Source organism: Mesorhizobium sp. CA8, assembly GCF_020164955.1.
In the GTDB taxonomy this organism is placed as follows: domain Bacteria; phylum Pseudomonadota; class Alphaproteobacteria; order Rhizobiales; family Rhizobiaceae; genus Mesorhizobium.
Window position 1 is genome coordinate 1 of record NZ_JAIUHG010000018.1, and the last position, 56,431, is coordinate 56,431.

Sequence of the window (56,431 nt, forward strand, 5' to 3'; positions counted from 1 at the left end):
AACAAGCGATTCGTGTGTCATCTCCAGCGTAGAATCACAACCGATTCCGCGCCGCAATACCTATCTTAGCGCCTATGGGGAGAAGGGGGAGCCTGCGCACTGCTACGCCAACTCCTCGGAATGGGTAATCGTCACGCCATATTCCGCGGCCGAGCCCAAGATCGTATGCCACAGGCTCTCGGCGAAGGTCGCGAACACCAGCAGGTTGAACACCGCCTGTCGATCCGCCCGATCCTTGGCGCGCCAGAGTGTGACGCTGGTATGATCCACCGACGTGGCCGCCGCGACACCCACGGCAAACACATCGGGATGCAGGTCGATCGACGACAGCTTGGCGAGCGTCGCGCGCGCCTTGTCGCCGGAGACGCTGATCAGCACCCGCGCATGCGATTGGTCGGAAAGCGAGGCCGAACCGACGAAGGCCGGCGCAAGCGCCTCGATCGTATGGCTGCCGCCTTTGGACAGCATCAGGAATTGGTCCGGTCCCGACCAGATCAGCGTCGCGTCGGCAGTATCGACCGCCTTTGGCGTTTCCGGCGCCGCCATGCCGAAGCGCGCCTGCGCGGCCTTCGCCATCTCGCCGGCCTTGCCGCGCCGCGCCATTACCTGGACGAGATCGAAATTGCGGATCTCCGTCAGCGACACGCCGGCGTCGCCTTGCGCGCCGTAGGAGCCGGCAATCAGCGCGCGGTCGAGCGGGCTGCGGACGTCCCAGGAAAACTCAGCCACGCTGGCGCCCTCCATCCGGATCGTAGAAGACGGAATTGCAGAGCTCGACATCATAGTCCTCGCCGCGCAGCGGATCATGCGCGCGCACGATCTCGCCGATGCGCTCGCGGCCGCGCTCGACGAGGCCGAGACCGATCCACTGGTCGAGCACCGGCGAGAAACAGACCGAGGTGACATAGCCCTGGTCGTTGCCGGGGCCGGGGGTCTCGCCCTTTGGAATGATGTGCGCGCCGGAGCGCAGGCGGCGCGCCTTGTCGGTCGGCTTGATGCCGACGACCACCTGCCGGTTCGGCGCGACGAGCGCCTCGCGGCCGGCCATGACGCGGCCGATGAAATCCTTCTTGGTCGACATCATCTTGCCGAGGCCGAGATCGCCCGCCGTGGTGGTGCCGTTGAGTTCCGGCCCGGCGACATGACCTTTTTCGATGCGCATCACGCCAAGCGCTTCGGTGCCGTAAGGCGTGATGCCGAACGGCTTGCCGGCAATCATCAGATTGCGCGCCATCGCCTCGCCGTAGCGCGCCGGCACCGAAATCTCGAACGCCATCTCGCCGGAGAAGGAGATGCGGAACAACCTTGCCTTGATGCCGCCGCGCAAGCCGACCTCGCGTGCGCCCATGAACGGGAAACCTTCGTTCGACAGGTCCTCGGCCGGATCAACGATCTCTTTCAAGAGATCGCGGGTCTTTGGTCCGGCGATCGAGAACTGCGCCCATTGGTCGGAGACCGAGGTCAGCTGCACGTCGAGCTCGGGGAACAGAACCTGGCGGCAGAATTCCAGGTGCTGCATCACCAGCCCGGCCTTGGCCGTCGTGGTGGTGAGGAAGTAATGATCCTCGGCCAGGCGCGAGGTCGTGCCGTCGTCATAGACGATGCCGTCCTCGCGCAGCATCAGCCCATAGCGCGCCTTGCCGACGGCGAGGCTGGAGAAGGCGTTGATGTAGACGCGGTCGAGGAAGGTGCCTGCGTCGGGCCCGTGCACGTCGATCTTGCCGAGCGTCGAGACGTCGCAGAAGCCGACGCCGCCGCGCACCGCCTTGACCTCGCGGGTGACCGATTCCAGCCAGTCCTTCTCGCCGGCGCGCGGATACCACTGCGCGCGCTTCCATAGGCCGGTGTCGACAAAGACCGCGCCCTGTTCGGCCGCCCAGTGATGCGAGGGCGTCAGCCGCGTCGCATGGAAATTCTCGTCGCGATGGTGGCCGGCGAAAGCGCCGATGGCGACCGGCACGTAAGGCGGCCGATAGATCGTCGTGCCGGTCTCGGGGATCGACTTGCCGCTGACCGCCGCCATGATGGCGAGGCCGGCGACATTCGAGGTCTTGCCCTGGTCGGTCGCCATGCCGAGCGTCGTGTAGCGCTTCAGATGCTCGACCGATTGAAAACCCTCGCGCTGCGCCAGCTCGACATCGGAAGCGGTGACGTCATGCTGCTGGTCGACGAAGGCCTTGCCCTTGCCAGCGACATGCCAGAGCGGTGTGATCGAAAAGGCCTCGTCGTCGGCAACCGGCATCGATCCGATATTGCCGCTGTGCCCGGCATCGCGGGCCGCGGCAGCGCCGGCTTCGAACCCTTCGCGCAGGCAGGCGCCAAGCCCGAAGGCGCCGTTGGCAGCGCCCGCGGCGACCATGCCGGGCGGCGCGCCATCCGGCACGAAGGCGGCGATGTCGTCGCGCCATTTCGGCCTGCCGCGATGGTAGGAGGTGAGGCCGACCGCGGGGTTCCAGCCGCCAGAGACGGCGAGCCCGTCCGCCTCGACCTCGGCGCGCGCGCCGCCGGCCAGCGAGACGGAAATCTTGCGGACGCCACCCTTGCCGCCGTTGATGCCGGCGACAGCGCCGTGCAGCACCGGAAAGCCGCTCTTGCTTGCAAGCGAGCGGTGGGCCGGCGAAATGTCCGGCCGCGCATCGATCACCGCCGCAACCTGCAGTCCCGCCGCGATCGCCGTTTCGGCGGTGCGCCAGCCATCCTCATTGTTGGTGAACAGCGCGATGCGCCGCGCCGGCGTGGCTGCGTAGCGGTTGATGTAGCTGCGCATGGCCGACGCCATCATCACGCCCGGCGTGTCGTTGTCGGCAAAGACGATCGGACGCTCGATGGCGCCGGCCGCGACGACGCAGCGCTTGGCCACGATCCGCCATAGCCGCTGGCGCACCTGATGCTCGGGCGGCACCGGCAGGTGGTCGTTGACACGCTCGATCGCGCCATAGGTGCCGCCGTCATAAACACCGAACAAAGTCGTGCGGGTCATGATGCGCACATCCGGCATCGCCGTCAGTTCGGCAACCGCGCGCGCAACCCATTCGGCGGCCGGCAATCCGTCGATCATGCCGCCATCGGCGAACAGGCGCCCGCCGAGGACGAAATCCTCCTCGCACAGGATGACGCGCGCGCCGCAGCGCGCGGCGGCAAGAGCCGCCGCCAGACCTGCCGGGCCGGAACCCGCGATCACCACATCGCAATGCGCCCAGGCCTTGTCATAATGGTCGGGATCGGAAACCTGGGCAGCGCGGCCAAGGCCCGCGGCGCGCCGGATCGCCGGCTCGTAGATCGCTTCCCAGAACTTCGCCGGCCACATGAAGGTCTTGTAGTAGAAGCCGGCGACGAAGATCGGCGCGAACAACTGGTTGACCGACATGACGTCGAAATTGAGCGACGGCCAGCGGTTTTGGCTGGCGGCTTCGAGTCCTTCATAGAGCTCGGCGGTCGTCGCCTTGGTGTTCGGCTCGCGCCTTGCGCCGCTGCGCAATTCGACCAGCGCGTTCGGCTCTTCCGAGCCAGCCGTCAGGATGCCGCGCGGACGATGATATTTGAACGAGCGGCCGACGAGCTTGACGCCATTGGCGACCAGCGCGGAAGCCAGCGTGTCGCCCTTGAAGCCGAAGAGCGTCTTGCCGTCGAAGCGGAAGTTGAGCGCGGTCGAGCGGTCGATGAGACCGCCATAGTTCAGCCGGTTTGCCTGATCGCCGCGCATCACACACCAACCTTGGCGGCGCCTGCGCCCGCCGCCGGCTCGACGGCCGAAATCTCATGCGTCAGCGTGTTGCGCGTGACCTTCAGCCAGGCCCGGCAGCCGCCGCCGTGGTACCAGTGCTCGCTCATCGGGCCGGCAATGTTGTCGCGCAGATAGACGTAGTCGTAGACCGCGTCCTCGCCGGCATCGGCCGCCGGCCGTTGTGGCTTGGCGTCGCCGAGATAGGTGAACTCGCCGAGTTCGCGTTCGCCGCAGAAGGGACAGACTATGCGCATGGCTGGGTCTTCAATGCATGATGCCAAAAAATGTGAAGCGGTTTTTGGATAACATCATGCTCTATCCCTAATGCAGGTTCGGTTGGGCGCCCTGGCCCTTCTCGTCGATCATGGCGCCGCGCTGGAAGCGGTCGAGGCGGAAAAGCGCGGCTTCCTTGTGCGATTGATCGCGGGCGATGAGATGGGCGAAGACGAAACCGGAGCCGGGCGTCGCCTTGAAGCCGCCATAGCACCAGCCGGCATTGATGTAGAGGCCGTCGACCGGGCTCTTGTCGATGATCGGCGAGCCGTCCATCGACATGTCCATGATGCCGCCCCACTGGCGCAAAAGCCGCACGCGGCCGATCATCGGGATCAGCGCCATACCGCCCTCGCAGACATCCTCCACGACCGGCAGATTGCCGCGCTGGGCATAGGAATTGTAGCCGTCGATATCGCCGCCGAAGACCAGCCCGCCCTTGTCCGACTGGCTGACATAGAAGTGTCCGGCGCCGAAGGTCATGACCCCGGGGATCAGCGGCTTGATCGCTTCGGAGACGAAGGCCTGCAGCACATGGCTTTCGATCGGCAGGCGAAGACCTGCCATAGCCGCGACCCGTGACGAGGAGCCGGCCACTGCCATGCCGATCTTGCCGGCGCCGATCTTGCCGCGCGATGTCTCAACACCGGTCACCTTGCCGTTGGCGTCGCGCGTGAAGCCGGTAACCTCGCAATTCTGGATGATGTCGACGCCGAGTTCGCTCGCCGCATGCGCGTAGCCCCACACCACGGCGTCATGCCGCGCCGTGCCGCCGCGCCGCTGCAGCAGTCCGCCTTGCACGGGGAAACGCGCATTGTCGAAATTCAGGAACGGCAGCATTTTGCGCAGCGCCGCCTGGTCGAGCAGTTCCGCATCGATGCCGTTGATGCGCATGGTGTTGCCGCGCCGGGCGAAAGCGTCGCGCTGCGCGTCGGAGTGATAGAGGTTGAGCACGCCGCGCTGGCTGACCATCGCGTTATAGTTGAGGTCCTGCTCCATCCGCTCCCAGAGCTTCATCGATAATTCGTAGAAGCCGGTGTTGCCGGGGAGCCCGTAGTTGGAGCGGATGATGGTGGTGTTGCGGCCGGCATTGCCGGAGCCGATCCACCCTTTTTCCAGCACCGCGACATTGCGGATACCGAACTCGCTGGCAAGGAACCAGGCGGTGGCGAGGCCATGGCCGCCGCCGCCGATGATCACCACGTCATAGCGGTCCTTGGGCGCAGCGTCGCGCCAGGTCGGCTGCCAGTTCTTGTGGCCGGAAAGGGCGGCGCGGGCGAGCGAGAAGATCGAATATTTCATCAGTTCATTCCGAGGTCGCTCGCACCGCTAGAGCATGATGCCGAAAAGTGTGAAGTGGTTTTCGGACGACATCATGCTCCACTACAGGACGGTCAGATATCCAGCGTGTGGTCGCGCTCCCACTGCGTGAAGTGCGAAGCATAGGAATTCCATTCCTGCTGCTTCAGCTTTAGATATGCCGACGAGAATTCCTCACCCAGCGCCGCCTTCAACGATTTGTCCTTGTCGAACTCGCGCAGCGCGTCGAGCAGGTTGAGCGGCAGTTTCGGCGCATCCGTCACGGTATGCCCGAGCTGGTACATGTCGATGTCGTAGCGCTTACCGGGATCGGCCTTCGAGCGGATGCCGTCGAGGCCGGCGGCGATGATGACCGCTTGCAGCAGATAGGGATTGGCGGCGCCGTCCGGCAGGCGCAATTCGAAGCGGCCGGGTCCCGGTACGCGCACCATATGCGTGCGGTTGTTGCCGGTCCAGGTCACCGTGTTCGGTGCCCAGGTCGCGCCCGAAATGGTGCGCGGCGCGTTGATGCGCTTGTAGGAATTGACCGTCGGATTGGTGATCGCGGCAAGCGCCGAGGCATGCTTCATGATGCCGCCGAGGAAGTTCCTGCCCTTGGCGGACAGGCCGAGCTCTTCCGAATTGTCGGCAAAGACATTGGTCTTGCCGGTCTCGTCCCACACCGAGATATGCGCATGGCAGCCATTGCCGGTCAGGCCCTGGAAGGGCTTGGGCATGAACGTCGCGCGCAGGCCATGCTTTTCGGCGATCGACTTGACCATGAACTTGAAGAAGGAGTGCTTGTCGGCGGTCGCCAGCGCGTGATCGAAGGTCCAGTTCATCTCGAACTGGCCGTTGGCGTCCTCATGGTCGTTCTGGTATGGGCCCCAGCCCAACGCCAGCATGTGGTCGCAGATCTCGGCGATGACGTCGTAGCGCCGCATCACCGCCTGCTGGTCGTAGCAGGGTTTCGAGGCTGTATCGTATTCGTCGGAGATCGCCTTGCCATCTGGCGAGATCAGGAAGAACTCGGCCTCGACGCCGGTCTTGACATGCATGCCGTCGCGGGCGGCTTCGTCGATCAGCCGCTTCAGCGTGTTGCGCGGCGCCTGGTTAACCTCCTTGTCGTCCATGATGCAGTTGGCGGCGACCCAGGCGACGTCCTTCTTCCACGGCAATTGGATGACCGAAGCCGGATCCGGCACCGCCAGCATGTCTGGATGCGCGGGCGTCAGGTCAAGCCATGTCGCGAAGCCGGCAAATCCTGCACCGTCCTTCTGCATATCGGCGATCGCCTGCGCCGGCACCAGCTTGGCACGCTGCCCGCTGAACAGGTCGGTGTAGGAGATCATGAAATATTTGACGCCGTTCTCCTTGGCGAATGCGGCGAGATCGTTCCCCATTATGTAGTTCCTCGCTTATGTGTCTTGGAAGTTTGTCCTAGAAGCCGTTCTTCCCAGGTATCCAGCTGGTGCCGGCCAAAGGCACGCCGGCCATGGCGGCAGCTTCGATCGAGAGCGCGACGAGATCCTCCGGCTCGAGATTGTGCAGACTGTTCTTGCCGCAGGCGCGGGCAATCGTCTGCGCTTCGAGCGTCATCACCTTCAGGTAGTTCGCCAGGCGCCGTCCGGCCGCGATCGGGTCGACCCGCTTCATCAATTCGGGGTCCTGGGTGGTGATACCGGCCGGGTCGCGACCTTCGTGCCAGTCGTCATAGGCGCCGGCCGTGGTGCCGAGCGCGTTGTAGTCCGCCTCCCAGCGTGGATCGTTGTCGCCGAGCGCGACCAGTGCTGCCGTGCCGATCGACACCGCGTCGACGCCGAGCGCCAGCGCCTTGGCGACATCGGCGCCGTTGCGGATGCCACCGGAAACGATGAGCTGCACCTTGCGGTGCATGCCGAGGTCCTGCAGCGCCTGCACCGCCGGCCTGATGCAGGCAAGCGTCGGCTGGCCGACATTCTCGATGAACACTTCCTGGGTGGCAGCGGTGCCGCCCTGCATGCCGTCGACCACGACGACATCGGCGCCGGCCTTCACCGCGAGCGCAGTGTCGTAGTAGGGCCGCGCCCCACCGACCTTGACGTAGATCGGCTTTTCCCAGTCGGTGATCTCGCGCAGCTCAAGGATCTTGATCTCGAGATCGTCCGGTCCGGTCCAGTCGGGATGGCGCGAAGCCGAGCGCTGGTCGATGCCCTTGGGCAGCGTGCGCATCTCGGCGACGCGGTCGGAAATCTTCTGGCCGAGCAGCATGCCGCCGCCGCCCGGCTTGGCGCCCTGGCCGACGACCACTTCGATGGCGTCGGCGCGGCGCAGGTCGCGCGGATTCATGCCGTAGCGCGAGGGCAGGTACTGGTAGACCAGCGTCTTGGAATGGCCGCGTTCCTCCTCGGTCATGCCGCCGTCACCGGTGGTGGTCGAGGTGCCGGAAAGCGTGGCGCCGCGTCCGAGCGCCTCTTTGGCCGGGCCGGAGAGCGAGCCAAAACTCATGCCGGCGATTGTGATCGGGATCTTCAGCTCGATCGGCTTCCTGGCGTGGCGCGAGCCGAGCACCACCGAGGTGTCGCAGCGCTCGCGATAGCCTTCGAGCGGATAGCGCGAGATCGAGGCGCCGAGGAACAGCAGGTCGTCGAAATGCGGCAGCTTGCGCTTGGCGCCGGCGCCGCGGATGTCATAGATGCCGGTCGCGGCCGCGCGGCGGATTTCGGAAAGCGTGTAATCGTCGAAGGTCGCGGATTTGCGCGGCGTCGTCGGCGGGTTGCGGTAGGTCATCTTGCCTCAATACGCGTCGGCGTTATCGATGTTGAAATTGTAGAGTTTGCGGGCCGAGCCGTAGCGCTTGAACTCCGAGGCCTTGACGCCGGTCACGCCGGCCTTGTCGAGCAGGGCCTGCAGCAATTCGATATGCTCGGGCCGCATCTCCTTGGCGATGCAGTCGGCGCCGAGGCTCTCCACCTTGCCGCGCACGAAGAGCCGCGCCTCGTAGATGGAATCGCCCAGCGCGTCGCCGGCATCGCCCAGCACCACGAGGTTGCCGGACTGCGCCATGAAGGCCGACATGTGGCCGATATTGCCGTGCACGACGATGTCGATGCCTTTCATCGAAATGCCGCAGCGCGACGAGGCATTGCCCTCGATGACCAGCAAGCCGCCGCGGCCGGTGGCGCCGGCATACTGGCTGGCGTCGCCCTTGATGACGATCGAGCCCGACATCATGTTCTCGCCGACGCCGGGGCCGGCCGAGCCGTGCACGGTGATCGCTGCGCCGTCATTCATGCCGGCGCAGTAATAGCCGACGCTGCCGCGTACATCGATGCTGACGGGCTGATCGACGCCGACCGCCACCGAATGGCTGCCCTTGGGGTTGAGCACTTCCCAGGCGGTCTCGTTCGAGCCGGGCGTTAGCTTGTGCAGCGCCTGGTTCAATTCGCGCAGCGAATGCACGGATAGGTCAAAGACGCGTGATGCCTGACTGTGGGCATTGCCTGGCTCGCGCTCTGCTTTCGACATTGGGGTTGCCGGCATCAGCTCAATGCTCCCAGAAATAAACGGTTGCGGGCTCGGGCTCCCAGACACGCGCATTGTCGATGCCGGGAAGCTTGGTCAGCGCACGATATTCGGAGCCGAAGGCGACATACTGGTCGGTCTCGGCCATCACGGCCGGCTTGCAGGCGATCGGATCGCGCACCACACCGAAGCCGTTCTTGGTGCCGACGACGAAGGTGAAGAAGCCGTCGAGGTCGGAGAGCGTGCCTTCCAGCGCCTCACCGAGATTCTTGCCATGCGCCATCCGGTTGGAGAGATAGGCAGCCGCCACCTCAGTGTCGTTCTCGGTCTCGAAGGTCATGCCGTCGCGGATCAGCTCGCGGCGTACATTGTTGTGATTGGAGAGCGAGCCGTTATGCACCAGGCACTGGTCGGCGCCGGTCGAGAAAGGATGCGCGCCCATCGTCGTCACCGCCGATTCCGTCGCCATGCGGGTGTGGCCGATGCCATGCGTGCCGGTCATCGCGCGCACGCCGAAGCGGTCGACGACGGCTTCGGGCAGGCCGACTTCCTTGTAGATCTCCACCGCCTCGCCGGCGCCCATGATGCGGATGTCGGGCCGGAGCGTCTGCAGCGCCTCGCGCGCGGCGTCGACCTTGTCCGGCGTGGTCCGGATCACCGCATGCGTGGACTTGACCGCGACGCTGACCGGCGCGCTGATCGCCTTGGCGAGCTCGGCGTCGAGGCCGCGGAAATCGCGATCGGGCTTCGGCGACTGCACGGTGATCTTGGCTTCATTGCCGGTGGCTGCGCCATAGATCGCGATGCCGGCACTGTCCGGTCCGCGGTCGCTGAGCGACACCAGCATTTCCGACAGCATGGCGCCGAGCTTCGGCTCCAGCGCCTTGTCCTTCAAGAAAAGTCCGACGATTCCGCACATGCCAGCCTCCAACGTTTTTTGGCTCTCAGATGATGTACCCAATGAGTAAGCCGAATTCAATTGGTATGAAAAAAATTTTCCTGTGATTACATATTGGACGGCGCATTGCCCTCGGCACTATCGCCGTCCGTGCGCGCCTTGTGAACCCAGATCGCATGGCGGATACGCGCAATCCGGTAGGCGTCGAGGATCGAGAGGGCATAGATCAGGAAGCCGCCGGCATGGCGGCCGATGAAGCTGGCGTCGACCGGCGCCAGCTTGGTGGTTACCCAGCCAAGGATCACCATGAAGAACAGGAATTGCAGCCCGCGCGCCGGCACGCCGAGCATGACATGGCCGCTTGCCGGCAAGACGATCGCGGCGCCGAGCACGAGATAGGGATTCGCGGGAGCAGGGGTGGCGGTTTCGTCGCTCATGCGGCCCGTCTTTCGCGTCGGTTGATGGCTTGGCGAAGCGTCGAGGCTGCCTCGAGCAGCCGTTCGATCAAGGCCGGATCGATCCCGGCGTCGCCGAACGCCGCCTGCCGGAACACACCGTAGCGAGCGCGCTCGGCCTCGGCCAGCAGCCACACGATGCGCACGCCCTTCGGCGTTATCAGCAATTCCTTGGCGCGGCTTCCGGCAAAGATGTCTGTATGCGCGGCGATCAGATCCTGCGGGAAGGCGACGCCTCTGCGGTCCGTCCTGAGCACCGCGTCGGCGGGAAGGCCGAGCACTTTCGGCAGCGTGTGCGGCAGATGGTCGAAATTGGAGAACGTCGTCGCCGAATTCGGCCGCATCATCATGTCGAACGTGCCTGGCACCGCGACCGGCTCGGTGATCGAAACGCTGAGCCAGCGCGTCGGCAGCTTTCGCGTCGCCAGCGTGTCGACGATGGTCCGCAGCTGAACGCGCTGACCATTCCAGGAACCGGCCCAGGTGACGACACCGGCCGTGCCGTCGGAAATGTCGGCGGCGTCCGCAACGATGCTGCGGATGCTCGCCATATCGGCGGCCAAGGCCGCCTTCGCCCTGTTGCGACCCGCGCGCGCCAGCCAGACAATATGAGCGGCGACGCCCAGTGCGATCGCCCCGGTAAGCAATACTGACGTCAGCTCAGACATTTCGATACGCCACGGCCCGCCATCGAACGGCGGGCCCTTACTCCACTCAATAACCCTGCGGCTTCGGCCACGGCATGGAGAACTGGTCGCCGCGCCGCACGAACTTGTAGCGGTAGAAGTGGAACCACAGCGAGATCAGGAAATAGAAGACGGTCATCGCGATCAGCTGAGAGCCGAAGCCGAGGAAGATGGCGAAGAAAGTCACCATGCACAGGCAGAAGAGCACGATCGCCGGCAGTGGGTGGAAGGGGTGCGTGTAGCCGCGGCGGATCGAACCCAGCGGCCACTTCTTGCGGAACATCATGATGTTGATGCTCATGAAGGTGTATTGCAGCACGCCCGACAGGATCGAGAAGGTGATCGCCTGGTTGAGATCGGCGATGAAGGCGAAGGCCAGCGCGATCGGCAGCAGGAACAGGATCGAGCGATAGGGCGTGCGGTATTTCGGATGCACCGCCGAGAACCAGCTCGGCAGATAGCGGTCGCGGCCGAGCGAGAACCAGGCGCGCGCCGCGTCGTTGATGCAGCCATTGGCCGAGGCAAGCGCGGCCAGCAGCGTCGCGATGAAGAGCAGGTTTTCCAGCAGCGGGCTGCCCGTCAGTTTGCCGGCGTCCCATAGCGGATAATAGGTGATGCCGAGATATTCCCAGGGCATCAGCGAGGCGCAGACATACCAGGTCATCGCGGCCGCGATCAGAAGCGTGATCATGCCGGCCATAGTGCCGTAAGGCAGCGAGCGCGCCGGCGAGCGCACTTCCTCGGCCGCCTGGGTCGTGCCCTCGATGCCGAGATAATACCAGATGCCGAACTGGAAGGCGGCAATGACGCCGATCCAGCCATAGGGCAGCGCATTGGCGGGGGTGACCAGCTCGTTGAGCTTCAGCACCGCGCCTTGCGTCCACGGGCTGACGGAGAAGAACAGGATGACGATCGAGACATAGGCGATCGCAGTGATGACGAAGTTGACGTTGAGCGTCATCAGCACGCCGCGATAGTTGAGCCAGGCGAGCACGACGATGGTGGCGGCGATGAAGGAGTTGTGCGTCAGCCCCTCGACGCCGGCCTTGGCGACGATCGTGTCGCCGAGCAGGATCGCGTCCGATACTTCGAGCATGGTGTAGGCGAACACCAGGAACAGCGCGACGTTGAAGGCCATCAGCGGCCCGACGATATGCTTGGCTTGCGCATATTGGCCGCCGGCGGCTGCGACGGTGGACGTCACCTCCGAATCGATCATGGCGACCGAGGTGTAGAGCAGTCCGACGACCCAGCAGACAATCAGCGCGGCGAGCGCGCCGCCCTTGTCGGCGGAGAAATTCCAGCCGGTGAACTCGCCGACCAGCACGATGCCGACGCCCAGCGCCCACACATGCGCCGGGCCGAGCACCCGAAGCAGCGAGACCCTGTCGCCGTGGATTGTCGTCGTTTGTGCCGTTTCAACCGCAGCCGTCATGTCAGTCCCCACTCAGATCCGGTGTTTTTCGGAAACGGCTTCAAGCTCGCCTTCACGGGAAGACGTCAAAGTCTCCTCGGAATAGGTCGTATCGACCTTGAACCAGTCGTAGAGCATCCACGCCGCAAGCACGACCGAGATGCCCCAGCAAACGTAAGACAGTCCCATCCACATGATGTCTTCCCCGGTCTCTTTGTCGTCGAAAGTCTCTTTGTCGTCGAAGTCTATTTGTCGTCGAACTTCTCGTTGATGACCTCGCGATATTCCTTATCGGAGGCGCGGAACAGGAAGACGAAATACGCGATCAGGACGATCGCCATGATGATCAGCGTCGGCCAGTCGATGATGTAGTGGAAGCGGTTCTGGATGATGTCGTGCGCCGTCTCCGGCGTGTAGCCCAGCTTCTCCCAGATCGAGGCCATGGTCGCGTTCTGGCCGAGCGCGTCCCAGGTCTTGGCATCGAGCGGGTCGATCGACTTCGCCGCCCCGGCAAAGCCGAGTTTCAGCGGCAGCCAGAGCGCCACGAAGATTGCGACCACCACGACCGCGATGTCGAGGATCTGTCCGGCCTTGCTCTGCTCCGGCGGGGTATAGCGAGCCATGGTTTCTCCCTTCACGATTGGCGGTTGCGGGCGGCGTCGGCGTTCTTGATGTCGAGCCCGTAGATGAAGTCCTTGTCTTCCTTGTAGTGGTTGAGCATGGCGAGGATCGCGGCGGTGTTGAAGATCAGCACCGCGGCGGCTGCAACCGCCACCACGAGCTTGATGCCGCTATGCGGAATGTATGGCCATGTCATCAGGAGGACGAAGAGGATCGTTGCCCATAGGCACACGATCAGGAGCACGGACCCACGCACGTCGGAACGGTACAGCGCTTCGATGCGCTGCTGCATGTCGGACATCGGTTTTCCCCTTCTGGTGACGTCCGGCCACACAACAGACCGGGCGTCCACTCTTTCAACAGAGTGAAATTTTTTTCATAAATTCCGCTCGATTCCCGAAATTGTCAAGCCGGATTTACGCATCGTAAACCGTTTGTCACTGGGCAGGAAATTTGCCTGACAATGAAATTATTTGCTTCAAGGGGATTGCAGGGCTTCGCCGTTTGCGGTCAATATTCGACCAAGCTCCGCCACCAAGCAGGAGCAGGGAACAGCAACGACTTAAATCGCACGGAGGACGATCGGATGACGGCATCCTGGAGATTCTCGACCCTGGCGGATCGCCATCGCGCGCTCGGCTCGAAACTCGAGGACTGGAGCGGCATGGGCACCGCCTGGACCTACGACAAGGACGCCGACGAGGAATATGTCGCGATCCGCACCAAGGCCGGGCTGATGGACGTCTCCGGCCTGAAGAAGGTTCATATCACCGGGCCGCACGCCTCGCATCTCATCGACCTCGCCACGACGCGCGACGTCGAAAAGATCTATCCCGGCAAGTCGGCCTATGCCTGCATGCTGAACGAGGCCGGCAAATTCACCGACGACTGCATCCTCTACCGCATCAGCCCGAACTCGTGGATGGTCGTGCACGGCTCCGGCACCGGCCATGAGGAGCTGCAGCGGGCGGCCATGGGCCGCGATGTCTCGCTGCGCTTCGATGACAATCTGCACGACCTGTCGCTGCAAGGCCCGACCGCGGTCGACTATCTCGCCAAGCATGTGCCGGGCATTCGCGACCTCAACTATTTCCATCACATGCAGACGCAGCTCTTCGGCTTTCCGGTGATGATCTCGCGCACCGGCTACACCGGCGAGCGCGGCTACGAGATCTTCTGTCGCGGCCAGGATGCCGGCACGATCTGGGACAGGATCCTCGAGGAGGGCAAGAGCGCCGGCATCATTCCGTGCCGCTTCACCACGCTCGACATGCTGCGCGTCGAGAGCTATCTGCTCTTCTACCCTTACGACAATTCCCAAAAGTATCCGTTCGAGAACGAAGGCCCCGGCGACACGCTGTGGGAGCTCGGCCTCGACTTCACCGTCAGCCCCGGCAAGACCGGCTTCCGCGGCGCCGAGGAGCATTATCGGCTGAAGGGCAAGGAGCGCTTCAAGATCTACGGCGTGCTGCTCGACGGCAAGGAACCGGCGGATGAGGGCGCGCCCGTCTATCGCGACGGCAGACAAGTCGGCGTGGTGACCTGCGCCATGTATTCGCCGCTGGTCGAGAAATCGATGGGCATCGCTCGCCTCGACGTCGACTGCGCCGTCAAGGACACCAGGCTCGAGATTCGCAACAGGAGCGGCTCGATCAAAGCAACGGCGCAGCCCTTGCCGTTCGACGATCCCAAAAAGACCAAGCGCACGGCAAAAGGTTGAGGCATCATCAGCGGGAGGGCTTTCGGGGCACGAAGGAAAGAATGGCAGTCAAGACGATCATCAGCCGGCCCATTTACGGAACGCTGTCGCCGCAACTAGGCAAGCATCATCTGTTCATCGCCGATGCGGAAGGCGCGCTCGCGATAACGGACATGACCGGCAAGGCGCCGCCTGGCTTCTTCGACGGCGCCGAGATCGTCTTCATTCCGGGGCCCGAGGGGAAGTACATCGCCGCCCTCGAAGCGCTGAAGCCGATGCAACTTCACATCGCGCCGTCTTTCGCCAGCCTGTTGCCGCGGCTGAAGCAGACGCTGACCAACGCCCATATGGGCCTGCGCCTTTATCTTGCCGGCACCGAAGGCCTGATCGGCCAGGCAATGCAAGTAGCGCTTGAAGCTGGCATCGACCATACCTCCATTGCGACCGAGCATCGCGGCTCGCTGGCGCGGCGCATGCAATGCGTGCACTGCAAGGGCATCACCGAGAATGTAACGACGCAGCCGGCTACCTGCTCGCATTGCGGCCTGCTGCTTCTGGTGCGCGATCACTATTCGCGGCGCCTCGCGGCCTTCCAGGGCGTGTGCATCAACGCCGAGGATCGCTCCGAGATTCCTCCGATCGAGGAGGCCTTCCCATGAGCACCGGCACCACCAAGCTTGACGTCGTTGTCAGCGACGTCGTTCCCGTCAACGATCTCGTGACCCGTTTCCATTTCCGCCGTCGCGACGGCGAGCTGCTGCCGACCTTTTCCGGCGGCGCCCATGTCGTGGTCGAGATGCGCGACGGCGACCGCACCAGGCTCAATCCCTATTCGCTGATGGGCTCGCCGCTCGACACGCGCGAATACACGATCTCTGTGCGCCGAGACGATGCCGGCCGCGGCGGCTCGCTGTTCATGCACCGGCAGGTCAAGCCCGGCCTCGAGATGGTGATCAGCTATCCGGTCAATCTGTTCTCGCTGGATCTCCGGGCGAAGAAGCACCTGATGCTGGCCGGCGGCATCGGCATCACGCCTTTCATGGCGCAGACATCGCAGCTGGCAGGCGCCGGCGGCAATTTCGAATTGCACTACACCTGCCGCACGGCTTCGCTGGGCACCTATGCCGATGTCTTGCAGCAGCGCTATGGCAACCGAGTCAGACTCTACCACGACGACCGCGAGGAGCGCATCGACCTCGACCGGCTCTTGTCCTCGCAGCCGCTCGGCACGCATCTCTATGTCTGCGGCCCGGCCGGCATGATCAACTGGGTGCGTGACCGCGCGGCTAGCCTCGGATGGCCGCCGGAGACCGTGCATTTCGAGCATTTCGCGGCACCCCAGCCCGGCGCGCCGTTCGACGTGACCTTGGCCGTCAGCGGCAAGACGATCCGCGTCGGCGAGCAGCAGAGCCTGCTCGAGGCGATCGAAGCCGCCGGCGTCGATCCGCCTTATCTCTGCCGCGGCGGCGTTTGCGGCCAGTGCGAGACCAATGTGATCTCCTCCGACGGCAAGTTCATCCACAACGATCACTGGCTGAGCGAGGAAGACCACCGTTCCGGCTGCAAGATCATGCCTTGCGTCTCGCGTTTCGAGGGCAAGTCGCTGGTCCTGGAAAGATAGGAGGCGTCAATGGGCATCACCTTTCGCAAGGAAACGTTTCGCGACGATTTCACCTTCAGGAACAGCCCGGAGCACATCAGGCGCTTTCCCTTCCCGTTCAACGAAGATGCCTACATGTATGCGGTCAACATCGAGCCGCATGTCGTCGGGCCCAAGGGCAGCGTGCTCGAGAACCTGATCGACGTCGACGAGCACTATGTCGCCGAGATGCAAGACCGCGCGCTTGTTCTGGCCGAGGATCCGCTGCGCTGCCAGTTGCTGCCGCATATGACGCTCGCGGGCTGGGACCTGCTCGAGCTTCTGATGGAGCAGCAGGCGCTCGGCTATCCCGAGCATTTCACACTGGAGCGAAACGGCGATCGCTGGCGCTGGATCAACCGGCCGCTCGGCATCGACGACACCTTCACCTTCGGCGACACCTCGACGCTGCCCTACGGGCCGATGGAGTACATCACCCGCCAGAGCCAGGGCGATTTCTGCATTCTCGACCAGCGCGACGGCAATCTGTGGATGGATGCCGGCATGGTCACCACCCAGGCCGACTGGTCGCTCGACTTCGACATCGGCATGAACTTCTTCGAATGGCACGCGCCGGTGCCGCTGGCGCATGAGAAGGGCATTTTCACCCGCGCGCTGAAGTTCCTCACCAACATCCAGCAGGGCAAGCCGGCAAGGCGTCTCAACTGGACGATGACCATCAATCCGCGCCTCGACACCAGTCCCGAGAATTATCACAAATGGGGCCCGGACCGCGCCACGGTCACGCCCGAAAATGTCGGCCAGAAGGTGCATCTGCGCGTCGAGCTGCAAAGCTTCTGGCGGCTGCCGCGTTCAAACGCCATCGTCTTCCCGATCCGTTGCTATCTGATCAAGATGGATGAGCTGGTCACGCAGCCGAAATGGGCGCGGCGCCTGCACCGCGTCATCCGCGACCTGCCGGAAGAGCTCGCTACCTATAAGGGCCTGACCCGATATAGGCCGACGCTGGTGGAATGGCTGTCGAAGCTCGACGACGGCAGCCCGACGTCACCAGGATTCGGGCCGGATTGAAGACTGGTTCCTCGCCCCCGCAAGGCGGGGGAGAGGTGTCCGCGAAGCGGACGGAGAGGGGGCCTTCGTATGGCGCTCCCCTCTCCGTCTCGGCTTCGCCGAGCCACCTCTCCCCACTTTCGTGGGGCGAGGAACTAGAACGTCTCACCCCGCGCTGTTTTGCGGATAGCAGATGATCGACAGATACCGCATCGGAAGCCGCGTCAGCTCTTCCGGTCCATGCGGCGCATCGGCGTCGAAGAACAGGCTGTCGCCCGGCTTCATCGGATAGAGGTTGTTGCCGTGCCGGTAAACGACCTCGCCTTCGAGCATGTAGAGGAACTCCATGCCCGCATGCTGGAAGGTCGGGAACACGTCCGAATTCTCGGTCAGCGTGATGAGGTAGGGCTCGACGACGACGCCGCTGGTGTTGGCGCCGATATGTCCGAGCAGGTTGTACTGGTGGCCGGCGCGGGTGCCGCGGCGCTCGACATCGACGCCTTCACCGGCCTTGACGAAGACGGCGCTGTGCTCTTCCTCGAAACGCCGGAAGAAGGCGGTCACCGGAACGCCCAGCGCCCGCGACAGCGCCTGCAATGTCGTCAGCGATGGCGAGGTGATGCCGTTTTCGATCTTCGACAGCATGCCGAGCGAAATGTCGGTGGCGGTGGCGAGATCGGCGACGGTGATGCCGAGCTTTTTGCGGAACGCGCGCACCTCATGGCCGATCGCCACTTCCAGCACTTTCTCGCGCGTGTCGCGGATGGCGTGCGGATTTTGCGTCAACGGCGCGCGTATCGTGCGCCCGGCCGCCGAAACGCGCTTTAGTGGCGCCTTGACCTTCGCTGCCGCATCGGTGGACCTGGTGCCGGAATTCTTGTTCGCCATGTCGCCCCCGACTCTCGCGGATTTATTTCACTCAAGGTGAACATATTCGGTGGCGATACAAGAGCGCAACCGCGACAGCAAGCCGCTGGCGGTTGCAGGGCGCGCCTGCTTCAACGTGACGCCGCCGCCTTTGCGCGCAAAAACCGTTTCACGCAAACGCCGTCGCCGCAGATGTTTGTTGACAGCACCAAAGACCCAATTACTGTCACTGTCAGTGAAATTTGTTTCGTGGGAGCAATTCCAGGAAAAGTGTCGAACGGTTTTCCGCCCGGAATTGCGTCAAGAAAAAAGTCGAAATCAAAAAGGAGGAGGCCCGCAATGAAATCTCGTGTCGCCGTCATCGGAGCCGGACCGTCAGGCCTGGCCCAGCTAAGGGCCTTCAAGTCGGCCGCCGAGAAGGGCGCCGAGATCCCGGAAATCGTCTGCTTCGAGAAGCAGAGCGACTGGGGAGGCCTATGGAACTACACCTGGCGCACCGGCCTCGACGAGCATGGCGATCCGGTGCACGGCTCGATGTACCGCTATCTCTGGTCGAACGGCCCAAAGGAATGCCTCGAATTCGCTGACTACAGCTTCGAGGAGCATTTCGGCCGGCCGATCGCTTCCTATCCGCCGCGTGCCGTGCTGTGGGACTACATCAAGGGCCGCGTCGAGAAATCCGGCCTGCGCGAATGGGTGCGCTTCAACAGCCCGGTGCGCATGGTGACCTATTCCGGCGAGACCAAGAAGTTCACCGTCACCGCGCATGATCGCACCAACGACGTGACCTACTCGGAGGAATTCGACAACGTCGTGGTCGCTTCAGGCCATTTCTCGGTGCCCAACGTGCCTTTCTTCGAAGGTTTCCCTACCTTCAACGGCCGCATCCTGCACAGCCACGATTTCCGCGACGCCATGGAGTTCAAGGGCAAGGACATCTTGATCATCGGCCGCTCCTATTCGGCCGAGGATATCGGTTCGCAATGCTACAAATACGGCGCCAAATCGATCACCTCCAGCTACCGCTCCAAGCCGATGGGTTTCAAATGGCCGGAGAACTGGAAGGAGGTGCCGCTGCTGCAGAAGGTCGTCGGCAAGACGGCGCATTTCAAGGACGGCACGACCAAGGATGTCGATGCCATCATCCTGTGCACCGGCTATCTGCATTCCTTCCCCTTCCTCACCGACGACCTCAAGCTCAAGACCGCCAACCGGATGTGGCCGCTCGATCTCTATGAAGGCGTCGTCTGGGAGAAGAACCCGAAGCTTTTCTACATCGGCATGCAGGACCAGTTCTACACCTTTAACATGTTCGACGCGCAGGCCTGGTACGCGCGCGACGTGATGTTAGGTCGCATAAAGCTGCCATCCGCCGAAGCGATGGCCGAGCACGGCGCCAAGTGGCGGGCGCGCGAGGAGACGCTGGAGGACGCCGAGCAGATGATCTGGTTCCAGGGCGACTACACCAAAGAGCTGATGGACCAGACCGACTATCCGGGCTTCGACGTCGAGGCGGTCAACCGCACCTTCATGGAGTGGGAGCACCACAAGATGGAAAACATCATGACCTTCCGCGACAACGCCTACCGCTCGCTGATGACCGGCACCATGTCGCCGGTCCATCATACGCCCTGGCTGCAGGCGCTGGACGATTCCATGGAAAGCTATCTCGAGGTGAAGGGCGTGGCGGCGGAGTAGTGCGGCGCGCTGGCGCCAACGTTCTCAGACTCGACCCGCCTGATCTTCATCTTCAGCCGATCTCGAAGAACGGCTTGCCGAGCAGGCCAGGGTCCACATCGATGCCAAGGCCGGGGCCGTCGGGAACGCCCATGTGGCTGCCGGTTACCGGCGGCGCGTTCCTGGCCGTACGCACCGTCACCCATTCGTGGAAGGCGATGGCGTGCAGCCGGCGCTCCTGCGGCGTCGACAGCGACAGATGCGCCATGGCGGCGGTGTCGATCTCGGCGCCGCCGGTGTCCTCGACCGTGATCATGAAACCGAGATCGACGGCGACGTCGCGGATCAGGCGGGTCTGCGTGACGCCGCCCAGCCGCGAGATCTTCAGCGTCAGCCCGTCGGCGGCGCCGCGGCGGTGGATCTCCAGCATCTCGCCCAGCGAGGTGACGGATTCGTCCAGCACCATCGGCTTATCGAGCATGCGGCGCACCGACATGTTCTCCTCGATCGTCGTGCATGGCTGCTCGAACGTGTAGTCGATGCCGCGCGTGGCGTCGGCGAACTGGCGCGCCTGGTAAGGCGTCCAGCCGGCATTGGCGTCACAGAAGATCACCGTGCCCTTCGGCACGGCGGCGGCCACTGCCGAGACCCGCTCGATGTCGTCGCGCACACTGCCGCCGACCTTGACCTGCAGGCGCCGGCAGCCTTCGGCGATGATCCTTTTGGCCAGCGCTGCCATCTGATCGAGCGTGCCGTGGGTGACGACCCGGTAGGTCTCCGCCATGTCGCTCTCGCGGCCGCCAAGCATGGTCACCAGCGGCACGCCGGCGGCGCGGGCGGCAATATCCCAGCACGCCATGTCGAGCGCCGACTTGATGTAGGGGTGGCCCTTGAATGCCGTGTCCATCAGCCGGCCGATGCCGGCAAGACCGCGTGGGTCCTGGCCGATGAGATGCGGCGCGATCTCCGGCACGCCCGCGCGTGTGCCTGCGGGAAACGCAGCCGAGTAGAAATTGCCGAGCGGCGCCATCTCGCCCCAGCCGGTGTCGCCGCTGTCCGACGTGATAGCGACGATCACCGCGTCGAAGCAGTCGGCGATCCGCCCCTTGGACATGCGGTAAGGTCCGTCCACGAAGGGCTGCACGACATGATAGGCCTTGATGCTCTTGATCTTCACGTTTGTGTCCGTTGCGGGTCAGGTCATATTCTGATGAACCGACTGTAACACAATCAGGTTGTCGACAATCCAACAAGGGACCCGTCCGTAGAAGACTGTTCCTTTCGGGGTCGGAATTGTCTGACCCCAAATAGTAAACGGCGCCCTCGACGTGGGTATCGAGGGCGCCGTCGGACCGGAAACTGATGGGGGTTATCAGCTGGCCGGTTTCGGTTGCGGCAAGGGAGAAACCGGCATTCCGGGTCCGATCTTCTGCAGATTGCCCGTGATCACCTGATCGTTCTCCGAGATGCCGGAGGTCACGGAAATCAGGTCGCCGTCGGCAGGCCCAAGCGACACCAGCTTCTGGTCGACGGTGTTGCCCTTGCCGATGACATAGAGATATTTGCCAAGCTGGCTGGAGCCCAGCGCCACCTGCGGCACCATCAGCGTGTTTGGCTGCTCCTTCACGTGCAGCCGCACCCGGACATATTGTCCGGGCAGCAGCATGAACTTGGCATTGCCGATCGTGGCGCGCGCGGTGATCGTGCCGGTCGAGTGGTCGATCGTGTTGTCGATGAAGGTCAGCTCGCCTTTCTGGCTGGGCACCGTATCGCCGGGCAACAGCACGTCGACGGCGATCGGACCGTTGGCCTTCGCCTGCTCGATCTGCACGAGGTCGGTCTCGCTCGGATTGAAGGTCACATAGATCGGATCGAGCTGCACCAGCGTGTTGAGCACCGTGCCGGCGACGCTAACAAGCGTGCCGACCGAAGCCTGATTGCGGCCGATGCGGCCCGAGAAGGGCGCCTTGATCTCGGCATAGCCGAGGTTGAGCTCGGCCGTCCGCACCGCCGCCTGGTCGACGGCAAGGGCGGCCTGGGCCGCGCGCAGATTGCTGGTGCGCTGGTCGAAGCTGTCCTTGTCGAGATAGCCGGCTTTGGCAAGGTCGGTGCCGCGGCCGAGATTGGACTTTGCATATTCGAGCGTCGCGGTATCGCGTTGTACCTGCGCCTTCGCCTGGTCGAGCGCTGCCTGATAGTCGTCGGGGGCGATACGGTAAAGCAGATCGCCCTGCTTGACGTCGCTGCCGTCGGCCGCCGTCTGTTCCTGCAGATAACCCGGCACGCGCGCCTGCAGCGTGATGCTGCGGATCGACTCCACCCGCGCGGCGTAGTCGAGATAGATCGGCAGCGTCTTCTTAACGACATTCACCACCGGCACCGGCATCACGAAAGCCGCCGGCGCTGGCGCAGCACCCGCTGCGCCGCCGCTCAAATTGCCCATGTCGAGAAAGTGCACGCTGGCCACCGAGATCGCGCCCAGCGCGACGGCCGTTCCCAAGGCGATTTTCCATCTACGCATAATTGATCTCCAATCTTATTCGGCCACCTGGGCGAGCTATTCAGCCGCCTGGGCGAGCGGCTGAAGCGCCGGCTCGGCGGTCGGTTCAATTTTGTCTTGCTGAGGCGCATCGTCGTGCGCCTTGGCAGGTTCCCTTTCGCCGCGTTCGCGCAACTGCTCGATCACGGCGTAGAAGACAGGCACGAAGACCAGCGACAGGATCGTCGCCGCCACCATGCCGCCGAAGACGGTGGTGCCGATCGACTGCCGGCTGGCGGCCCCAGCACCGGTCGCAAACATCAGCGGCAGCACGCCGAGGATGAAGGCGAAGGCGGTCATCAGGATCGGCCGCAGTCTCAGCCTTGCCGCTTCCATCGCCGCTTCGACAATGGTGAGCCCTTCCTCGCGCCGGCGTCTGGCGAACTCGACGATCAGGATCGCGTTCTTCGCCGCGAGGCCGATCAGCATGACGAAGCCGATCTGTGAGTAGACGTCGATCTGCATGCCGCGCAGCAGGAGCACGATGAAGGCACCGAACAGAGCGAGCGGCACGGCGAGCAGCACCATGAAGGGCATCGCCCAGCTTTCATACTGCGCCGCCAGGATCAGGAAGACGAAGACAATCGCCAGCCCGAACACGACCGATGCGATCGATCCGGCCTTGAGTTCCTGGAAGGTGATGCCGGTCCATTCATAGCCGAAGTCGCGCGGCAGCACGTTGGCCGCCGCCCGCTCCATGGCCGCCACCGCCTGTCCGGACGAGAAGCCTGGGGCAGCACCGCCATTGATAAGGGCAGACGCGTTGTTGTTGTAATGCGGCACGGTCTCCGGACCCACGATCGGCACCAGTCTGCCCAGCGTGCTCAGTGGCACCATGCCGCCCGACGCGTTGCGCACATAGAGTCTCGAGATGTCGGTCGCGTCGGCACGCGCATCCTTGTCGGCCTGAATGGTCACGCGGAAGGTGCGGCCGAACAGGTTGAAGTCGTTGACGTAGAGCGAGCCGAGATAGATCTGCAGCGTATTGAAGACGTCCGGCAGGTTGAGGCCGAGCAGCTTCGCTTTGCTGCGGTCGAGGTCGTAGTTGAACTGCGGCGTCGAGGTCGAGAAAGACGAGAACAACTGCTGCGGGTTGAGCTCCGGCTGCTTGCGCGCCTCGGCGATCAGCGCCTGCGTGACGTCGTTCAGCGCAGCGCTGCCGCGACCGGACAGGTCCTCGACCTGGAACTCGAAACCACCGGTAGTGCCTATCCCCGGGATCGATGGCGGGTCGAAGGAGAGCGCGAACGCATCCGGCATCTGCAACAGCTTGCCGCGCACCTGCTCGACCAGTTTCGACGCGCTCTGGTCAGGCCCGCGCTCGTCCCAAGGCTTCAGAATGGCGAACTCCACCGCCGAATTTGACTGCGCGGCGCTGGTCAGGAAGTTCAGGCCGCTGATCGAGCCGACAATGTCGACGCCGGGCGTGTTCTGCAGGATGTCGCGCGCTTTCTGCGCCACCGCGTCGGTGCGTTCGAGCGAAGCGCCGTCCGGCAGCTGGATGACCACGAAGAAATAGCCCTGGTCCTCGACCGGCAGGAAGGTCGAGGGTAGTTTCTGCCAGACGAAATAGGTGGCGACGAGGCCTGCCGCGAACAGGCCAAGCATGATCCAGCGCAGCTTGATCAGGAGGCGCACGCCATGTGCATAGGCATGCGACAGCCAGTCGAAGCCGGCGTTAAACCAGCGGAACAGCACGAACTGGGTTTCGCCGCGATGGCGCAGGAAGGCGGCGCTCAGCGCAGGCGAGAGCGTCAGCGAGTTGAAGGCCGAGATGCCGACCGAGATCGCCACGGTCAGCGCGAACTGATTGTAAAGCCGGCCCGAGACGCCCGGGATGAAGGCGACGGGAACGAACACCGCCATCAGGACCGCGGTGGTGGCGATGATCGGTCCGGTCACCTCGGCCATCGCCGCGCGCGTCGCGGCCAGCGGCTTGAGCCCGGCTTCGAGCTGTCGCTCGACATTCTCGACCACGACGATCGCGTCGTCGACGACGAGGCCGATCGCCAGCACCATGCCGAGCAGCGACAGCATGTTGAGCGAAAAGCCCAGCATATACATCACCGCCAGCGTCGCGATCAGGGAGACGGGAATGGCGATGGTCGGGATGATGGTGGTGCGCCAGCTCTGCAGGAAGATGAAGACGACAGCCACCACCAGCACCAGCGCTTCGCCGAGCGTGATCAGCACGTCATGCATCGAGGCCGAGACGAAGCGCGTCGTATCGTAATGCATGGCGTAGCTGACGCCCTTCGGGAAACGCTGCGACAGCTCCTGCATCTTGTCCTTGACCCGCTGCTGCAGGTCGAGCGCATTGGAGCCGGGCATCTGGTAGACGGCCAAAACCACGGTCGGGTCCTTGCCGAAGAAGGCGGAGGACGAATATTGCAGCGCGCCGAGTTCGATGCGGGCGACGTCGCGCAGCCGCACAAGCGAGCCGTTCTGCGAATTGGCGCGCACGACGATGTCGCCGAATTCCTTGGGGTCGCTGAGGCGGCCCACCGCATTGACCTGCATCTCGAAGGAGGTGCCGGCCGGCGCCGGCGACTGGCCGATCTTGCCGGCCGCGACCTGCACGTTCTGTTCGGCGATGGCATTCTGCACATCGACGGCGGTGATGCCGAGATTGGCCAGCTTGTCCGGGTCGAGCCAGACGCGCATCGAATAGCGGCGCTCGCCGAAAATCTGCACGTCGCCGACGCCGGGCAGGCGCTTCAGCGGATCGACCACCTGCAGATAGGCGAGGTTGCTCAGTGCCACCGGATCGACCGAGCCGTCGGGCGAGGTCAGGTCGACGATCAGCACGAAATTGGGATTCTGCTTCTTGATCGTCACGCCGCCCTGGTTGACGATGGCCGGCAGCGAGGACGCCGCTTGGCTGACGCGATTCTGCACGTCGACCGCCGCCGTGCTCAACGGATAGCCGACATCGAAGGTGATGGTGATGGTGGACGAGCCGTCATTCGAGCTCGTCGACGACATGTAGGTCATGCCCTGCACGCCGTTGATCTGCTGCTCGAGCGGCGTGGTGACCGTATCGGCAACGACCTGCGCGCTGGCGCCCGGATAGTGCGCGCTGACCACGACCTGCGGTGGCGTGATGTCGGGGAATTGCGAGACCGGCAACAGGAAATAGGCGATTGCGCCGGCGAGCACCATGATGATGGCGATCGCCGACGCGAAGATCGGGCGGTGGATGAAGAAGCTCACCATGATGCGGACGCCTCGCCGAACGGGTTTGCGAAATGGCGCAGGCGCCGGGCCCGGCCGGAGCCGGAATCCTGCAGGAAGGATGGCGGGATGTTGCCCGACGCCCGGTCGGCCGCGCGCTGGCGCAGCATCCGCTCGAAGGCTTTGGGGTCGATCCCATCCGCCTTCATCACCAGCCGGATCATCGGATCCCGGATGGCTTCGTCGATCGTCAGGTCTTTGCGCTTTTGCATAGGAGTGGCTCCTTGCTCGGCCCGCATCGCTTGATCACGGACCGCTTTTTCTCGAATTCACCGGCCGAAGCCGCATGACAGGCAGGTTTTGCGTCCTATCTCACTCTGGCAGGGCTTATCGGAGGCCTTGTCGTTTGACGGCGAGTGATATAGGTGTTACCAGTAAGTAACATGCTGGAAGTTACAGACCGGTAACACCCTAGTCAAGAGGTGGCGACGGTTTTTTTGGAAACGACGAAAGGAGATCATGATGACTGACGGCGTCGCGGAGCGTTCCCGCCCCCGGGATCGAATCCTGGAGACGGCGCAGGACATGTTCCACAAGCACGGCATCAAGGGTGTGGGCGTCGACGCCATCACGGAGGCTGCCGGCACGAACAAGATGACGCTTTACCGTCATTTCGAATCGAAGGACGAATTGATCGTCGAATGCCTGCGCGCCACGGCGGCGAAGGCTTCGAGGATTTGGGACGAGTTCGAGGCCAAGCATCCCGGCGACAAGCTCGCCCAGTTGCATGCTTGGGTCCAAAAGGCTTCTGAACTGCTCAGCGCCGACAGCCGCGGCTGCGATATGGCCAATGCCGCCGTCGAGCTCACCGAAACCGATCACCCGGCAAGGCGCGTCATCAAGGAACTGAAGGAAGCCCAGCGCGAAAAGCTGGTTGCGCTTTGCCGCGATGCCGGCATCGGCCAGGCAGAGCTTCTTGCCGACACGCTGTCGCTGTTGCTCGAAGGCGCGCGAGTCTCAATGCAGAGCGTCGGCGCCGAAGGCCCGAGCGCGCAATTCGTGCGCATGGCCGAAAGCCTGATCGCCTCGTTCCGGGCGCGCTGATCTCTTCGCCTCGTCCTGACTCTGTTATGCTGTTCCGGAAACGGGCGCTAGACTATGGGTCAGGCAAGTTTTCCGAGATGTATGAGCGCTGGCTCGTGGGTCCTCTCTTTCGCCCCTGGGCAGAAGTGACCTTCGAAGAACTGAAGCTGTCTCCAGGCCATCGTGTGTTGGACATCGCCTGCGGCACGGGAATAGTTGCCCGGGTTGCCAGGGAACGGCTCGGCGCCGCCGGATATGTCCTCGGCATCGACATCAATGCAGATATGCTTGCTGTCGCGCGCACCGTGGCGCCAGACATCGATTGGCGCGTAGGTAATGCCGGTGCACTGCCCCTCCATGACGGAGAGCAGTTCGACGTGATCGTCTGTCAACAAGGGCTCCAGTTCTTTCCCGACAAATCCGCTGCGGCGGCGGAGATGCGGCGAGCACTGGCGCAGGGTGGCCGGCTGGCCGTTGCCACGTGGCGCCCCGATGATGAAATCCCCTTCTTTCGGGATCTCCGCCGCGCCGAGCGCCTCCTCGGTCCAGTGGTGGACCTGCGCCACAGCTTTGGGAATGCGGCGCTGATCGAGGCGCTGCTCCGGGACGCCGGTTTCCACGACGTCCGATCAAGGACAATATCGCGCAGGATACGCTTAGAGGACGGGGCGCCTCTCCTGCGGTTGAACACGATGGCCCTGGTCGGCATGAGCGCCGCCGGCAAGGCGATGGCCGATCAGGAACGCAAGCACGTCGTGGAGGACATCATGAGCGGGAGCGCGCCCGTGCTGCAGTCTTATGCGGATGGATCGGGAGTCGCTTTCGAACTCAGCTCCAATCTAGTGACGGCGAAAGGCTAGGTGGCTTCGCCTCCGCCTTTGGCACGCAAAGAAAAAGCCCGCTGCCGGGAGGAGGTGGCAGCGGGCTCGATTTCGAATACGGCACGGGAGGAGGTGTACCGCACTCAGCGTCGGCATCACATCTGGGAGGAGGAGACGGCCGACACCCAGATAAATACGAGGTGCCTAACGATTCGGCAATTGCGAAACCTGCATAGCTGCTGTGCAGAATTGCGGGATCAATCGTCAGACAAATAAGCGAGCGGCCGCCCGCGCTACTGCACCGGCACGTTTTCCTTGAAGATCAGCCGCGGCTCGATGAATTTCTTCGTCAGATACGGCGCCGACGACGCGATGGAGCCGAGCAGGCGGATCACCGACTGCTCCGCGATCAGCCGCGCATTCTGGTCGATGACAACGTCGGCGAGATCGTCGACGAGATAGCGCCGTGTTTCCTTGGTCAGGTCGTGGCAGATGAAGACCGGCTTCTTGCGCGGCTTGACCTCAAGCAAGGCCTTGGCCACGCCGGACCGCCCGGCGCCGACGCAATAAATGCCGAGCAGCTCCGGTTCGTTGTGCAGCGCCTTGACGGTCGCGCGGTAGCTGGCGTCCGGGTCGTCATTGCTCTCGGCGGCGCTTGAGACCGTGAGGTCGGGAAACTCTTCGGCGAGCACCGAACGAAAACCCATCTCGCGCTCCTCGTGGCCGCGATAGGAGCGCGAGCCGACCACCATTGCCAGATGTCCGGTGCGGTCGCCAAGGAAGCGGCCCATCAGCAGCGCCGCCGTGCGGCCCGCCACCCGGTTGTCGATGCCGACATAGGCTGAGCGGGGTGCCGCCGGCACATCCGAGATCAGCGTAACCAGCCTGATCCCGGCATCGACCAACTCGCGCAGGATGTTGCGCGTGCGCGGATGATCGACAGCGATCATGCCGACACCGTTGGCCTTGAGCGACAGATTCTCCAGAGCGCTCTGCAGCGCGCCCGGCGAAATGCCGGCAAGGTTGTGGATGCGGCAGGAAGCGACCAGCGGCAGACGCTGGGCATAGTCCTCGATGTGATGGGCGAGATCGGCCATGAAGGCGTTGGATCCGATCGGGAGGAAGAATTCGAGATGCGCCGGCTTCGACGGCAGCACGACCTGGTCGAGCGTCGGCAGATAACCGAGCTGCTTGGCCGCTTCCAGCACGCGCTGCCGATTGGCCGCGCTTGCGCCTGGGCGGTTGTTGAGCACTCGGTCGACGGTCGCGGTCGACAGGCCGCAGCTCCGGGCGATATCGGCTACGGTGGCTTTCATGGGTCCAGTCATAGGCGCTGATGCAATCCTGTGCCAGCGGCGGGCGTGAAGGGGCTGCCGGCAGCCGATCGGCCTGCGGTCAGCCCTCAGCCATGCGATTGCCGGCTGTCGGAAATCGCGTCGCGGATTTCCTTGTCCGACATGCCGGTGATGACGCGCTCGACCTCGGCGACCGTTGTCTTTTTCGGATCGATGTCGTCGGCCACCACCTTGCCCCGGCGCATCACCACGATGCGGTCGACCACCTGGAAGACGTGATGGATGTTATGCGCGATGAAGATGCAGGAATGGCCGGAATCGCGGGCGCTGCGCACGAAGCTTAGGACCCCTTGCGTCTCGGCGACGCCGAGATTGTTGGTCGGTTCGTCGAGGATGATGAGATCGCTGTCGAAATGCATGGCGCGCGCGATCGCCACGGCCTGCCGCTCGCCGCCCGACAATGAGCCGATCGGTGTCGTCGGCGGGATGTTCTTGGTGATGCCGACCTGCCTGAGCAGGTCGCGCGCCACCGCGTTCATTGCGTCCTGGTCCATGCGGTTGAGGAAGCGCGGCGCCTTGATCGGCTCGCGCCCGAGGAACAGGTTGCGCGCGATCGACAGCTGCGTGACCAGCGCCGAGTCCTGGTAGATCGTCTCGATGCCGTGCGCGATCGCATCGCTGGTGCTGCGCAGCGTGACCTTCTTGCCGCGGATGAAGATGTCGCCGCTGGTCAGCGGCACGGCGCCCGAGAGCACCTTGATCAGCGTCGACTTGCCGGCGCCGTTGTCGCCGAGCAGGCCGACGATCTCCTTTTCATTGACGTGGAAATTGGCGTCCACCAGCGCCTGCACGCGCCCGTAGGACTTGCGAATGTTTGTCATGCGGATCAGAGGCTCGGCCATCGTCTTAAGTCCCCGCCTGGTGCCGGCGTTCGAGCCATGAATGCAGGGCCATCATGCCGAGAATGATCGCGCCGATGAAGATATTGTAGGCGAGCCCCGGCACGCCGATCAGCACGATGCCGTTGCGCATCACGCGCAGGATCAGGATGCCGAGCACCGTGCCGACGATGGTGCCGCGCCCGCCGGTCAGCGCCGTGCCGCCGATCACCACCATGGCGATGACCTCGAGCTCGTAGCCCGTGCCGCTGTTGGGGTTGGCCGCGGAGGTGCGCAGCGACGAGATCACCCCGGCCAAGGAAGCCATCACCGCCGAAAGGATGAACAGGCCGACCTTGACGCGGCTGACGTTGACGCCGCGCGCGCGGGCCGCGTTCGGATTGCCGCCGGCGGCTTGGATCCAGTTGCCGGTCCGGCTCTGCGTCAGCACATAGCCCAGCACGATCGCAGCGCCGATGAACCAGAACAGCGATGCATAGATGCGGAAGGGCCCGAGATAGAAATCGCCGACCAGGATGTTCGCCAGCCAGCTGCCTTCCGCACTCCAGGTGCGCTGCGGGAAGCCGTCGGTGATGAACAGCGCCGAGCCGCGCACGACCAGCAGCATGCCGAGCGTGACGAGGAAGGACGGGATCTTGAGCTGGGTGACAAACCAGCCATTCACCAGCCCGATCAGGGCAGCAACGATCAGCGCGATCAGCAGGCCCATCTCGAGCGAAGTGACGCCGCTGTTGAAGAGCGTCCACATCAGCACTGGCGAGAAGCCGAACAACGAGCCGACCGAAAGATCGAATTCGCCCGATGTCATCAGGAGCGTCATCGCCAGCGCGATCAGGCCGAGCTCGACGGTGAAGGCCAGGATGTTCGAAATGTTCTGCGGCGACAGGAAGTCGGGATTGATACCCCAGAAGACGACGAGCTCGACGATAAGCAGCACCAGCGGACCGAATTCCGCTCGCGCGATGAAACTTTGAATGAAGGAACGGTTTTCCATTGAGCCCGCGGCGTGAATGATTGGCTGAAGCCCGCTCCGACCAGACAGGGCTCGACGGTACAGGAAAGCGGTCGCGGCCCGAAGGCCGCGACTGCAAATGTCAGGGATTATTTGCCGGACAGGATCTTGTCGTAGACGCCGGCGGTGTCCTTCTCATAGAGCGCGCCGGTGATGACGTTGAAGCCTGGGGGGATGCCGCTGGCGGCCATGTTGGCCAGCGAAAGCGCCACATAGCTGGTCGCCTGCGGGTCCTGCCACTGCCCGGCATTGACGTAGCCGTTCAGCACTTCCTGCGTGGTGTCGAGCGAGTTGCCCCAGCCGACGACCGGGATTTCGCCCGGCTTGACGCCGGCCTGGTCGAACACGCGCTTGATCGAGCCGGTGACAAGATCGCCGAGGCCGATGATCGCCTTCACCTTGCCTTTGTGGGCGGTGAGATAGTCGACCATGCGGTTGATCACTTCGGCCTGATCGAGCGTCGCTTCGGTCACCTCATAGGTGATGCCGACGGGTCCGAACACGCTCTTGATGCCTTCCTCTTCCTGCACGCCATAGGTGGCTCCGGGGACCTCGACCGGCATCCAGACGAAATCGCCCTTCTTCACCAGGCCCTTGTCGACCAGGTATTGCGCCCAGTGCTTGCCGAAGGTGACATTGTCGCCGCCGACATAGGCGTTGAAGTTGGCCTTCGGATCGGGCGTGTTGAAGTTGATGATCGGGATATTGGCCGCGCGCGCTTCCTTGACGATCTCGACAAGGCTGCCCGGATCGGGGCTGGTGGTGACGATGCCGTCGGCCTTGGCCGAGATGGCGGCGCGGACGGCCTCCTGCTGTGACGCCACATCGCCATTGTGGAACGAGGTGTTCACTTTGTTGCCGGTGTCGCTCGCCCATTGCTTGGCGCCGGCCAGGAAGTAGGTCCAGACCGGATCGGCCGGGCCGCCATGCGAAATCCAGTAGAACGTCTTGGCCTCAGCCATCGCCGGAATGGCGAGCATGGCGATGAAGCCAAGCACGAGCAGTCTTAGCCGCGAAAGCATTCGATTTCCTCCCATGTTGAAACTCTCCTCCTGGATCAGCGCGACGCGGCCTTGGACCGCACCTCCTGCCGGCGCCGACCGGAACGTCTAGAGCATTCTCTTTTTTGCGGCGCTGGCAAGCCTCCATCGCCAATGGATGTTGGCACAGGCGCGGGCGCCATCAGCAATCCCATCAGATTGCATCAGCTGCGGCGATATTCGTTGGGCAAGCGGCACCATCGGCCATCCGCTGCACGGATTGGCCTCGAAGCAACCGCTGTCTGGTGCGGCTTTAGATCAGCCCCGCCTTGGCCAGGTCGCGCATCAGGTGGCTGGCGCCATAGGTCCAGTGTGGGCAGTCGGGCGACAGGCGCACGCGATTGGTGAGCGCGCCAAGCTTTTCCGACGAGATGGTGACGATGTCGCCGACCTTGTGCGTAAAACCCTTGCCCTTCTCGCCGCGATCCTTCGAAGGCACGAACATGGTGCCGAGATAGAGCGCCAGCCCGTCCGGATACTGGTGGTGCGGTCCCATTGCCGCCTTGACCAGTTCCTCCGGCGAGCGGCTGATTTCGGCCATCGAGCTCGCGCCCTCCAGCGAGAAGCCGTCCTCGCCCTCGACGCTGAGCCGCACCGTGGCGCGCTTCACGTCCGCGATCGAAAATGTCTCGTCGAACAGGCGGACGAACGGCCCGAGCGAAGCGGAGGCGTTGTTGTCCTTGGCCTTGCCGAGCAGCAGCGCCGAGCGCCCTTCGACGTCGCGCAGATTGACGTCGTTGCCGAGCGTGGCGCCGACGATGCGGCCCGAGCTGTCGGCGATCATGGCGATCTCGGGCTCCGGATTGTTCCAGGTGGAGACAGGATGCAGGCCGACATCGGCGCCGAAGCCGACGGAAGCCATCGGCTGGCACTTGGTGAAGATCTCGGCGTCCGGGCCGATGCCCACTTCGAGATATTGCGACCAGGCGCCGCGCGAGATCAGCTTGGCCTTGATCTCCATCGCTTCCGGCGAGCCGGGCTTGAGCTTCGACAAATCGTGGCCGATCAGTCCGGCGATGTCGGCGCGGATGGCGTCGGCCTTTTCGGCCGAGCCGCGCGCCTGTTCCTCAATGACGCGCTCGAGCAGGCTGACGACGAAGGTGACGCCGGAGGCCTTCACCGCCTGCAGGTCGACGGGCGAGAGCAGGATGGGCTTCCCGGCGTCACGTTTGGCCTCGAAGCTGTTCGCCGCGATCTCTTCCAGCGCGCCGATCGCCTTGCCCTTGGCCGAGCGCAGATAGTCAGCCGGATCCTTCAACTCGCAAAGATCGCGCACTGTAGGCGCCGCGCTCGAGGTGACGTCGATGACCTGTCCGTCCCGCACCGTCACCACCAGCGGATGGGAAGCGGCGCTGGTCTTGGCGCGGCCGACGAAAATTCCATCGGCGGGCAAGCGGGTCGGATCGGTCATGGCATCATTCCTCTCAATTTTTCGCGCGCGGCACTTTTCCCCGATTTCGCGGAAACGTCTATCCCGCCAGCCGCAACATTTATGACCATGCATGTGCTGTCACACAGCCACAACCGAACTGGCCCATCGAAGCGTTCTTTCAAATCTATGAAATATGCAATAGAATTTTCACCAAGCTCCAGCGCGTTAGGTGATCCTCTTGGCCGCAGGCTTTTCCGATCCGATCTGGCGAAAGCCCCAGGCGGCCACGGCGTTCCAGTCGGAGCTTTCGGCCGGTGCCACGCTGGACGTGGTCATTGTCGGCGGCGGCATCATGGGGCTGTCGACCGCACTTCATGCGGCGCGCGCGGGCCTTTCCATTCAGGTGCTGGATGCCGGCTTGATCGGGCAGGGCGCTTCAGGCCTCAATGGCGGCCAGGTCATTCCCGGCCTCAAATACGATCCGGAGTGGCTGATCGAACACTTCGGGAAGGAGCGCGGCGAAGCCCTCGTCGCGTTCGCCGCCGCGACGGCCGATGCCGTGTTCGACGTGATCCGAGACGAGAAGCTGGCGGTGCCGTTCACGCGCAACGGCTGGATCCAGGCCGCGCACACCGAGACCGCTTTGATCGCGGCAGCGAACCGGGACCGCCAATGGCGCTCGCGGGGTGCCGACGTCAAATTGCTTGACCGGGCCGAGATCGCGGCCATGACCGGCGCCAAAGGGTATCTCGGCGGCTGGCTGGACAGCCGGGCCGGCGTCATCGATCCGCTGTCCTACACGCTCGAGCTCGCCCGCGTCGCCTTGGCCGCCGGCGCCAGAATCGCCGAGCAGCAGCGCGTGGTGAAGCTCCGCAACGAAGCCGGCGCCTGGCGAGTCTCGACGCAAGGCGGTGCCGAGTTGCGCGCCAGGTCGGTCGTGCTCGCCACCAACGCCTATACGGACGGCCTTCTGCCTGGCCTCGCGCAAACAATCGTGCCGCTGCATTCCTTCCAGATCGCCACCGCGCCGCTCCCGGCCGAGCTTGCCGCAAGCATCCTGCCGGGCGGTCAGGCCGTTTCCGATTCCCGCCGCATCCTCGTCTATTACCGCCGGAGTCCCGATGGCCGGATGGTGCTGGGCGGCCGTGGCCGCATGGCGCTGCCTTCAAGCGCGGCCGATTGGGCGCATTGCGAACGCGCGCTCACCCGCCTCTATCCGGCGCTTGCCGGCATCGCCATCGAAAAGCGCTGGTTCGGCCGCGTGGCGCTGACGCCGGATCACCTGCCGCACCTGCATGAGCCGGAAAAGGGCCTGCTCGCGGTCGTCGGCTGCCAGGGCAGGGGCGTCGGCCTGATGAGCGCGCTCGGCAAGCGCATGGCCGGTTACCTCGCGACCGGGGACGTCAGCCAATTGCCTTTCCCGCTTTCGCCGATCCGGCCGATCCCGTTCCACGCCTTCCGCCAAGTCGGCGTCGCCGCGGCAATCACCTGGTACCGCATGCTCGACGCGTTCGAGCGTTGATGCCGAATGCGTGCAGCGCACAAGCGAATCTCCTTGACACTTTCATAAATATGAAAAAACATTAGCCGATTTCAAAAATCCGATGGAGCCAATAGGCACTCTGATGTCGACCATCGTTGCAGCGCGGCCATCGCCGGAAACCCGTATCTCACCGGTCTTCCGCTTCGCCATGCTGCTGCCGGGCGGGCTGGTCACTTTCTTCCTCATCCTGTTCGCGCTTGGCCTGGTGGTCTTTCTCGCCTTCAGGGGAAATGACGGTTCGCTGCTCGGGGTTGGCCTGACGGTCGAAAATTTCATCACCGTGGCCACCGATCCGCTCTACTGGACGGTGACGCTGCGCTCGCTGGTGATTGCCGGCGTGGTGACGCTGGCGACCGTCGTCACCGCCTATCCGGTTGCCTATTACCTCGCCTTCCATGCCGGCCGCCGCCGCAACCTGCTGCTCTTCCTGGTCACGCTGCCCTTCTGGACCAGCTATCTCCTGCGCGTCTTCGCCTGGAAGATTGTGCTTGCCTATAATGGCGTGCTGAATTCCGCCTTTATCGAAAGCGGCCTTTGGAAGGAGCCGACGCTCGCCTTCCTCAACACGCCGGCTGCGGTCGTGGTGACACTCGCCCACGCCTACGCGCCTTTCGCCATCCTGCCGATCTACGTGGCGCTGGATACGATCCCGAAATCGCTGCTTGAAGCCGCATCCGATCTCGGCGCGCGGCCCTTCACCAGCTTCCGCCGCGTCGTGTTGCCCAATTCGATGCCGGGCGTGCTGGCGGCGGCGCTCGTCGTCTTCGTGCCGACCATCGGCGACTATGTCACGCCGGCCATGGTCGGTGGCCCGGCCAGCACCATGATCGGCACGCTGATCCAGTCGCAATTCGGCAAGGCCAACGACTGGCCGTTCGGCGCCGCGCTCTCGGTCTGCGTCATGCTGGTTATCCTGTGCGTGGTGCTGGTAGCGCGCGGCGCCGATCGCCGGTTCGGCAGCCGCACATGAGCGCCCGGGCCGGCACCAACGCAGGCGGCGGCTGGCTCGGCCTCTACGTGCTTGGCTATCTCGTCTTCCTGTATCTGCCGGTGCTTTTGATCCCGCTGTTTTCCTTCAACAACTCGATCCAGGCGGCGTTTCCGCTGCAGGGTTTCACGCTCGAATGGTACCGGACGCTCTATGGCAATCCGGCGCTGTCCGGCGCCCTGGCCAACAGCCTGGTCATCGGCGTCATCGCTGCCTTCGGCGCGACGCTCTGCGGCATCACCGTTTCCTATATGGACCTTTATGGCCGTTCGCCGCTTGCCGCCACGATCAGCGCCATCGCCCGGCTGCCGATCCTGATCCCCGGCGTCATCGTCGGCATTTCGCTGCTGATCCTGGTCAATCTGATCGGCCTCGGCCCATCGCGCGTTTCCATCGTGCTCGGCCACATCCTCGTCGCGTTGCCGACGACGGTCGTGGTGATGCGCAGCCGCTTCGCCGCCATCCCGAAGACGATCCGCGAGGCGGCTCTCGACCTCGGCGCTTCCGACTGGACGACGTTCCGGCGCGTGATGCTGCCGCTCAGCTTGCCCGCCGTGCTGTCGGCTTTCATGCTCTCCTTCCTGATTTCCTTCGACGAGTTCATCGTCGTCTTTTTCCTCGCCGGCACCGAGCCGACGCTGCCGCTCTACATCTGGAGCCAGCTGCGCTTTCCGCGCTCGCTGCCGACCGTCATGGCGCTCGGCACGGTGATCCTCGCCGTGTCGGTCATCATCGCCGGCACAGCCGAAATCCTTCGCCATCGCGGCCTCGGCGCCGCGCGTCGCAATCCAGCCTGAACCACAACAAAGAAGAGGAGAACGAAAATGATAGTCCACCTGAAATCGCTCACCGGACAAAAAGCCCGAGCCGGCCTTGCCGCACTGGCGCTCGCACTGTCGTCGACAGTCGCACTTGCCGCCGACAAGCTGCAATATTTCACCTGGTCGGGCTACGAATTGCCCGACTTCAACAAGAGCTTCCTTGCCGCTCATCCCGATGGCGTCGAGGCGACGATCTTCGGCGATGACGACGACGCCTTCACCAAGGTCAAGGCCGGCTTCAGGCCTGACATCGCGCATCCCTGCTACGACAAGGTGGCGCGCTGGAACAAGGAAGGCCTGCTGCAGCCGATCGACACCAAGCGCATCAAGAACTGGGATTCGATCTTCCCGGTGTTCAAGAACCTGCCCGACCTGCAGGCCGGCGACGGCAAGGTGTGGATGGTGCCCTGGGACTGGGGCAACACCTCGATCCTCTACCGCACCGATCTGGTGAAGAGCCCCGAGGCGAGCTGGAACCTTCTGTGGGACAAGCAATATGCCGGCCGCATGGCGACCATCGACGCCGTGCACGACACTCCGATCGTCGCGGCCCTTCTGGCGGGCGTGAACCCCTTCGACATGACACCGGAGCAGATGGACAAGGTGGCCGAAAAGCTGCGCGAGCAGCGGCCGCTGCTGTCGAGCTACACCACCGACATGACCTCGGTCGAGCAGGCGCTGGCCAGCGGCCAACTGGTCGCCGCCATGACGTGGAATGCGTCGGCGACCTCGTTGAAGAAGCAGGGCGTGCCGGTCGAGTTCATGAAGCCGAAGGAAGGCATGCTGACCTGGGCCTGCGGCTTCGTCATGCTGAAGGACGCCAAGAACGTCGATCTCGCCTATGACTTCATCAACAGCCGGCTCGACGCCGACTCCGGCAAATTCCTTATCCAGTCCTATGGCTATGGCAGCTCCCTCTCGACCGCTTTCGCCGGCGTGTCGAAGGAAGAGCTGGAGAAACTGCAGCTGCCTGCCGATCCGGAGGTGATGCTGAAGAGCACCATCTTCACCGGCCCGATGAAACAGAATGACGATATGGCGAAAATGTTCGAGAAGGTGAAGGCGGGGGGATGACTAGCTCCACCTTCTCCCCTTGTGGGAGAAGGTGGCCGCGAAGCGGCCGGATGAGGGGTGCTCCAGGGAACACAGACGTCTCACTTCGCTGGAACACCCCTCATCCGTCTCGGCGCTGTCGCGCCGATCCACCTTCTCCCACAAGGGGAGAAGGGGGAGCCTGGCGGCGCTGCACCACACCGGGGAAAGACAACAAGGACCAACGCATGGACATTCTTGACGAAGCGGCGGCAAAGCCGAAAGACGATGCCGATATCCGCGTCGGCCGGCGCGTGCGGGCGCTCAGGCTCGAGCGCAAGCTGTCGCTGGCCGAGCTCGCGGCCAAGGCCGGCATCTCCATCGGTGCGCTCAGCCAGATCGAGCGCGGCATGTCCTCGCTGCGCGTCAAGGTGATCTGGCCGCTGGCGGCGGCGCTCGACATCGAGCCGTCGGCGCTGATCGCCGACGGCAACGAAGCGGTCAACGATCTCTATTGCGTGCGCGCCGACAAGCGACGGCAGATTCCGGTGAAATCCGAAGGCATCGCCAAGGCGCTCCTGTCGCCGCCGGCCGCGACGCTGACCGGCATGCTGGTCACGGTCGAGGCCGGCGGCGGCACGGCGGAAGCCTACGCCCATGCCGGCCACGAATTCGGCTTCGTCATGACCGGCGAAGTCGAGCTGGTGGTGGACGCCACAACCTATGTGCTGAAAGCCGGCGACAGCTTCGCCTTCAAGAGCACGCTGCTGCATGCCTTCCGCAATCCCGGCGCCGAGCGCTGCCAGATCCTGTGGGTCAACACGACGAAACCGTCCGAGGTGCGCGATGGCGCCTGACGCGCTCGTTCGTCTCGATAAAGTCTCGAAGGTTTTTCCGGGTGGTGTGGTCGGTCTCGATACGGTCGATCTCGACATTGCCGCGGGCGAGTTCCTGACCCTGCTCGGCCCTTCCGGCTGCGGCAAGACGACGAGCTTGCGCGTCATCGCCGGCTTCGAAAGCCCCTCGAGCGGCAACGTCCTGCTCGAAGGCCGCGACATCACCGGGCTGCGGCCATTCGACCGGCCGGTGAACACCGTCTTCCAGGACTATGCGCTGTTTCCGCATATGGACGTCGCGGCCAATGTCGGCTTCGGCCTGTCGCTGCGCAAACTCACCGGCGCCGAGCAGGCCAAACAGGTCCGCGAGGCTCTCGACATGGTCGGCCTAGCCGACAAGCTGCGCGCACGCGTCTCGGAATTGTCCGGCGGTCAGCGCCAGCGCGTCGCCTTAGCCCGCGCCATCGTCTGCGAGCCGCGCGTGCTTCTGCTCGACGAGCCGCTGTCGGCGCTCGACGCGCATCTGCGCGAGCAGATGCAGGTCGAGCTGAAGCGGCTGCAGTCGCGGCTGGGCACCACCTTCGTCATGGTCACGCACGATCAGACCGAGGCGCTGTCGATCTCCGACCGCATCGTCGTCATGAACAAGGGCCGCATTGAGCAGATCGCGCCGCCGGCCACGCTCTACGATCGGCCTGCAACACGTTTCGTCGCCTCCTTCATCGGCACCATGAATCTGTTGCGCTCGCGCTTTGTCGGCCGCGACGGCGAGCGCCTGCGCTTTGCCGCCGGGGACTTGCCGCTGGAAGCGATTTCCGACAGCGGCGAGACGCCGGCCGCCGGCGACACGCGAACCATCGGCGTGCGGCCGGAAGATCTCCTGGTTGTCGGTGAAGCCGGCGAAGGTACCGCGCCGGCGCGCGTCAGTGGCGTCGTCTTCCATGGCCGCACGCTGCGCCTGCACGCCGAGCTCGGACAGGGGACTTCGATCGTCATCGATGCCCCACGCCGCGCTGACGGTACTCAATTCAGTGTTGGCGACGTAGCCTATGTCAGCCTGCGGCGCGGCGCCAATTGCCCAATGCTTTCCAGCTGATGGAACGGGCCTAGGCTCACGACGCCTTGGCGAAGAATCCCTGATAGTCGGACTTGGCCTGCAGCAGGCGCAGGATGTTCTCGCGCGAGCCGCGCACATGCGCGCGGGCGCGCTCGCCGGCCTGCGCGACATCGCCGGCGCAGATCGCGTCGACGATGCCGGCATGTTCTTCGCGGGTGAGCTTCCACTCGTCCAGCCACAAAAGCTCGGTCCACACATATTGCTGGCATTTGTCGAGGATGCCGCAAAGCATGCCATGCAGCATCTCATTGCCGCTGATTTCGGCGATCACACGGTGCAGGTCGATGCCGACCTGGAGCTCCTCGAATTTCTCCCTGGTGCTGCGGTCCGGGATCGCCGCCAGCCGCTCGCATTCGGCGAGCATCTCGCGCAGCCGTGCCTTGTCGGCGGCGGTGGCGTTGGCCGCCGCCAGCTCGGTCGCGCGCCCGTCGAGCATCTCGCGGATGTCGAAGGCCTCCCGGAACATGGTCAGGTTGAACTCGGCCACCACATAGCCCTGGCGCGGCCGCCCGATCACCAGCCCGTCGCGCTCCAGCCGGTTGAAGGCCTCGCGCACCGGCGTGCGGCTGACTTTCAGACGCTCGGCGATCTCGTTTTCCGTCACGCGGCCGCCCGGCGGGATCTGGCCGGTGATGATCAACGCCTTCAGCGCCTCGAACACCGAGTCGCGCAGCGTGTTCTTTCTCTCCTTCAAGCGTTCCGCCTCCAAGATTGCGTCACGGATTCGCGAGCTTAGTTCGTTTTAGGGTCTGCTTGAACAGGAGCATTTCGCCGGAGGCAATTGCCCCCTGCGGAATGGCCATACTCCCATAGCCAAAAAACGCCAAACCCGAGTTGACATCGGCCTCCGAAAAATTACACTCAAAATTGTATACAAATTCGCATACCAAATCAACGATAACGGGAACACCGGTTGGAGAAGCGAAAATGACGAAGAGACCCTGTATTCACGGCTTGGCCGTCGCCGGCCTGCTGGCCACAGTCGCCGTTCCGGCCTCGGCCGCCGACACCATCACCGTCGCCTCATGGGGCGGCACCTATCAGGAAGCGGAGACCAAGGCCTTCTTCGATCCGACGGCCAAGGAACTCGGCATCATCATCAAGCAGGATACCACCAACGGCCTCGACGACGTCCGGCTGCAGGTCACCGGCAATGCCGTCAAATGGGACATCACCGAACTCGGCGCCGACGAATGCGCGCGCGGCTCCAAGGAAGGCCTGTTCGAGAAGCTCGACTACAACGTCATCGACAAGAGCGGCATCAACCCGAAGCTTGTCCACGATGATTGGGTCGGCATTTCCTACACGTCGGTGGTTTTGATCTATCGCACCGATGTTTTCGGCGACAAGGGCCCCAAGACCTGGGCCGATTTCTGGAACGTCGAGAAATTCCCTGGACGCCGCGCGCTCTCCGGCAGCCAGGCGACGGAAACGCTGAGCGTCGCCGCACTCGCCAAGGGCATTCCGATCGACAAGGTCTATCCGGTTGACATCGACGGCGCGCTGCAATCTGTCGACAAGGTCAAGGGCCATATCGATGCCTGGTGGACCTCCGGCGCGCAGGCCATGCAGCTCGTCAAGGACGGCGAGGTCGACATGGCGAGCATCTGGAACGGCCGCGCCGGCACCTTGAAGAAGGAAGGCGCGCCGGTCAGCTTCTCCTTCGATCAGAGCGTGCTCACCGCCGACTGTATGGTCATCCCGAAGGGCTCGAAGAACAAGGACGTCGCCATGAAGGCGCTGGCCAAATTCGTCAGCCCCGACCTCCAGGCCAACCTGCCGCTCTATGTCGACAATGGCCCGGCCAACGAGAAAGCTTTCGAGACCGGCAAGATCCCGCCGGAGCGGATCAAGGACATCAATTCCGCGCCGGAGAACGTCAAGAAGCAGGTGCTGCAGGATCCGGCATTCTGGCGCGACACCCTCGTCGAGGCGACCGAGAAGTTCAACAACCTGATCCAGCAGTAACGCTAAGCAATTCCAGGAAAAGTGCGCAGCGGTTTTCCGTCCGGAATTGCGTAACAAGAAACTGTCGGAGCGGCTTCTGATACGCCGCTCCGCATCGTTTCGCGAAAAATGATCCGGAGTTGAAGGAGATGCTCTTGTCTCTCGCGCAGTCCGCGCTTCCCATCGGCATCAGCGGTATCGAGAAGCGTTTCGGTGCTGTCTCCATCCTCAGCGATCTCAGCCTCGATGTGGCGGCGGGCGAATTCCTGACGCTGCTCGGGCCGTCCGGCTCGGGAAAGACGACGCTCTTGATGATCCTGGCCGGCTTCGTGCGGGCCAATGCCGGCTCCATCAAGGTCGGCGGTGAGGAGATCATCACCATGCCGCCGCACAAGCGCAACATCGGCATGGTGTTCCAGAACTATGCGTTGTTTCCGCATATGAACGTCTTCCACAACATCGCCTTTCCGCTGAAGCAGCGCCGCGTGTCGACGGCCGAAACGGCCGAGCGTGTCGAGAGGGCGCTGGACCTTGTGCAACTGAAAGGCCTCGGCGAGCGCCGTGTCGACCAGCTCTCCGGCGGCCAGCGCCAGCGTGTGGCCTTGGCCCGCGCCATTGTCTTCGAGCCGCGCATCGTCTTGATGGACGAGCCGCTGTCAGCGCTCGACAAGGGCCTGCGCGAGCACATGCAGATCGAGCTGCGCAACCTGCACCGCCGGCTCGGCATGACGACGGTCTACGTCACCCACGACCAGCGTGAGGCGATCACCATGTCGGACCGCGTCGCCGTCATGAATGCCGGACGCATCGAGCAGATCGATCAGCCCGAGATCCTCTACGCCAGGCCGAAAACAAAGTTCGTTGCCGGCTTCATCGGCGAATCCAGCTTCATTCCGGTTGAATGCCGCAATGGCGGCGTCTGGCATGAAGGCAACAAGCTGCGCATGACGGATCCAATGCCGTCCTCGGGCCGGCACCTGATGGTGGTGCGGCCGGAGAAGCTGCGCCTGATCGCTGGCGAACAGACTGACGATATCAATGCGCTGCCGGCAACGGTCGGCGACGTCATCTACCAGGGCGACAGCTTCGTCTGCTATGCGGCGCTCAAGGACGGCCGGCAGGTGATATTGCGCGACTATTGCCGTTCCGACGTGCTGGCGAGACTGCCGGCGCCGGGCGAGCCGATAATGCTCGGCATCGACGCGCAGGACGTGGTGTTGGTGGCGGACCAATGAGCCTTGCTTCCGTCAGCCTCGATCACGCTGGACGGCCCGATGGGGCGCTCAATACCGATGCCTTGCGCGCCGACGCGCGGCGGGAAGCGCGTGGCCTGTTCGCGCTTTTGTCGCCCGGGCTGCTTCTGGTCTTCGCCGTTATCATCGTGCCGATCGGCTGGCTGTTCTGGCTTTCGCTGTTCGACGAGAGCGGCCAGCTCAGCGCCGCCAATTATGCGCGCTTCTTCGAGCAGGCCTCCTACATCAAGACCTTCGTCACCACCTTCAAGGTGGCCTTCGTCGTCACCGGCGCCTGCGTGCTCTTCGGCTATCCGCTGGCCTATATGCTGTCGCAACTGCCGCGCCGCGCCGCCGGGGTCTGCCTGATCTTCGTCATTCTGCCGTTCTGGACTTCGGTGCTGGTGCGCACCTATGCCTGGCTCGTCATCCTGCAGCGCAAGGGGCTGGTCAACACATGGCTGATGGATATCGGCGTCATCGGCCAGCCGCTGCCACTCGCCAACAATTTCGCCGGCGTCGTCATCGGCATGACCCACATCATGCTGCCCTTCCTGGTGCTGCCGCTCTACGCCTCGATGAAGACTATCGACGTCGACTGCTTGCGCGCCGGTATGAATCTCGGCGCCAGCCCGGCCGCCACCTTCCGGCAGATATTCTTCCCGCTGTCGCTGCCCGGCCTAGCCTCGGGCGTGGTCATCGTCTTCGTGCTGTGCCTCGGCTTCTTCGTCACGCCGGCGCTGATGGGTGGCGGCAAGGTCATCATGTGGGCGATGCGCATGGAGCAGACCACCAGCCTCTATTCCAATTGGGGTGCGGGCGCCGCCCTCGGCGTCGTGCTGCTCGCCGTCACGCTGGCGCTGCTTGGCCTCTTCCACTGGCTGCTCGGCGCCCGCGCCACCGGTGTTTGGAGCGAGCGATGAGTATGGAAAATGCCCTGCCCATCTCGCATCGGCAACGCCTTTGGCTTTATGCGCTCGGCGGCCTCGTCATGCTGTTCCTGATCGCCCCGTCGGTGATCATCGTCATCATGTCCTTTTCCGGCTCGTCGCTCTTAGAGTTCCCGCCGCAGGAATGGTCGCTGCGCTGGTATGAAAGCTATTTCGGCTCGGTCGAATGGCGCGACGCCACCGTCGTATCGGTCAAGGTTGCGGTCATGACGGCAATCGTCGCAACGCTGCTCGGCACCGCCGCGGCCTACGCCATCAACGCCCGCACACTGCGGCTGACCGGCGCGATCAACGCGCTGCTCACGGCATCGCTGACCATCCCGGTCATCCTGATCGGCATCGGAACCTTTTTCCTCTATGCCCGCATCGGCCTCAACAACACGCTGACCGGCCTCGTCATCGCGCACACAGTGCAGGCGCTGCCGCTGGTCGTGCTGACAGTCCTTTCGGGGTTGCGCTCCTACGACATGAACCAGGAGATGGTGGCGCGCAGTCTCGGCGCCGGCCGCTTCTCCGCCTTCTTCCAGGTGACGATGCCGCAGATACGCTTCTCGATCGTCTCGGGCGCGCTGTTTGCCTTCATCACCTCCTTCGACGAGGTGGTGGTGTCGCTGTTCATCTCCGGCGGCGAGACCACGACGCTGACGCGGCGCATGTTCAATGCGCTGCGCGATCAGATCGATCCGACGATCGCCGCCATTTCGACTTGCCTGATCGTGCTATCGATCGTCTTGTTGTCCGCTGCCCAGCTTTTCGGCCGCGGACGTTGATACAGGGATACCTTGAACAGCATGCGTGACTTCCAGTTCCCCGGCCGCTCGCCGGTCCGCGCCGCCGAGGCCATGGCCGCGACCTCGCATCCACTCGCCACGCTAGCGGCAATCGACATGCTGCGCGCGGGCGGCAACGCCATGGACGCCGCGGTTTGCGCGGCCGCGGTGCAGGCGGTGGTTGAGCCGCAATCGACCGGCATCGGCGGCGACTGCTTTGTCCTCTATTGCCCCAAGGGCGATGCGAACGTGCTTGCCTTCAACGGCTCGGGCCGTGCGCCAAAGGCCGCGACGGTCGACTGGTATCTGGACAAGGGATTCAGCGAGCTTCCGAAGCAGGGTCCGCACGCTGTCACCATCCCAGGCGCCGTCGACGCCTGGTGTCGGCTGCTGGAGGATCATGGCCGCAAGGGCCTGGCCGACGCGCTCGCTCCGGCCATTCGTTACGCGGAAGAAGGCTATGTCGTGCACGACCGCGTCGCCTTCGACTGGAGGGATCCCGAGACCGACCTGACGGCCGACGAGGTGGCCACCCGCATCTTCCTGCCGAACGGCAAGCCGCCGAAGGCCGGCGATGTTCATCGCCAGCCGGAGCTGGCGGAGACGCTGCGCATCATCGCGAAGAAGGGCCGCGCCGGTTTCTACGAAGGCGCGGTTGCGGAGGATCTGGTCGGACGGCTTCGCGCGCTCGGCGGCCTGCATACGCTCGACGATTTCGCCGCCACCAGGGGCGATTACCGGACCCCGGTCAGCACCTCCTATCGCGGCTACGACATCCACCAGCTGCCGCCCAACAACCAGGGCCTCACCGCGCTTCTGATGCTGAACCTGCTCTCGGGCTTTGAGCTGAACAAGCTCGATCCGGACGGCGCCGCGCGCCTGCACCTCGAGATTGAGGTGGGCCGGCTCGCCTATCAGGATCGCGATGCGTTTTTCGCCGATCAGGATCATGTCGATGTGCCGGTCAAGGCGCTGCTTTCCGGCGCCTATGCCGACAGCCTGCGCGCCGCGATCGATCCCGAGCGCGCCATGACCGATCTGCCGCGTCTCGATCTTCCGGGCAGCGACACGGTCTATATCTCCGTCGTCGACCGCGAGCGCAATGCGGTGAGCTTCATCAACTCGACCTATTATTCCTTCGGCAGCGGCGTGGTCGGCCCGAAGACCGGGGTCGTGCTGCAGAACCGTGGCTCGAGCTTCCGCCTCGACCCGAAACATCCGAATGCGATAGCGCCCGGCAAGCGGCCGATGCACACGATCATGCCGGGCATGATGACGAAGGATGGCCGCGCCCTCATGCCCTTCGGCGTGATGGGAGGCGGCTACCAGCCCTTCGGCCATGTGCATCTTTTGACCAACATGATCGACTTCGGCATGGACCCGCAGCAGGCGATCGATGCGGCCCGGGTGTTCTACAATCACGATGTCGTCGAGGCAGAGCGGAGCGTGCGCGCCGAGACGATCGAAGGCCTGCGCCGGCTCGGCCATAAGGTGGTGGAGCCCGGTCATCCGCTGGGCGGCGGTCAGGCGGTGCTGATCGATTGGGAAAAGGGCACGCTGACCGGCGCGTCCGATCCGCGCAAGGACGGCCTGGCGCTCGGATATTGAGCAGGCCTTTACTGGACATAAGCCGATCGCTCGAAACATAGTCTGGAGCCATGACAAACAGCGAAAACGCCACCGATCTCGCCCATCGACTTGCACCCGGCACCGACGACGCGCCGGCCATCGCCGCACCAGAACGGGCGGCAATCTCGCATGGCGGGCTGCGGCGACTGATCCATGAGACTGTTGCTCGGCTCAACGCGCTCGGCATCGGCCGCGGCGATCGCGTCGCCATCGTGCTGCCGAACGGCCCGGAAATGGCGACGGCCTTCATCGCCGTGGCCGCCGCCGCGTCGACCGCGCCGCTCAATCCGGCCTACCGGGCCGACGAGCTCGATTTTTATCTCAGCGATATCGGCGTCAAGGCCATCCTCGTAGGCAAGGACGAGCAGGGCCCTTCGGTCGAAATCGCCGAGCGCCTGGGCATCCCGGTGCTGCGGCTGATGGTGCCGGAAGGCGCGCCGGCCGGCGTGTTCGCGATCGAGGGTGATCCCGCCGGGCCGCCGGTCGCCTCGGGCCTGGCCGCCGATGGCGATGTCGCACTCCTTCTGCATACCTCCGGCACCACGTCGCGTCCGAAACTGGTGCCGCTCAGCCACGCCAATCTCGCCGCGTCGGCAAGGCATATCGGCGCGACGCTCGGCCTGACGCCGGCTGATCGCTGCCTCAACATCATGCCGCTGTTTCACATCCATGGGCTGATCGCGGCGGTGCTGTCCTCGCTCGCCGCCGGCGGCAGCGTCTTCTGCACACCGGGCTTCAACGCGCTGCGCTTCTTCCAGTGGCTCTCCGAAGCAAAGCCCAGCTGGTACACGGCCGTGCCCACCATGCATCAGGCGATCCTGCCGCGCGCCGCTCGCAATCCCGAACAGCTCGCCGAGGCGAAGCTGCGCTTCATCCGCTCGTCGTCCGCTTCGCTGCCGGCGCAAGTGATGGCCGAGCTCGAAGTGACCTTCGGCTGCCCGGTGATCGAGGCCTACGGCATGACGGAGGCCGCGCATCAGATGGCGTCCAACCGTTTGCCGCCCGGACTGCGCAAGCCCGGCAGCGTCGGTGCGTCGGCCGGACCGGAAGTCGCCGTCATGGCGCCGGACGGTCGGCTGCTCAAACCCGGCGAGGTCGGCGAGATCGTCATTCGCGGACCGAACGTCACGGCAGGCTACGAGAAGAACCCGGATGCCAATGCCAGCGCCTTCGCCCATGGCTGGTTCCACACCGGCGACCAGGGCGTGCTCGACGAGGATAGCTATCTGCGTGTCACCGGCCGGCTGAAGGAGATCATCAACCGCGGCGGCGAGAAGATTTCGCCGCTGGAGATCGACGGCGTGCTGATGGATCATCCCGCGGTGGCGCAGGTCGTCACCTTCGCCATGCCGCATGACAAGCTGGGCGAAGAAGTGGCGGCTGCCGTCGTGCTGCGCGAAGGCCAGAGCGCCAGCGAGGCCGACATCCGCGGCTTTGCATCGACCCGACTCGCCGACTTCAAGGTGCCGCGCAAAGTGGTGATCCTCGACGAGATCCCGAAGGGCGCGACGGGCAAGCTGCAGCGCATCGGGCTGGCGGCCAAGCTCGGGCTCGCCTGATGCGCGTTACAGTCTTTGGCGCCGGCGCGATCGGCGGCTACCTCGCCGCGAAGCTGGCGATCTCCGGTTCTGTTGATCTGTCGATCATGGCGCGCGGCGCGCACCTGCAGGCGATCAAGGCCGACGGCCTGCGCCTGATCGAGGACGGCAAGGAAACGGTGGCGCGGGTGAAAGCGGCGGCACGCGCCGAGGAACTTGGCGTGCAGGACTATGTCGTGCTGGCGCTGAAGGCGCATTCGCTGGCCCCCGCGCTGGGCGAGATCGCGCCGCTCTTGGGCGAGGGGACAGCCGTCGTCACCATGCAGAACGGCGTGCCCTGGTGGTATTTCTACAAGGCGGGCGGCGCGCTCGAAGGCACGCGGCTCAACGCAGTCGATCCCGGTGGCGCGATCTGGCAGCGCATCGGACCGGAACGTGTCATCGGCTCCGTCGTCTATCCCGCCGTCGAGGTCGATGCGCCGGGCCTGATCCGCCATGTCGAGGGCACGCGCTTTTCGCTGGGCGAACCTTCCGGCGAGAAGAGCGAGCGCGTCGCCGCGCTTGCCCGCGAAATGGTCAAGGCCGGACTGCAGGCGCCGGTGCGCGAGGACATCCGCTCGGAGATCTGGGTGAAACTCTGGGGCAATCTCTCCTTCAACCCGATCTCGGCACTGACCGGCAGCACGCTTGCGGCCATCGTCGCCGACGAAGCCACACGCGCCGTTGCCCAAGCCATGATGCTGGAGGCGCAGGCGATCGGTGAGCAACTCGGCGTGCGCTTCCTCATCCCGGTCGATCGGCGCATCAAGGGGGCCGGCGATGTCGGCGAGCACAAGACCTCGATGCTGCAGGATCTCGAGCGCGGCCGTCCGATGGAGATCGACGCGCTGGTCACCGCGGTGCAGGAACTCGGCCGCCTGACCGGCCAACCGACGCCGACCATCGATACCGTGCTGGCGCTGGTGCGGCGGCTTGCGATCGAGCGCGGGTGTTATTCTCCCTTGTAGTTTGTTCTTGTTTTGTTCTAATCTGGCCCTTTGGACGATATCCGAAAGGGATCAGCCATGAACGGAGAGCCTACATTCGGGACGCACGACAATGGCCAAACTTATTTCGGCTGGGGCGAGTTGAGGATGAGCAGGAATCGGAGGCAGCCGAAAGAGCCGCATCTGTTTTATGGAGTCCTGGTCGAAGAGCCCACCAATGCTGTGCTAGCACATCGAGGCGAGTGCTATTGTCGGGAGTATGGGCTGCTCAAAGCTTGGCTAACTCCCGCCAAGCAGACGCACGTAACCTTGATGGGTCTCGGCGACGGCAAATCCCCGTATGTAGTTGAGACGGCTTGTCGCGTTGGCTCGCTGGTACAAGCGAAAGCCTTCGACGTTTCCTTCGACCGTTTGTCTGCCTTTGGTGGTGGCGCGCTGGTGCTTCGAAGCAGCGATCATTCCCCAGCGCTGCAACACTTCTGGCGCAAACTTTCGGCGATCGTGCACGACAGCCCGCTGCGCGATTTCGTGACTAATAGGTTAGAGCCCGCACGTGACTTTGCTCCGCGACAGAGACGAGGTGCCGAAAATTCAGGAACGGCTGGTTGAACCCGTCAGCTGGAGAGTGCGGAATTTTGCGCTGATCCATAGCCACCAGGGGGAATATACGTTCCCCGGAACTTGGCAGCTGAACGGCCAGGATGATGCCCATGCTGTCATGTAAGCATCTCAAAGCATCCTTATCGTCGGCAGCGCCACCATCCTGACACGATTTGTCACCTGCGGAGCCGGACGTCGGTGGCAGGCGAACGATCGATACCTACTTGATGTCTGGTCCAAACCGGGAGGAAATCATGACCACTGCGGAAATTGCCAAAGATTTCACCGAGCTCCTCAAGCGGGGCGACAGCCACGGCGCTGCCGCGAAATACAATGCCGACGACATCGTCAGCTACGAAGCCATGGACGGCCCGATGGCCGTCTGCAGCGGCAAGGAAGCCGTCAAGCAGAAGGGCGAGTGGTGGGAAGCGAACCATGAGGTTCATGGCGGTTCGGTCGAGGGGCCGTACGTCAATGGCGACCAGTTCGCCTTGCGCTTCAGCTTCGATGTGACGCCGAAATCGACCGGCGAACGCGTCAAGATGGATGAGGTTGGCCTCTACACCGTCAAGAACGGCAAGATCAGCGAAGAGCGTTTCTACTACTGAGGCTTGCCGGCATTCGGCTGCGCACGGCTTTCGCAGCATGATTTTGAAAGATCGGGCATGGCGGCCTCGGATCATATCCAGGCCGCCATGTCTGCTGCTCAAATCGTCTTCGCATACCCGGCAAGCTGGTCGGCCACCGTGCCCCAGCCATCGAAGAACCCCATCTCCTCGTGGCTGTCGCGCGTCGCCTCGTCGCGGTGGATGGCGGTGGCGGTGTAGCGCGTGCCCTTGCCCTCCGGCGTCAGCGCGATGACCGCGGTGATGAACGGTTCGCCGGATGGCCGGTAGCCCGGCAGCAGCGCGTCGGTCCACACCAGTCGTTCGTTCGGCACGATCTCGAGATAGCAGCAATGGCGGTCGCTCACCTCCTTGCCGTCGGGCGATTGCATGCGCGTGCGGAACAGGCCGCCACGCCTGAGGTCGATCTCGCAATCGGTGATGATCCATGGCTTCGGCGTGAACCATTGCTTGACATGCTCCGGCCTCGTCCAGGCGCGCCACAAGAGTTCGCGCGGCGCGTCGAGGAAGCGCTCCAGCGTCAGGTCCAGTTTCGGGTTCGGCTTGAACGGATAGCTCACTTTTCACTCTCCTTGAGGTTCATCACATAGGCGTCGAACTGGTCGAGCCGGCGCTCCCACAGCGCGCGCTGTTCGGCGAGCCAGTTTTCCGCAAGCTTCAGCGGCTCGGGCGAAAGGCTGTAAGTCCTGACCCGGCCTGCCTTTTGCGACTGCACCAGCCCGCAACCTTCCAGTACCTTCAGGTGCTCGACGAAGGAGGGGAGCGCCATGCCGAACGGCTCCGCCAACTCGCTGACCGAGGCAGGACTTCTGTTCAGCCGCTCCACGACGCGCCGCCGTGTCGGATCGGCCAGCGCGCGAAAAATGCCGTCGATGGGCGGTGGGTTCTGGCTGACGGTCTGCAGGCTCATAGCTGTTCCTTCCGGGACCGCCTGGCGGTCAGGGTCTTTGCAGGAAAATACTTAGGAAAAAACCTTAGTGTTGGCAAGGGCCAAAATCGCACCGGCGCGTAGCGCTGGCAAAGCTTATAGGGCCGGCCTAGGCTTCTGCCGGATTCGAAAACCCATCTGACAGAGGCCCGCCTTGACCATTACTATCTACGGGATCACCACCTGCGACACGATCAAGAAGGCGCGCGTCTGGCTGGAGAGCCGTGACGTGCCGTATCGCTTTCATGACTACCGGGCAGAGGGGATCGAGGCCGACAAGCTCAGCGGTTGGATCGGCAAGGTCGGTTGGGAAAAGCTGCTAAACAAGGGCAGCACGACCTTTCGCGAGCTGCCGGAAGCAGACAAGACCGGGCTGGACGAGAAGAAGGCGAAGCAGCTGATGCTCGCCAAGCCGACGATGATCAAGCGGCCGGTGCTGGAGATGGGCGAGCGGATATTAGTGGGGTTCAGGCCGGAGGTTTACGAGGAGGCGGTGAAGTAAAGGCGGGACGCCGAAGCCCCAATTTCCCCCTTGCGGGGGAGATGGCCGGCAGGCCAGAGGGGGGTGTGAAGGAACGCGGCGTTGGTCAACGTGTCCAGCGCGAACCTGCCTTGATATTCGGTTTGATTATTGAGACGCTGGAGGGACAGCCCCCCTCTGCCCTGCCGGGCACCTCCCCCGCGAGGGGGGAGATCAGATGTCGCCGCCGCTTTCGCCGATCGCCAACGTAGCGGGATACATCATGCCCCTCGCAAATAGTCCGCCAGCGCCACCGCATTATTGTGCGCCTCGTCATGCGCGCCGTAGAGCAGCGTCACCTTGCCCTCGCGCACCAGGCCACGCAGCTGCGCCACCGCTTCCTTGTTGGAGTCGAACTCGGCCCGATATCGCTTCTGGAACTCGCCCCAGCGCTCCGGCTCGTGCCCGAACCATTTGCGCAGTTCGTCGCTCGGCGCGATCTCCTTCAGCCATAGCGTCAGTTCCGCGTCCTTCTTGCTGACGCCGCGCGGCCAAATCCGGTCGACCAGGACCCGCTGGCCGTCGGCCTTCGCCGGCGGCTCATAGACACGCTTCACCGCAATGTCGAAGGCCACTTACGCCTCCTTTGCCAAACAATTCCGGGAAAAGTGTGCAGCGGTTGGGCTCGGCAACTTCGCCGTGGCCGTCCGTTCGGAATTGCGCAACAAAAGTACCGTTACGCCCACTCGCCCTTGCGCATCACCGGCACCCGGCTGCCATCCTTGGCCACGCCGTCAATGTCGATCTTGTCGGAGCCGATCATCCAGTCGATGTGGATGAAGCTCTTGTTGCCGCCGCGCGTCGCGATCTCGTCCTGGCTGAGCGATGCGCCGTTGACGAAGCATTTCGAATAGCACTGCCCGAGCGCGATATGGCAGGCGGCGTTCTCGTCGAACAGCGTGTTGAAGAACAACAGCCCGCTCTTCGCGATCGGCGAGGAATGCGGCACCAGCGCCACCTCGCCGAGCCGCCGTGCGCCCTCGTCGGTGTCGAGCACCTTCTGCAGCACGTCCTCGCCCTTCGAGGCCTTGGCCTCGACGATCCGCCCACCCTCGAAGCGCACCGAGATGTCGTCGATCAGCGTGCCCTGGTAGGAGAGCGGCTTGGTCGAGGAGACGTAGCCCTCGACGCGCCTCGCATGCGGCGTGGTGAAGACCTCCTCGGTGGGGATGTTCGGGTTGCAGGTGATGCCGTTCTTCGCCGTCGAAGCGCCGCCCATCCATTCATGGCCGTCCGCCAGCCCGACGGTCAGGTCGGTGCCCGGTCCGGTGAAATGCAGCGCGTGGAAACTGTGCTCGTTGAGCCATCTCGTGCGCTCGGCCAAGGCGGCGTTATGGGCCTTCCAGTTGCCGATCGGGTCCTCGACATCGACCCGCGAGGCCGAGAAGATGGCGTCGGCGAGCTTCACCACCGCGACGTCGTCGGGCTCGCCCGGAAACACTTGGCGAGCCCAGGCAAGGTCGGGATAGGCGACGATGTTCCAGTTGATGTCGAAGCCGGTGATCTTCTCCAGCGCCGGCTGGTAGGCTATCGAGTTCGCCTTGTTGGCGCGCGCCACCTTGGCCGGATCCTGTGACGAGAGCAGCGACGGATCCTCGCCCCGCACGGCGAGCCGCGCCGCATTGTTGGAGAACGCCTTCGCCATGCCTTCGTAGAGCCAGCCGGCGGCGCGGTCGAAGCCGGCGTCCGCCCCATAGCGGAAACGCGCCAGCGTGATCTCGTCGTCGTTGAAGATCGGCGTCACCAGCCCGGCGCCCGCCTTATAGGCGTGCTCGACGATGCGGCGGGTCAGCGGCAGTGCCGCGATCGAGGAGGTCAGCACCAGGTCCTGACCGGGCTGCAGCTGCAGCCCGACCTTGACGGCGACTTCCGCCAGCCTATCGAGCTTCACCGGGTCGATGCTTGCCGAAACGCCGCGCGAATGTGTGGTCATGATCTTGCCTGCCGTTATGTTGGGGTTCTCATCCTTACATAGATCGCTGCGATTGACCTTTCCACCGCGATCAACTGGGCCTGCTCTCAAGCAGGACGAACCGCGTCGTTGAAGAGTACGGAGCGGTTATGCGGCGCTGTCCAACGCCCGGAACTGCGCCATGGTCGCCTCGATCTCCTCGCGGATCCACACCTTGAAATCACGCACCTTGCGGCTTTCGCTCTTGCTGGCCGAGGTCACAAGCCAGTAGCCGAGCCCGCTTTCGGCTCGCACACCGAAGGGCGCGACCAGCCGGCCGTCGGCCAGCGCGTCGGCGGTGAGCAACTGCCAGGCGAGCATCACGCCGTGGCCGGCGATCGCCGATTCCAGGCAAAGCATCGGGTCGGTGAAACGCGCGCCCTTCTGGAAAGTGACCGGCTCGACGCCGGCCGCCTCGAACCAGCCGTCCCAGCTGAACATCGAACGCTCGTCGGTGATGGCGCAGGTCTGCGCGAGGTCGCCGATCGACTTCAGCCTGGCCGCGATCGAGGGAGCGCAGACCGGAAATACTTCCTGCGCAAGCAGCAGTTCCGAATGCACGCCCGGCCAGTCGCCGTCGCCCATCCGGATCGCGACGTCGATATCGGAATAGTCGAGATCGGAGAGCTTGCCCGATGCGTCGATGCGCAAAAGCACATTCGGGTGTCGCGCGAAATGCCGCGACAGCCGGGGCAGCAGCCATTTCGACGCGAAAGCCGGCGCCACCGAGACGACCAGCGTGCACTCGTTGGCCTCGTCGGCCATCGCCACCGCCTGCGCAAGCTCGCGGAAGCCGGCGCTGAGCCGCGCCGTTAAGGCGGCACCGAATTCCGTCGGCACGAGCCCGCCCGGCGTCCGTTCGAACAGCGCCTGTCCCAACTGCTTTTCCGTGCGCTTGACCTGCTGGCTGACGGCGCTGACCGAGACGTTAAGCTCCGCCGCGGCTCCCGCCAGCGATCCCAGCCGGGCGACGGTTTCCACAGCGCGCAGGCCGTTGAGATGGACGCGGTTCAGCATAGCCATCCAGCTTTTCTAAAGTGAACGGACCGAAATCTCAAATTGAAACCCGATAGGAAAGCGCAGAATTTAGCCGAAACAGCCTTGAACCATGAGGTAGCCCCATGAAGATTTCATGTTTCCTGAGAGGGCTTTCCGCCGCCGAGGCGAGGCCGCGCGACAACGGCGAGATCGCTCGCTGGATCACCGATCCGCTGTCGCATCCGGTGCTCGACACCATGTCGGAGCGCGAGCTCGGCGATATGCCCTTCCGGCTGACGGCCCGCCGCACCGCATATGAGACGATGGGTGCAGCTGGGCGCTGAGTTACACGCCTTTTCGGCGGCACTCCCCCTCATCCGGCCGCTTCGCGGCCACCTTCTCCCCAAGGGGAGAAGAGATGGCGCCGGCACCGACAGGCTCCTCTCCCCACCGGGGAGAGGTCAGCCGAGCGAAGCGGAGGCTGGGTGAGGGGACGCCTGCGCTTGGCCCAACGCAAGCACGGTTGCTTCGCCTGCGCACACAACTATTTTGCACCGCAATGAACGCCTCGCCATCTCCCTTACGGCTTGCTCTCGCCGGCATGGTCGCGCTCGCGGTCGCCATGGGCATCGGCCGCTTCGTCTATACGCCTATCCTGCCCGGGATGATGGAGGAGCTGCATTTGACGCCGGCCGATGCCGGCTGGATCGCATCCGCCAATTATATCGGCTATCTCATCGGCGCTTTGGCCGCGGCCGGCGGCTGGGCGCATGGCCGCGAGCGCATGCTGATGTTCGCCGGCCTCGCCGCCAGCGCCGTGCTCGCGGCTCTGATGGGGCTCAACGAGACCATGGCCGCCTTCCTCGTCATCCGCTTACTCGCCGGCCTCGCCAGCGCCTTCGTCATGGTGTTCATGGCCTCGATCGTCTTCAGCCATCTGGCTGAAGTTGGCCGCGGCGATTTGCAGGCGCTGCATTTCGGCGGCGTGGGCCTCGGCATTGCCGCGTCCTCGGCGCTGCTGGCGATCCTCGTCTCCGAACATGCGGATTGGGCCGCGGGCTGGCTCTGGTCTGGAGCGCTTTCGGCCGTCGGCCTGCTTGTCGTCGCGCTGCTTGCCGGCTCGGCCACCCCGGCCAATGTCGCCGACGGGCGCGAACCGGCGCTGCCGAAGGATGGGTCCCTGGTGAAGATGATCGTCGCCTACGGGCTGTTCGGTTTCGGCTATGTGGTGACGGCCACTTTCCTGGTCGCCATCGTCCGCCAGGGCGGCGGCGGGCGCGTGTTCGAGGCGACTGTCTGGTTGGTCGCCGGCCTCGCCGGCTTTCCCTCGACATGGCTTTGGCAGAAGCTCGCCGGCCGGATAGGGCTCTCTGCCGCTTACGCCGCGAGCTGCCTGGTCGAGGTGGTCGGCGTCACCGCCAGCGTCGTCGTCAAGGGCGCATCCGGACCGTTGATTGCCGGCGTCCTGCTCGGCGGCACCTTCATCGCCATCACGGCGCTGGGCTTACAGATGGGCAGGCAGCTCGCGCCCAGGGCGCCGCGCCGCATCTTCGCGGTGATGACGGCAGCCTTCGGTCTTGGCCAGATCGTCGGCCCGATCGCAGCCGGCCTGCTCGCCCAGGCCTCGGGCAATTACGTGCTTGCCTCGATCATGGCGGCGGCGGCGCTGCTCGCCTCCGGCGTCATTGCCTCGTCGGCCGCGCCAAAATCGCCATGATTTGCGGTTTGTTCGATGCCGGGCGTCTGGCACGGGCATTTTCTTTCCCCCTAATGTGTGACTTTATGCCCGCCGAACTGCAACGCCGCTGATTTGCGGTCAGACCGAGGAAACCCGCCACAGTGTTCGTATCCTTCTTCCCGCAGCCGAAGCTCTTCTTCACATCGGCCGCCGTCTGGAGCCTTGCCGCGATCCTGTTCTGGTTCTTCGGCGGCGAGCAGCTGGGCGCCGTCTTCGGCCTGCCCCCGGTAGCGGCCGGCACGCCCCCCATTATCGGCATCGCGGTGCTGTGGTCGAAGCCGTTCCTGTGGTTCTACATCTACTTCGTGGCCTGCGTGGTGATCTTCTACGCCTTCTGGAGCTGGTACGCCCCGCACCCGTGGCAGAACTGGTCGATCCTGATGACTGCCGTCATCCTGTTCTTCATCTACTTCAACGTTCAGGTCTCGGTTGCGGTCAACAATTGGTATGGCCCGTTCTTCGACTACGTTCAGGGCTTGATGTCGGGAACGACGGCCTCGACCGACACCGAATTCTACAAGGGCTTGGCCGATTTCTCCTGGCTGGCGCTGGTCGGCATGAACGTGCAGGTGGTCAATGCCTTCATCGTCAGCCACTGGATTTTCCGCTGGCGCACCGCGATGAACGATTACTTCATGGCCAACTGGGGCCGGCTGCGCCACATCGAGGGCGCTTCACAGCGTATCCAGGAAGACACGA

Annotated in this window: 56 protein-coding genes (1 of these 56 cut by a window edge); 26 read left to right on the forward strand and 30 right to left on the reverse strand. The window is 63.9% G+C overall.

Features of this window, described 5'->3' with window-relative positions:
* Positions 1-102: 102 nt before the first annotated feature.
* From LB553_RS19250 to LB553_RS19315, 14 genes are all read right to left on the reverse strand, one after another.
* Positions 103-729, reverse strand: coding sequence for a sarcosine oxidase subunit gamma (locus LB553_RS19250; RefSeq protein ID WP_224515829.1), 627 nt, complete (start codon positions 727-729; stop codon positions 103-105).
* The gene (locus LB553_RS19255) at positions 722-3,703 is read right to left on the reverse strand and encodes a sarcosine oxidase subunit alpha (protein ID WP_224515830.1); all 2,982 of its coding nucleotides are present in this window, start codon (positions 3,701-3,703) and stop codon (positions 722-724) included. Before LB553_RS19255 ends, LB553_RS19250 begins: the two co-directional genes overlap by 8 nt.
* Entirely contained in the window at positions 3,703-3,978 is a 276-nt protein-coding gene (locus tag LB553_RS19260) for a sarcosine oxidase subunit delta (RefSeq protein WP_224515831.1), read from the reverse strand. The genes LB553_RS19255 and LB553_RS19260 overlap by 1 nt, the downstream gene beginning before the upstream one ends.
* 67 nt (positions 3,979-4,045) lie before the next feature.
* Complete coding sequence (locus tag LB553_RS19265; protein ID WP_224515832.1) at positions 4,046-5,299, reverse strand: sarcosine oxidase subunit beta family protein; 1,254 nt, start codon at positions 5,297-5,299, stop codon at positions 4,046-4,048.
* Between the two features lie 92 nt (positions 5,300-5,391).
* The gene (gene glnT / locus LB553_RS19270) at positions 5,392-6,699 is read right to left on the reverse strand and encodes a type III glutamate--ammonia ligase (protein WP_095768776.1); all 1,308 of its coding nucleotides are present in this window, start codon (positions 6,697-6,699) and stop codon (positions 5,392-5,394) included.
* A gap of 37 nt (positions 6,700-6,736) precedes the next feature.
* Positions 6,737-8,065: an FMN-binding glutamate synthase family protein gene (locus LB553_RS19275; RefSeq protein WP_224515833.1), complete on the reverse strand. Its 1,329-nt coding sequence runs from the start codon at positions 8,063-8,065 to the stop codon at positions 6,737-6,739.
* Positions 8,066-8,071: 6 nt separating this feature from the next.
* Positions 8,072-8,803: a GXGXG domain-containing protein gene (locus tag LB553_RS19280; protein WP_224515834.1), complete on the reverse strand. Its 732-nt coding sequence runs from the start codon at positions 8,801-8,803 to the stop codon at positions 8,072-8,074.
* A 19-nt stretch (positions 8,804-8,822) separates the two neighbouring features.
* Entirely contained in the window at positions 8,823-9,719 is an 897-nt protein-coding gene (locus LB553_RS19285) for a class II glutamine amidotransferase (protein WP_140544186.1), read from the reverse strand.
* 86 nt (positions 9,720-9,805) lie between these two features.
* Positions 9,806-10,135, reverse strand: a complete 330-nt coding sequence (locus LB553_RS19290) for a hypothetical protein (RefSeq protein WP_224515835.1) — start codon at positions 10,133-10,135, stop codon at positions 9,806-9,808.
* The gene (locus LB553_RS19295; RefSeq protein WP_224515836.1) at positions 10,132-10,821 is read right to left on the reverse strand and encodes a hypothetical protein; all 690 of its coding nucleotides are present in this window, start codon (positions 10,819-10,821) and stop codon (positions 10,132-10,134) included. Before LB553_RS19295 ends, LB553_RS19290 begins: the two co-directional genes overlap by 4 nt.
* A 46-nt stretch (positions 10,822-10,867) precedes the next feature.
* On the reverse strand, positions 10,868-12,274 hold the full coding sequence (locus LB553_RS19300; protein ID WP_140693763.1) for an APC family permease: 1,407 nt from the start codon (positions 12,272-12,274) through the stop codon (positions 10,868-10,870).
* Between the two features lie 12 nt (positions 12,275-12,286).
* A complete protein-coding gene (locus LB553_RS19305) occupies positions 12,287-12,448 on the reverse strand; it encodes a hypothetical protein (RefSeq protein WP_095768770.1) in 162 nt (53 codons plus the stop codon).
* Positions 12,449-12,498: 50 nt separating this feature from the next.
* Positions 12,499-12,876, reverse strand: coding sequence for a hypothetical protein (locus LB553_RS19310; protein ID WP_095768769.1), 378 nt, complete (start codon positions 12,874-12,876; stop codon positions 12,499-12,501).
* Positions 12,877-12,887: 11 nt separating this feature from the next.
* Positions 12,888-13,175, reverse strand: a complete 288-nt coding sequence (locus tag LB553_RS19315) for a hypothetical protein (RefSeq protein ID WP_095768768.1) — start codon at positions 13,173-13,175, stop codon at positions 12,888-12,890.
* A 285-nt stretch (positions 13,176-13,460) separates the two neighbouring features.
* On the opposite strand from LB553_RS19315, the gene LB553_RS19320 reads away from it, so the two are divergent.
* The 4 genes from LB553_RS19320 to LB553_RS19335 are packed head-to-tail and all read left to right on the forward strand — an operon-like array spanning position 13,461 to position 17,244.
* Positions 13,461-14,594, forward strand: coding sequence for an aminomethyltransferase family protein (locus LB553_RS19320; RefSeq protein ID WP_224515837.1), 1,134 nt, complete (start codon positions 13,461-13,463; stop codon positions 14,592-14,594).
* 41 nt (positions 14,595-14,635) lie between these two features.
* Complete coding sequence (locus tag LB553_RS19325) at positions 14,636-15,232, forward strand: dimethylamine monooxygenase subunit DmmA family protein (protein ID WP_224515838.1); 597 nt, start codon at positions 14,636-14,638, stop codon at positions 15,230-15,232.
* Positions 15,229-16,194, forward strand: coding sequence for a PDR/VanB family oxidoreductase (locus LB553_RS19330; protein ID WP_224515839.1), 966 nt, complete (start codon positions 15,229-15,231; stop codon positions 16,192-16,194). Before LB553_RS19325 ends, LB553_RS19330 begins: the two co-directional genes overlap by 4 nt.
* A gap of 9 nt (positions 16,195-16,203) precedes the next feature.
* Positions 16,204-17,244: a heme-dependent oxidative N-demethylase family protein gene (locus LB553_RS19335; protein ID WP_224515840.1), complete on the forward strand. Its 1,041-nt coding sequence runs from the start codon at positions 16,204-16,206 to the stop codon at positions 17,242-17,244.
* Between the two features lie 144 nt (positions 17,245-17,388).
* Here the strand turns inward: LB553_RS19335 and LB553_RS19340 are convergent, their stop codons facing one another.
* Complete coding sequence (locus tag LB553_RS19340) at positions 17,389-18,111, reverse strand: helix-turn-helix domain-containing protein (RefSeq protein ID WP_224515841.1); 723 nt, start codon at positions 18,109-18,111, stop codon at positions 17,389-17,391.
* Between the two features lie 318 nt (positions 18,112-18,429).
* Between LB553_RS19340 and LB553_RS19345 the strand changes: the two genes are divergently transcribed.
* Complete coding sequence (locus LB553_RS19345) at positions 18,430-19,788, forward strand: NAD(P)-binding domain-containing protein (RefSeq protein WP_224515844.1); 1,359 nt, start codon at positions 18,430-18,432, stop codon at positions 19,786-19,788.
* A gap of 52 nt (positions 19,789-19,840) precedes the next feature.
* On the opposite strand, the gene LB553_RS19350 is transcribed toward LB553_RS19345, so the two are convergent.
* The 4 genes from LB553_RS19350 to LB553_RS19365 form a co-directional block, all read right to left on the reverse strand.
* A complete protein-coding gene (locus tag LB553_RS19350; protein WP_224515846.1) occupies positions 19,841-20,944 on the reverse strand; it encodes a mandelate racemase/muconate lactonizing enzyme family protein in 1,104 nt (367 codons plus the stop codon).
* Between the two features lie 195 nt (positions 20,945-21,139).
* Complete coding sequence (locus tag LB553_RS19355) at positions 21,140-22,288, reverse strand: efflux RND transporter periplasmic adaptor subunit (protein ID WP_224515848.1); 1,149 nt, start codon at positions 22,286-22,288, stop codon at positions 21,140-21,142.
* Positions 22,289-22,324: 36 nt separating this feature from the next.
* Positions 22,325-25,522 (reverse strand): efflux RND transporter permease subunit, encoded by a 3,198-nt coding sequence (locus LB553_RS19360; protein WP_224515851.1) that lies wholly within the window; start codon positions 25,520-25,522, stop codon positions 22,325-22,327.
* Positions 25,516-25,752, reverse strand: a complete 237-nt coding sequence (locus LB553_RS19365; RefSeq protein WP_224515854.1) for a hypothetical protein — start codon at positions 25,750-25,752, stop codon at positions 25,516-25,518. Before LB553_RS19365 ends, LB553_RS19360 begins: the two co-directional genes overlap by 7 nt.
* Positions 25,753-26,002: 250 nt before the next feature.
* Here LB553_RS19365 and LB553_RS19370 point away from each other — a divergent pair, with 250 nt between their 5' ends.
* Positions 26,003-26,584, forward strand: a complete 582-nt coding sequence (locus LB553_RS19370) for a TetR/AcrR family transcriptional regulator (protein ID WP_140544202.1) — start codon at positions 26,003-26,005, stop codon at positions 26,582-26,584.
* A 77-nt stretch (positions 26,585-26,661) separates the two neighbouring features.
* Entirely contained in the window at positions 26,662-27,423 is a 762-nt protein-coding gene (locus tag LB553_RS19375) for a class I SAM-dependent methyltransferase (RefSeq protein WP_224515856.1), read from the forward strand.
* 254 nt (positions 27,424-27,677) lie between these two features.
* On the opposite strand, the gene LB553_RS19380 is transcribed toward LB553_RS19375, so the two are convergent.
* From LB553_RS19380 to LB553_RS19400, 5 genes are all read right to left on the reverse strand, one after another.
* Positions 27,678-28,700 (reverse strand): LacI family DNA-binding transcriptional regulator, encoded by a 1,023-nt coding sequence (locus tag LB553_RS19380; protein ID WP_224515858.1) that lies wholly within the window; start codon positions 28,698-28,700, stop codon positions 27,678-27,680.
* Between the two features lie 86 nt (positions 28,701-28,786).
* Complete coding sequence (locus LB553_RS19385; protein WP_224515862.1) at positions 28,787-29,581, reverse strand: ATP-binding cassette domain-containing protein; 795 nt, start codon at positions 29,579-29,581, stop codon at positions 28,787-28,789.
* A 4-nt stretch (positions 29,582-29,585) separates the two neighbouring features.
* Complete coding sequence (locus LB553_RS19390) at positions 29,586-30,572, reverse strand: ABC transporter permease (RefSeq protein WP_224515864.1); 987 nt, start codon at positions 30,570-30,572, stop codon at positions 29,586-29,588.
* A gap of 107 nt (positions 30,573-30,679) precedes the next feature.
* Complete coding sequence (locus LB553_RS19395; protein WP_224515867.1) at positions 30,680-31,612, reverse strand: substrate-binding domain-containing protein; 933 nt, start codon at positions 31,610-31,612, stop codon at positions 30,680-30,682.
* A gap of 271 nt (positions 31,613-31,883) precedes the next feature.
* Complete coding sequence (locus LB553_RS19400) at positions 31,884-33,041, reverse strand: fumarylacetoacetate hydrolase family protein (protein ID WP_224515869.1); 1,158 nt, start codon at positions 33,039-33,041, stop codon at positions 31,884-31,886.
* A 199-nt stretch (positions 33,042-33,240) separates the two neighbouring features.
* Between LB553_RS19400 and LB553_RS19405 the strand changes: the two genes are divergently transcribed.
* The 6 genes from LB553_RS19405 (at position 33,241) to LB553_RS19430 (ending at position 39,318) form a co-directional block, all read left to right on the forward strand.
* Complete coding sequence (locus LB553_RS19405; protein ID WP_224515871.1) at positions 33,241-34,524, forward strand: NAD(P)/FAD-dependent oxidoreductase; 1,284 nt, start codon at positions 33,241-33,243, stop codon at positions 34,522-34,524.
* A gap of 103 nt (positions 34,525-34,627) precedes the next feature.
* Entirely contained in the window at positions 34,628-35,515 is an 888-nt protein-coding gene (locus LB553_RS19410; RefSeq protein ID WP_224515873.1) for an ABC transporter permease, read from the forward strand.
* A complete protein-coding gene (locus LB553_RS19415; RefSeq protein ID WP_224515876.1) occupies positions 35,512-36,330 on the forward strand; it encodes an ABC transporter permease in 819 nt (272 codons plus the stop codon). Before LB553_RS19410 ends, LB553_RS19415 begins: the two co-directional genes overlap by 4 nt.
* 27 nt (positions 36,331-36,357) lie before the next feature.
* Entirely contained in the window at positions 36,358-37,428 is a 1,071-nt protein-coding gene (locus tag LB553_RS19420) for an ABC transporter substrate-binding protein (protein ID WP_224515879.1), read from the forward strand.
* A 206-nt stretch (positions 37,429-37,634) separates the two neighbouring features.
* Positions 37,635-38,243, forward strand: a complete 609-nt coding sequence (locus tag LB553_RS19425; RefSeq protein ID WP_224515882.1) for a cupin domain-containing protein — start codon at positions 37,635-37,637, stop codon at positions 38,241-38,243.
* Positions 38,233-39,318 carry an ABC transporter ATP-binding protein gene (locus LB553_RS19430; protein ID WP_224515884.1) on the forward strand — a complete coding sequence of 362 codons (1,086 nt, stop codon included), beginning with the start codon at positions 38,233-38,235 and terminating at the stop codon, positions 39,316-39,318. The genes LB553_RS19425 and LB553_RS19430 overlap by 11 nt, the downstream gene beginning before the upstream one ends.
* Positions 39,319-39,334: 16 nt before the next feature.
* On the opposite strand, the gene LB553_RS19435 is transcribed toward LB553_RS19430, so the two are convergent.
* A complete protein-coding gene (locus LB553_RS19435; protein WP_224515885.1) occupies positions 39,335-40,033 on the reverse strand; it encodes a GntR family transcriptional regulator in 699 nt (232 codons plus the stop codon).
* A gap of 233 nt (positions 40,034-40,266) precedes the next feature.
* Between LB553_RS19435 and LB553_RS19440 the strand changes: the two genes are divergently transcribed.
* From LB553_RS19440 to LB553_RS19480, 9 genes are all read left to right on the forward strand, one after another.
* Positions 40,267-41,307, forward strand: coding sequence for an ABC transporter substrate-binding protein (locus LB553_RS19440; protein ID WP_224515887.1), 1,041 nt, complete (start codon positions 40,267-40,269; stop codon positions 41,305-41,307).
* 134 nt (positions 41,308-41,441) lie between these two features.
* Complete coding sequence (locus LB553_RS19445) at positions 41,442-42,521, forward strand: ABC transporter ATP-binding protein (RefSeq protein ID WP_224515889.1); 1,080 nt, start codon at positions 41,442-41,444, stop codon at positions 42,519-42,521.
* The gene (locus tag LB553_RS19450) at positions 42,518-43,441 is read left to right on the forward strand and encodes an ABC transporter permease (protein WP_224515891.1); all 924 of its coding nucleotides are present in this window, start codon (positions 42,518-42,520) and stop codon (positions 43,439-43,441) included. The genes LB553_RS19445 and LB553_RS19450 overlap by 4 nt, the downstream gene beginning before the upstream one ends.
* Positions 43,438-44,238 (forward strand): ABC transporter permease, encoded by an 801-nt coding sequence (locus LB553_RS19455; protein ID WP_224515894.1) that lies wholly within the window; start codon positions 43,438-43,440, stop codon positions 44,236-44,238. The genes LB553_RS19450 and LB553_RS19455 overlap by 4 nt, the downstream gene beginning before the upstream one ends.
* 21 nt (positions 44,239-44,259) lie before the next feature.
* A complete protein-coding gene (gene ggt / locus LB553_RS19460) occupies positions 44,260-45,846 on the forward strand; it encodes a gamma-glutamyltransferase (protein ID WP_224515896.1) in 1,587 nt (528 codons plus the stop codon).
* A 50-nt stretch (positions 45,847-45,896) separates the two neighbouring features.
* Positions 45,897-47,426, forward strand: coding sequence for an acyl--CoA ligase (locus LB553_RS19465; RefSeq protein WP_224515899.1), 1,530 nt, complete (start codon positions 45,897-45,899; stop codon positions 47,424-47,426).
* The gene (locus LB553_RS19470) at positions 47,426-48,412 is read left to right on the forward strand and encodes a 2-dehydropantoate 2-reductase (RefSeq protein ID WP_224515902.1); all 987 of its coding nucleotides are present in this window, start codon (positions 47,426-47,428) and stop codon (positions 48,410-48,412) included. Before LB553_RS19465 ends, LB553_RS19470 begins: the two co-directional genes overlap by 1 nt.
* A 57-nt stretch (positions 48,413-48,469) precedes the next feature.
* A complete protein-coding gene (locus LB553_RS19475) occupies positions 48,470-49,000 on the forward strand; it encodes a 2'-5' RNA ligase (RefSeq protein ID WP_224515904.1) in 531 nt (176 codons plus the stop codon).
* A 245-nt stretch (positions 49,001-49,245) separates the two neighbouring features.
* Entirely contained in the window at positions 49,246-49,599 is a 354-nt protein-coding gene (locus LB553_RS19480) for a nuclear transport factor 2 family protein (protein ID WP_224515906.1), read from the forward strand.
* Positions 49,600-49,697: 98 nt separating this feature from the next.
* On the opposite strand, the gene LB553_RS19485 is transcribed toward LB553_RS19480, so the two are convergent.
* Together LB553_RS19485 and LB553_RS19490 are read right to left on the reverse strand one after the other, a co-directional pair.
* A complete protein-coding gene (locus LB553_RS19485; RefSeq protein WP_224515907.1) occupies positions 49,698-50,177 on the reverse strand; it encodes an SRPBCC family protein in 480 nt (159 codons plus the stop codon).
* Complete coding sequence (locus LB553_RS19490; RefSeq protein ID WP_224515908.1) at positions 50,174-50,527, reverse strand: ArsR/SmtB family transcription factor; 354 nt, start codon at positions 50,525-50,527, stop codon at positions 50,174-50,176. The genes LB553_RS19485 and LB553_RS19490 overlap by 4 nt, the downstream gene beginning before the upstream one ends.
* A 172-nt stretch (positions 50,528-50,699) precedes the next feature.
* Here LB553_RS19490 and LB553_RS19495 point away from each other — a divergent pair, with 172 nt between their 5' ends.
* Entirely contained in the window at positions 50,700-51,047 is a 348-nt protein-coding gene (locus LB553_RS19495) for an ArsC family reductase (protein WP_224515909.1), read from the forward strand.
* A gap of 239 nt (positions 51,048-51,286) precedes the next feature.
* Here LB553_RS19495 and LB553_RS19500 read toward each other — a convergent pair whose 3' ends face one another.
* The 3 genes from LB553_RS19500 to LB553_RS19510 all read right to left on the reverse strand — a co-directional run bounded on the left by LB553_RS19500 (position 51,287) and on the right by LB553_RS19510 (position 54,039).
* Positions 51,287-51,640, reverse strand: coding sequence for a DUF488 domain-containing protein (locus LB553_RS19500; RefSeq protein ID WP_224515910.1), 354 nt, complete (start codon positions 51,638-51,640; stop codon positions 51,287-51,289).
* A gap of 101 nt (positions 51,641-51,741) precedes the next feature.
* Positions 51,742-52,998: an aminopeptidase gene (locus LB553_RS19505; RefSeq protein ID WP_224515911.1), complete on the reverse strand. Its 1,257-nt coding sequence runs from the start codon at positions 52,996-52,998 to the stop codon at positions 51,742-51,744.
* Between the two features lie 126 nt (positions 52,999-53,124).
* Positions 53,125-54,039, reverse strand: a complete 915-nt coding sequence (locus tag LB553_RS19510) for a LysR substrate-binding domain-containing protein (RefSeq protein WP_224515913.1) — start codon at positions 54,037-54,039, stop codon at positions 53,125-53,127.
* 98 nt (positions 54,040-54,137) lie between these two features.
* On the opposite strand from LB553_RS19510, the gene LB553_RS19515 reads away from it, so the two are divergent.
* From LB553_RS19515 to sbmA, 3 genes are all read left to right on the forward strand, one after another.
* Positions 54,138-54,338, forward strand: coding sequence for a hypothetical protein (locus tag LB553_RS19515; RefSeq protein WP_224515915.1), 201 nt, complete (start codon positions 54,138-54,140; stop codon positions 54,336-54,338).
* 257 nt (positions 54,339-54,595) lie between these two features.
* Positions 54,596-55,711 (forward strand): YbfB/YjiJ family MFS transporter, encoded by a 1,116-nt coding sequence (locus tag LB553_RS19520; RefSeq protein WP_224515918.1) that lies wholly within the window; start codon positions 54,596-54,598, stop codon positions 55,709-55,711.
* Between the two features lie 122 nt (positions 55,712-55,833).
* Positions 55,834-56,431 carry the 5' portion of a peptide antibiotic transporter SbmA gene (gene sbmA, locus LB553_RS19525; RefSeq protein ID WP_224515920.1) on the forward strand. 662 nt of this gene lie beyond the right edge of the window, so only the first 598 of its 1,260 coding nucleotides appear in the window; it begins with the start codon at positions 55,834-55,836; its stop codon lies beyond the right edge, outside the window.

Bases quoted from the DNA above. Each gene is read 5' to 3' on its own strand.
- LB553_RS19360 (WP_224515851.1), bottom strand. From the start codon at position 25,522: ATGGTGAGCTTCTTCATCCACCGCCCGATCTTCGCGTCGGCGATCGCC.
- LB553_RS19355 (WP_224515848.1), bottom strand. From the start codon at position 22,288: ATGCGTAGATGGAAAATCGCCTTGGGAACGGCCGTCGCGCTGGGCGCG.
- LB553_RS19470 (WP_224515902.1), top strand. From the start codon at position 47,426: ATGCGCGTTACAGTCTTTGGCGCCGGCGCGATCGGCGGCTACCTCGCC.
- LB553_RS19375 (WP_224515856.1), top strand. From the start codon at position 26,662: ATGTATGAGCGCTGGCTCGTGGGTCCTCTCTTTCGCCCCTGGGCAGAA.
- LB553_RS19390 (WP_224515864.1), bottom strand. From the start codon at position 30,572: ATGGAAAACCGTTCCTTCATTCAAAGTTTCATCGCGCGAGCGGAATTC.
- LB553_RS19515 (WP_224515915.1), top strand. From the start codon at position 54,138: ATGAAGATTTCATGTTTCCTGAGAGGGCTTTCCGCCGCCGAGGCGAGG.
- LB553_RS19400 (WP_224515869.1), bottom strand. From the start codon at position 33,041: ATGACCGATCCGACCCGCTTGCCCGCCGATGGAATTTTCGTCGGCCGC.
- LB553_RS19305 (WP_095768770.1), bottom strand. From the start codon at position 12,448: ATGTGGATGGGACTGTCTTACGTTTGCTGGGGCATCTCGGTCGTGCTT.
- LB553_RS19330 (WP_224515839.1), top strand. From the start codon at position 15,229: ATGAGCACCGGCACCACCAAGCTTGACGTCGTTGTCAGCGACGTCGTT.
- LB553_RS19365 (WP_224515854.1), bottom strand. From the start codon at position 25,752: ATGCAAAAGCGCAAAGACCTGACGATCGACGAAGCCATCCGGGATCCG.
- LB553_RS19325 (WP_224515838.1), top strand. From the start codon at position 14,636: ATGGCAGTCAAGACGATCATCAGCCGGCCCATTTACGGAACGCTGTCG.
- LB553_RS19260 (WP_224515831.1), bottom strand. From the start codon at position 3,978: ATGCGCATAGTCTGTCCCTTCTGCGGCGAACGCGAACTCGGCGAGTTC.
- LB553_RS19310 (WP_095768769.1), bottom strand. From the start codon at position 12,876: ATGGCTCGCTATACCCCGCCGGAGCAGAGCAAGGCCGGACAGATCCTC.
- LB553_RS19520 (WP_224515918.1), top strand. From the start codon at position 54,596: ATGGTCGCGCTCGCGGTCGCCATGGGCATCGGCCGCTTCGTCTATACG.
- LB553_RS19455 (WP_224515894.1), top strand. From the start codon at position 43,438: ATGAGTATGGAAAATGCCCTGCCCATCTCGCATCGGCAACGCCTTTGG.
- LB553_RS19465 (WP_224515899.1), top strand. From the start codon at position 45,897: ATGACAAACAGCGAAAACGCCACCGATCTCGCCCATCGACTTGCACCC.
- LB553_RS19440 (WP_224515887.1), top strand. From the start codon at position 40,267: ATGACGAAGAGACCCTGTATTCACGGCTTGGCCGTCGCCGGCCTGCTG.
- LB553_RS19420 (WP_224515879.1), top strand. From the start codon at position 36,358: ATGATAGTCCACCTGAAATCGCTCACCGGACAAAAAGCCCGAGCCGGC.
- LB553_RS19320 (WP_224515837.1), top strand. From the start codon at position 13,461: ATGACGGCATCCTGGAGATTCTCGACCCTGGCGGATCGCCATCGCGCG.
- LB553_RS19255 (WP_224515830.1), bottom strand. From the start codon at position 3,703: ATGCGCGGCGATCAGGCAAACCGGCTGAACTATGGCGGTCTCATCGAC.
- LB553_RS19280 (WP_224515834.1), bottom strand. From the start codon at position 8,803: ATGTCGAAAGCAGAGCGCGAGCCAGGCAATGCCCACAGTCAGGCATCA.
- LB553_RS19385 (WP_224515862.1), bottom strand. From the start codon at position 29,581: ATGGCCGAGCCTCTGATCCGCATGACAAACATTCGCAAGTCCTACGGG.
- LB553_RS19490 (WP_224515908.1), bottom strand. From the start codon at position 50,527: ATGAGCCTGCAGACCGTCAGCCAGAACCCACCGCCCATCGACGGCATT.
- LB553_RS19275 (WP_224515833.1), bottom strand. From the start codon at position 8,065: ATGACCTACCGCAACCCGCCGACGACGCCGCGCAAATCCGCGACCTTC.
- LB553_RS19370 (WP_140544202.1), top strand. From the start codon at position 26,003: ATGACTGACGGCGTCGCGGAGCGTTCCCGCCCCCGGGATCGAATCCTG.
- LB553_RS19450 (WP_224515891.1), top strand. From the start codon at position 42,518: ATGAGCCTTGCTTCCGTCAGCCTCGATCACGCTGGACGGCCCGATGGG.
- LB553_RS19505 (WP_224515911.1), bottom strand. From the start codon at position 52,998: ATGACCACACATTCGCGCGGCGTTTCGGCAAGCATCGACCCGGTGAAG.
- LB553_RS19300 (WP_140693763.1), bottom strand. From the start codon at position 12,274: ATGACGGCTGCGGTTGAAACGGCACAAACGACGACAATCCACGGCGAC.
- LB553_RS19345 (WP_224515844.1), top strand. From the start codon at position 18,430: ATGAAATCTCGTGTCGCCGTCATCGGAGCCGGACCGTCAGGCCTGGCC.
- LB553_RS19395 (WP_224515867.1), bottom strand. From the start codon at position 31,612: ATGCTTTCGCGGCTAAGACTGCTCGTGCTTGGCTTCATCGCCATGCTC.
- LB553_RS19415 (WP_224515876.1), top strand. From the start codon at position 35,512: ATGAGCGCCCGGGCCGGCACCAACGCAGGCGGCGGCTGGCTCGGCCTC.
- LB553_RS19510 (WP_224515913.1), bottom strand. From the start codon at position 54,039: ATGGCTATGCTGAACCGCGTCCATCTCAACGGCCTGCGCGCTGTGGAA.
- LB553_RS19480 (WP_224515906.1), top strand. From the start codon at position 49,246: ATGACCACTGCGGAAATTGCCAAAGATTTCACCGAGCTCCTCAAGCGG.
- LB553_RS19475 (WP_224515904.1), top strand. From the start codon at position 48,470: ATGAACGGAGAGCCTACATTCGGGACGCACGACAATGGCCAAACTTAT.
- LB553_RS19340 (WP_224515841.1), bottom strand. From the start codon at position 18,111: ATGGCGAACAAGAATTCCGGCACCAGGTCCACCGATGCGGCAGCGAAG.
- LB553_RS19265 (WP_224515832.1), bottom strand. From the start codon at position 5,299: ATGAAATATTCGATCTTCTCGCTCGCCCGCGCCGCCCTTTCCGGCCAC.
- ggt (WP_224515896.1), top strand. From the start codon at position 44,260: ATGCGTGACTTCCAGTTCCCCGGCCGCTCGCCGGTCCGCGCCGCCGAG.
- LB553_RS19425 (WP_224515882.1), top strand. From the start codon at position 37,635: ATGGACATTCTTGACGAAGCGGCGGCAAAGCCGAAAGACGATGCCGAT.
- LB553_RS19285 (WP_140544186.1), bottom strand. From the start codon at position 9,719: ATGTGCGGAATCGTCGGACTTTTCTTGAAGGACAAGGCGCTGGAGCCG.
- LB553_RS19335 (WP_224515840.1), top strand. From the start codon at position 16,204: ATGGGCATCACCTTTCGCAAGGAAACGTTTCGCGACGATTTCACCTTC.
- LB553_RS19380 (WP_224515858.1), bottom strand. From the start codon at position 28,700: ATGAAAGCCACCGTAGCCGATATCGCCCGGAGCTGCGGCCTGTCGACC.
- LB553_RS19295 (WP_224515836.1), bottom strand. From the start codon at position 10,821: ATGTCTGAGCTGACGTCAGTATTGCTTACCGGGGCGATCGCACTGGGC.
- LB553_RS19430 (WP_224515884.1), top strand. From the start codon at position 38,233: ATGGCGCCTGACGCGCTCGTTCGTCTCGATAAAGTCTCGAAGGTTTTT.
- LB553_RS19290 (WP_224515835.1), bottom strand. From the start codon at position 10,135: ATGAGCGACGAAACCGCCACCCCTGCTCCCGCGAATCCCTATCTCGTG.
- LB553_RS19410 (WP_224515873.1), top strand. From the start codon at position 34,628: ATGTCGACCATCGTTGCAGCGCGGCCATCGCCGGAAACCCGTATCTCA.
- LB553_RS19315 (WP_095768768.1), bottom strand. From the start codon at position 13,175: ATGTCCGACATGCAGCAGCGCATCGAAGCGCTGTACCGTTCCGACGTG.
- glnT (WP_095768776.1), bottom strand. From the start codon at position 6,699: ATGGGGAACGATCTCGCCGCATTCGCCAAGGAGAACGGCGTCAAATAT.